This is a genomic window from Thiobacillus sp. SCN 63-57, from assembly GCF_001725555.1.
Lineage (GTDB): Bacteria > Pseudomonadota > Gammaproteobacteria > Burkholderiales > Thiobacillaceae > Thiobacillus.
Map to the genome: position 1 here is coordinate 113,044 of NZ_MEGP01000020.1, position 56,056 is coordinate 169,099.

57 protein-coding genes and 1 pseudogene (2 of these 58 running past the window's edge) are annotated in these 56,056 nt (G+C 61.8%); 29 read left to right on the top strand and 29 right to left on the bottom strand.

Annotation, left to right across the window (positions count from 1 at the left end; translation table 11 throughout):
* From ABT23_RS09185 to ABT23_RS09205, 5 genes are all read left to right on the top strand, one after another.
* Positions 1–27 carry the final stretch of a phage holin family protein gene (locus ABT23_RS09185; protein WP_018507252.1) on the top strand. The gene continues 321 nt to the left of window position 1, outside the view, so the window shows 27 of its 348 coding nt (coding positions 322–348); its start codon lies beyond the left edge, outside the window; it ends in the stop codon at positions 25–27.
* A 3-nt stretch (positions 28–30) separates the two neighbouring features.
* Entirely contained in the window at positions 31–861 is an 831-nt protein-coding gene (gene metF / locus ABT23_RS09190) for a methylenetetrahydrofolate reductase [NAD(P)H] (protein ID WP_296634000.1), read from the top strand.
* Between the two features lie 120 nt (positions 862–981).
* Positions 982–2,298: a hemolysin family protein gene (locus tag ABT23_RS09195; RefSeq protein ID WP_296634002.1), complete on the top strand. Its 1,317-nt coding sequence runs from the start codon at positions 982–984 to the stop codon at positions 2,296–2,298.
* A gap of 221 nt (positions 2,299–2,519) precedes the next feature.
* The gene (locus ABT23_RS09200) at positions 2,520–2,906 is read left to right on the top strand and encodes an AF1514 family protein (RefSeq protein ID WP_296634007.1); all 387 of its coding nucleotides are present in this window, start codon (positions 2,520–2,522) and stop codon (positions 2,904–2,906) included.
* 75 nt (positions 2,907–2,981) lie between these two features.
* Positions 2,982–3,134: a DUF3309 family protein gene (locus tag ABT23_RS09205; protein WP_363154642.1), complete on the top strand. Its 153-nt coding sequence runs from the start codon at positions 2,982–2,984 to the stop codon at positions 3,132–3,134.
* A gap of 67 nt (positions 3,135–3,201) precedes the next feature.
* Here ABT23_RS09205 and ABT23_RS09210 read toward each other — a convergent pair whose 3' ends face one another.
* From ABT23_RS09210 to ABT23_RS09230, 5 genes are all read right to left on the bottom strand, one after another.
* The gene (locus ABT23_RS09210) at positions 3,202–4,329 is read right to left on the bottom strand and encodes an alanine--glyoxylate aminotransferase family protein (RefSeq protein WP_296634012.1); all 1,128 of its coding nucleotides are present in this window, start codon (positions 4,327–4,329) and stop codon (positions 3,202–3,204) included.
* Between the two features lie 93 nt (positions 4,330–4,422).
* Entirely contained in the window at positions 4,423–4,788 is a 366-nt protein-coding gene (locus ABT23_RS09215) for a DUF805 domain-containing protein (protein ID WP_296634014.1), read from the bottom strand.
* A gap of 27 nt (positions 4,789–4,815) precedes the next feature.
* Entirely contained in the window at positions 4,816–5,574 is a 759-nt protein-coding gene (locus tag ABT23_RS09220) for an ATP-binding protein (RefSeq protein WP_296634017.1), read from the bottom strand.
* The gene (gene msbA, locus ABT23_RS09225; RefSeq protein ID WP_296634019.1) at positions 5,571–7,331 is read right to left on the bottom strand and encodes a lipid A export permease/ATP-binding protein MsbA; all 1,761 of its coding nucleotides are present in this window, start codon (positions 7,329–7,331) and stop codon (positions 5,571–5,573) included. Before msbA ends, ABT23_RS09220 begins: the two co-directional genes overlap by 4 nt.
* Positions 7,328–7,480, bottom strand: a complete 153-nt coding sequence (locus tag ABT23_RS09230; protein ID WP_296634022.1) for a hypothetical protein — start codon at positions 7,478–7,480, stop codon at positions 7,328–7,330. The genes msbA and ABT23_RS09230 overlap by 4 nt, the downstream gene beginning before the upstream one ends.
* Before the next feature lie 167 nt (positions 7,481–7,647).
* On the opposite strand from ABT23_RS09230, the gene ABT23_RS09235 reads away from it, so the two are divergent.
* Positions 7,648–8,958 (top strand): CorA family divalent cation transporter, encoded by a 1,311-nt coding sequence (locus ABT23_RS09235; RefSeq protein WP_296634025.1) that lies wholly within the window; start codon positions 7,648–7,650, stop codon positions 8,956–8,958.
* 243 nt (positions 8,959–9,201) lie between these two features.
* Here the strand turns inward: ABT23_RS09235 and ABT23_RS09240 are convergent, their stop codons facing one another.
* The 4 genes from ABT23_RS09240 to ABT23_RS09255 form a co-directional block, all read right to left on the bottom strand.
* Positions 9,202–9,666 (bottom strand): hypothetical protein, encoded by a 465-nt coding sequence (locus ABT23_RS09240; protein ID WP_296634027.1) that lies wholly within the window; start codon positions 9,664–9,666, stop codon positions 9,202–9,204.
* A gap of 253 nt (positions 9,667–9,919) precedes the next feature.
* On the bottom strand, positions 9,920–10,648 hold the full coding sequence (gene mtgA, locus ABT23_RS09245; RefSeq protein WP_296634210.1) for a monofunctional biosynthetic peptidoglycan transglycosylase: 729 nt from the start codon (positions 10,646–10,648) through the stop codon (positions 9,920–9,922).
* Positions 10,648–11,448, bottom strand: a complete 801-nt coding sequence (gene aroE, locus ABT23_RS09250) for a shikimate dehydrogenase (RefSeq protein WP_296634030.1) — start codon at positions 11,446–11,448, stop codon at positions 10,648–10,650. The genes mtgA and aroE overlap by 1 nt, the downstream gene beginning before the upstream one ends.
* A gap of 58 nt (positions 11,449–11,506) precedes the next feature.
* Positions 11,507–11,962 (bottom strand): rhodanese-like domain-containing protein, encoded by a 456-nt coding sequence (locus ABT23_RS09255; protein ID WP_296634033.1) that lies wholly within the window; start codon positions 11,960–11,962, stop codon positions 11,507–11,509.
* 286 nt (positions 11,963–12,248) lie between these two features.
* On the opposite strand from ABT23_RS09255, the gene glnA reads away from it, so the two are divergent.
* The 4 genes from glnA to ntrC all read left to right on the top strand — a co-directional run bounded on the left by glnA (position 12,249) and on the right by ntrC (position 16,929).
* Positions 12,249–13,658 carry a type I glutamate--ammonia ligase gene (gene glnA, locus ABT23_RS09260; protein ID WP_296634036.1) on the top strand — a complete coding sequence of 470 codons (1,410 nt, stop codon included), beginning with the start codon at positions 12,249–12,251 and terminating at the stop codon, positions 13,656–13,658.
* A 133-nt stretch (positions 13,659–13,791) separates the two neighbouring features.
* Entirely contained in the window at positions 13,792–14,262 is a 471-nt protein-coding gene (locus ABT23_RS09265; protein WP_296634039.1) for a DUF4124 domain-containing protein, read from the top strand.
* A 187-nt stretch (positions 14,263–14,449) separates the two neighbouring features.
* The gene (glnL, locus tag ABT23_RS09270; RefSeq protein WP_296634042.1) at positions 14,450–15,505 is read left to right on the top strand and encodes a nitrogen regulation protein NR(II); all 1,056 of its coding nucleotides are present in this window, start codon (positions 14,450–14,452) and stop codon (positions 15,503–15,505) included.
* Positions 15,506–15,510: 5 nt separating this feature from the next.
* Positions 15,511–16,929, top strand: coding sequence for a nitrogen regulation protein NR(I) (gene ntrC / locus ABT23_RS09275; protein WP_296634046.1), 1,419 nt, complete (start codon positions 15,511–15,513; stop codon positions 16,927–16,929).
* A 74-nt stretch (positions 16,930–17,003) separates the two neighbouring features.
* Here the strand turns inward: ntrC and grxD are convergent, their stop codons facing one another.
* The 14 genes from grxD to ABT23_RS09345 all read right to left on the bottom strand — a co-directional run bounded on the left by grxD (position 17,004) and on the right by ABT23_RS09345 (position 27,430).
* On the bottom strand, positions 17,004–17,324 hold the full coding sequence (gene grxD, locus ABT23_RS09280; RefSeq protein WP_296634055.1) for a Grx4 family monothiol glutaredoxin: 321 nt from the start codon (positions 17,322–17,324) through the stop codon (positions 17,004–17,006).
* 62 nt (positions 17,325–17,386) lie between these two features.
* The gene (locus ABT23_RS09285; protein ID WP_296634061.1) at positions 17,387–18,484 is read right to left on the bottom strand and encodes a nucleotidyltransferase family protein; all 1,098 of its coding nucleotides are present in this window, start codon (positions 18,482–18,484) and stop codon (positions 17,387–17,389) included.
* Positions 18,485–18,489: 5 nt separating this feature from the next.
* A complete protein-coding gene (locus ABT23_RS09290; RefSeq protein WP_296634066.1) occupies positions 18,490–19,410 on the bottom strand; it encodes an HprK-related kinase A in 921 nt (306 codons plus the stop codon).
* Complete coding sequence (locus ABT23_RS09295; protein ID WP_296634071.1) at positions 19,407–19,661, bottom strand: HPr-rel-A system PqqD family peptide chaperone; 255 nt, start codon at positions 19,659–19,661, stop codon at positions 19,407–19,409. Before ABT23_RS09295 ends, ABT23_RS09290 begins: the two co-directional genes overlap by 4 nt.
* A 39-nt stretch (positions 19,662–19,700) precedes the next feature.
* A complete protein-coding gene (locus ABT23_RS09300; RefSeq protein WP_296634079.1) occupies positions 19,701–20,366 on the bottom strand; it encodes a hypothetical protein in 666 nt (221 codons plus the stop codon).
* 143 nt (positions 20,367–20,509) lie between these two features.
* A complete protein-coding gene (prmC, locus tag ABT23_RS09305; RefSeq protein WP_296634083.1) occupies positions 20,510–21,373 on the bottom strand; it encodes a peptide chain release factor N(5)-glutamine methyltransferase in 864 nt (287 codons plus the stop codon).
* A gap of 3 nt (positions 21,374–21,376) precedes the next feature.
* Entirely contained in the window at positions 21,377–22,459 is a 1,083-nt protein-coding gene (gene prfA / locus ABT23_RS09310; RefSeq protein WP_296634087.1) for a peptide chain release factor 1, read from the bottom strand.
* Complete coding sequence (gene hemA / locus ABT23_RS09315; RefSeq protein WP_296634093.1) at positions 22,456–23,682, bottom strand: glutamyl-tRNA reductase; 1,227 nt, start codon at positions 23,680–23,682, stop codon at positions 22,456–22,458. The genes prfA and hemA overlap by 4 nt, the downstream gene beginning before the upstream one ends.
* A gap of 46 nt (positions 23,683–23,728) precedes the next feature.
* Positions 23,729–24,628 (bottom strand): TauD/TfdA family dioxygenase, encoded by a 900-nt coding sequence (locus tag ABT23_RS09320; protein ID WP_296634097.1) that lies wholly within the window; start codon positions 24,626–24,628, stop codon positions 23,729–23,731.
* A gap of 8 nt (positions 24,629–24,636) precedes the next feature.
* Positions 24,637–25,257, bottom strand: a complete 621-nt coding sequence (locus ABT23_RS09325; protein ID WP_296634102.1) for a hypothetical protein — start codon at positions 25,255–25,257, stop codon at positions 24,637–24,639.
* 2 nt (positions 25,258–25,259) lie between these two features.
* Positions 25,260–26,108 carry a sulfurtransferase gene (locus ABT23_RS09330; protein WP_296634105.1) on the bottom strand — a complete coding sequence of 283 codons (849 nt, stop codon included), beginning with the start codon at positions 26,106–26,108 and terminating at the stop codon, positions 25,260–25,262.
* A gap of 83 nt (positions 26,109–26,191) precedes the next feature.
* Positions 26,192–26,524 carry a TusE/DsrC/DsvC family sulfur relay protein gene (locus ABT23_RS09335; RefSeq protein WP_296634109.1) on the bottom strand — a complete coding sequence of 111 codons (333 nt, stop codon included), beginning with the start codon at positions 26,522–26,524 and terminating at the stop codon, positions 26,192–26,194.
* Positions 26,525–26,579: 55 nt separating this feature from the next.
* Complete coding sequence (cas6, locus tag ABT23_RS09340) at positions 26,580–27,239, bottom strand: type I-MYXAN CRISPR-associated protein Cas6/Cmx6 (RefSeq protein ID WP_296634111.1); 660 nt, start codon at positions 27,237–27,239, stop codon at positions 26,580–26,582.
* Entirely contained in the window at positions 27,236–27,430 is a 195-nt protein-coding gene (locus ABT23_RS09345) for a hypothetical protein (RefSeq protein ID WP_296634114.1), read from the bottom strand. The genes cas6 and ABT23_RS09345 overlap by 4 nt, the downstream gene beginning before the upstream one ends.
* Before the next feature lie 400 nt (positions 27,431–27,830).
* Here ABT23_RS09345 and dsrA point away from each other — a divergent pair, with 400 nt between their 5' ends.
* The 15 genes from dsrA to cysG all read left to right on the top strand — a co-directional run bounded on the left by dsrA (position 27,831) and on the right by cysG (position 42,059).
* Positions 27,831–29,132 carry a dissimilatory-type sulfite reductase subunit alpha gene (gene dsrA / locus ABT23_RS09350; protein ID WP_296634117.1) on the top strand — a complete coding sequence of 434 codons (1,302 nt, stop codon included), beginning with the start codon at positions 27,831–27,833 and terminating at the stop codon, positions 29,130–29,132.
* Between the two features lie 66 nt (positions 29,133–29,198).
* Positions 29,199–30,269 carry a dissimilatory-type sulfite reductase subunit beta gene (gene dsrB, locus ABT23_RS09355; RefSeq protein WP_296634120.1) on the top strand — a complete coding sequence of 357 codons (1,071 nt, stop codon included), beginning with the start codon at positions 29,199–29,201 and terminating at the stop codon, positions 30,267–30,269.
* A 90-nt stretch (positions 30,270–30,359) separates the two neighbouring features.
* The gene (gene tusD, locus ABT23_RS09360; protein WP_296634123.1) at positions 30,360–30,719 is read left to right on the top strand and encodes a sulfurtransferase complex subunit TusD; all 360 of its coding nucleotides are present in this window, start codon (positions 30,360–30,362) and stop codon (positions 30,717–30,719) included.
* 11 nt (positions 30,720–30,730) lie between these two features.
* The gene (gene tusC, locus ABT23_RS09365; RefSeq protein WP_296634125.1) at positions 30,731–31,126 is read left to right on the top strand and encodes a sulfurtransferase complex subunit TusC; all 396 of its coding nucleotides are present in this window, start codon (positions 30,731–30,733) and stop codon (positions 31,124–31,126) included.
* Positions 31,127–31,137: 11 nt separating this feature from the next.
* The gene (gene tusB, locus ABT23_RS09370) at positions 31,138–31,437 is read left to right on the top strand and encodes a sulfurtransferase complex subunit TusB (RefSeq protein ID WP_296634129.1); all 300 of its coding nucleotides are present in this window, start codon (positions 31,138–31,140) and stop codon (positions 31,435–31,437) included.
* A gap of 23 nt (positions 31,438–31,460) precedes the next feature.
* A complete protein-coding gene (locus tag ABT23_RS09375) occupies positions 31,461–31,796 on the top strand; it encodes a TusE/DsrC/DsvC family sulfur relay protein (protein ID WP_018507215.1) in 336 nt (111 codons plus the stop codon).
* A gap of 173 nt (positions 31,797–31,969) precedes the next feature.
* Positions 31,970–32,710 (top strand): respiratory nitrate reductase subunit gamma, encoded by a 741-nt coding sequence (locus ABT23_RS09380; protein ID WP_296634132.1) that lies wholly within the window; start codon positions 31,970–31,972, stop codon positions 32,708–32,710.
* A 50-nt stretch (positions 32,711–32,760) separates the two neighbouring features.
* Positions 32,761–34,284, top strand: coding sequence for a sulfate reduction electron transfer complex DsrMKJOP subunit DsrK (gene dsrK / locus ABT23_RS09385; protein WP_296634135.1), 1,524 nt, complete (start codon positions 32,761–32,763; stop codon positions 34,282–34,284).
* 64 nt (positions 34,285–34,348) lie between these two features.
* Positions 34,349–36,307, top strand: coding sequence for an NAD(P)-binding protein (locus ABT23_RS09390; protein ID WP_296634138.1), 1,959 nt, complete (start codon positions 34,349–34,351; stop codon positions 36,305–36,307).
* Positions 36,308–36,309: 2 nt separating this feature from the next.
* Positions 36,310–36,807, top strand: coding sequence for a hypothetical protein (locus ABT23_RS09395; RefSeq protein ID WP_296634140.1), 498 nt, complete (start codon positions 36,310–36,312; stop codon positions 36,805–36,807).
* Entirely contained in the window at positions 36,804–37,583 is a 780-nt protein-coding gene (gene dsrO / locus ABT23_RS09400; RefSeq protein WP_296634143.1) for a sulfate reduction electron transfer complex DsrMKJOP subunit DsrO, read from the top strand. Before ABT23_RS09395 ends, dsrO begins: the two co-directional genes overlap by 4 nt.
* 6 nt (positions 37,584–37,589) lie before the next feature.
* A complete protein-coding gene (gene nrfD / locus ABT23_RS09405; protein WP_296634145.1) occupies positions 37,590–38,792 on the top strand; it encodes an NrfD/PsrC family molybdoenzyme membrane anchor subunit in 1,203 nt (400 codons plus the stop codon).
* A 90-nt stretch (positions 38,793–38,882) separates the two neighbouring features.
* On the top strand, positions 38,883–40,253 hold the full coding sequence (locus tag ABT23_RS09410; protein WP_296634148.1) for a cobyrinate a,c-diamide synthase: 1,371 nt from the start codon (positions 38,883–38,885) through the stop codon (positions 40,251–40,253).
* A gap of 18 nt (positions 40,254–40,271) precedes the next feature.
* Entirely contained in the window at positions 40,272–40,616 is a 345-nt protein-coding gene (locus ABT23_RS09415) for an iron-sulfur cluster biosynthesis family protein (protein WP_296634150.1), read from the top strand.
* Between the two features lie 3 nt (positions 40,617–40,619).
* Positions 40,620–42,059, top strand: a complete 1,440-nt coding sequence (gene cysG, locus ABT23_RS09420) for a siroheme synthase CysG (RefSeq protein WP_296634153.1) — start codon at positions 40,620–40,622, stop codon at positions 42,057–42,059.
* A 74-nt stretch (positions 42,060–42,133) separates the two neighbouring features.
* Here cysG and ybaL read toward each other — a convergent pair.
* Positions 42,134–43,797 (bottom strand): annotated as a pseudogene (ybaL, locus tag ABT23_RS09425) (YbaL family putative K(+) efflux transporter).
* Between the two features lie 153 nt (positions 43,798–43,950).
* On the opposite strand from ybaL, the gene ABT23_RS09430 reads away from it, so the two are divergent.
* The 4 genes from ABT23_RS09430 to ABT23_RS09445 are packed head-to-tail and all read left to right on the top strand — an operon-like array spanning position 43,951 to position 50,401.
* Positions 43,951–45,849 carry a 2-oxoacid:acceptor oxidoreductase family protein gene (locus ABT23_RS09430; protein ID WP_296634156.1) on the top strand — a complete coding sequence of 633 codons (1,899 nt, stop codon included), beginning with the start codon at positions 43,951–43,953 and terminating at the stop codon, positions 45,847–45,849.
* A 7-nt stretch (positions 45,850–45,856) separates the two neighbouring features.
* Complete coding sequence (locus tag ABT23_RS09435) at positions 45,857–47,521, top strand: 4Fe-4S dicluster domain-containing protein (RefSeq protein ID WP_296634159.1); 1,665 nt, start codon at positions 45,857–45,859, stop codon at positions 47,519–47,521.
* A gap of 1 nt (position 47,522) precedes the next feature.
* Positions 47,523–48,536 (top strand): dihydroorotate dehydrogenase-like protein, encoded by a 1,014-nt coding sequence (locus ABT23_RS09440; protein WP_296634161.1) that lies wholly within the window; start codon positions 47,523–47,525, stop codon positions 48,534–48,536.
* Positions 48,537–48,577: 41 nt separating this feature from the next.
* Positions 48,578–50,401 carry a sodium:proton antiporter gene (locus ABT23_RS09445; RefSeq protein WP_296634164.1) on the top strand — a complete coding sequence of 608 codons (1,824 nt, stop codon included), beginning with the start codon at positions 48,578–48,580 and terminating at the stop codon, positions 50,399–50,401.
* 61 nt (positions 50,402–50,462) lie between these two features.
* Here ABT23_RS09445 and ABT23_RS09450 read toward each other — a convergent pair whose 3' ends face one another.
* The 5 genes from ABT23_RS09450 to ABT23_RS09470 all read right to left on the bottom strand — a co-directional run.
* Entirely contained in the window at positions 50,463–52,214 is a 1,752-nt protein-coding gene (locus tag ABT23_RS09450; RefSeq protein ID WP_296634167.1) for a GGDEF domain-containing protein, read from the bottom strand.
* Entirely contained in the window at positions 52,211–53,272 is a 1,062-nt protein-coding gene (locus tag ABT23_RS09455) for an extracellular solute-binding protein (RefSeq protein WP_296634170.1), read from the bottom strand. The genes ABT23_RS09450 and ABT23_RS09455 overlap by 4 nt, the downstream gene beginning before the upstream one ends.
* A gap of 104 nt (positions 53,273–53,376) precedes the next feature.
* Entirely contained in the window at positions 53,377–54,042 is a 666-nt protein-coding gene (locus ABT23_RS09460) for a response regulator (RefSeq protein ID WP_296634174.1), read from the bottom strand.
* Entirely contained in the window at positions 54,039–55,241 is a 1,203-nt protein-coding gene (locus tag ABT23_RS09465; protein ID WP_296634177.1) for a GAF domain-containing protein, read from the bottom strand. The genes ABT23_RS09460 and ABT23_RS09465 overlap by 4 nt, the downstream gene beginning before the upstream one ends.
* 109 nt (positions 55,242–55,350) lie before the next feature.
* A protein-coding gene (locus tag ABT23_RS09470; protein WP_296634181.1) for a PhzF family phenazine biosynthesis protein crosses the window boundary here: on the bottom strand, positions 55,351–56,056 show its 3' portion. The gene runs 179 nt beyond the window's last position; only the last 706 of its 885 coding nucleotides appear in the window; its start codon lies off the right edge, out of view — the gene reads right to left on this strand; the stop codon is at positions 55,351–55,353.

A 56,056-nucleotide genomic window follows, 5' to 3' on the forward strand; every position in this document is an offset into this window, starting at 1 on the left:
GCGCTCATTCCCCATTCCAGAGGTTGAAGCATGACCGAACGCACATTCAGCTTTGAATTTTTCCCGCCCAAGACAACGGAAGGGGCGGAGAAGCTGCGCGCCACACGCAAACAGCTCGCGCAGCTCAACCCCAAGTTTTTCTCGGTCACCTTCGGGGCCGGTGGCTCCACCCGCGACCGCACCCTGGAGACCGTGTGCGAGATCCAGGCCTCCGGCTCGGAAGCGGCGCCGCACCTGTCGTGCATCGGCTCGACCGAGGCCAGCATCCGCGACATCCTCAACGCATACAAGCGCCAGGGCATCCGCCATCTGGTCGCGTTGCGCGGTGACCTGCCTTCCGGCACCATGGATGCAGGCGAATTCAACTACGCCAACGAACTGGTGGCCTTCATCCGCAAGGAAACCGGCGACTGGTTCGAAATCGAAGTCGCCGCCTACCCCGAAGTCCACCCGCAGGCACGTTCTGCCACCGAAGATCTGGCCAACTTCAAGCGCAAGGTCGACGCGGGTGCCAATTCGGCGATCACGCAATATTTCTTCAATGCCGACGCCTACTTCAACTTCGTCGAAGACGCGCGCGCGCTGGGCGTCGCCATCCCCATCGTTCCCGGCATCATGCCGATCGGCAACTACGTACAACTGGCACGCTTCTCCGACGCCTGCGGTGCGGAGATCCCGCGCTGGTTGAGAAAGAAGCTCGAAACCTACGGCGACGATCTGGCGTCGATCCGTGCCTTTGGTTTGGATGTGGTGACTGACCTGTGCGACCGCCTGCTGGCCGGCGGCGCGCCGGGCCTGCATTTCTACACCATGAACCAGGCGGGACCGAGCACCACCATCTGGCAGCGACTGGGTTTGTGATTTCTCCGACCTGATGGGATTACGCAAGGCCCGCTGACAGCGGGCCTTGTCGTGTGTGCCGTGTCCCCTGTCCGAAGCGACGGGTAGAATCGTCCTCCTCCCCGTTCCCGCTTCCTGATCATGAATGCCCTGTGGATCCTGATCCTGCTCATCCTGCTTTCCGGCATGTTTTCGCTCGCGGAAATGGCGCTCGCCTCCGCCCGCCGCGGCCGGCTGACCCAGCTCGCCGAGGCCGGCGACATGGGGGCCGTCAAGGCGTTGGCCATCAAGGAGCATCCGAGCAGGCTCCTGGCCGCCAGCCAGACGGGGATCACCGCCGCCGCCCTGCTGATGGGGATCTATGGCGAGTCGGCCCTGTCCACGTCCATCGAGTCGGCCATCCGGGCCGCGATTCCCGGCTTGGCCGAATGGCGTGAGTCCATTGCCTTCGGCGCCACCATCGTGATCGTCACAGCGGTTTCCATCATCCTGGGCGAGATCGTGCCCAAGCGGATCGCACTTGCGCATCCGGAAAAGGTGGCGGCATTTTGCGCACCCTTCATGTCGCTGTTCATCCGCGTGTTGTCCCCGGCGATCCGTTTCCTGTCCTTCGCTGCGGACCGCGTGCTGGCCTTGCTGCCGATTCAGTCGGCACCCGCGGTCACCAGCATCGAGGACATCCTGGCGTTCGTGGACGAAGGGGAACGGACGGGCACCATCGCGCCGGAGGAGAGCGAGCTGTTCGGCAACGTGCTGCGCCTGGAGGATTGGCGCCTCGCCACCATCATGACGCCCGTTGCGGACGTGGCCTGGCTGGATCTGCTCTCACCCCGCGAGCACAACCTGCGCACCCTGAAAGAAGCGCCGCATTCCCGCCTGCCCATCTGCAAGGGCGACCTGCAGCAGGTGATCGGCATTGCCGAAAGCCACGACATTCTCAAGGCCGCCATGGAAGGCGACATCGACTTCGCCGAACTGCCGCTCGCGCCCCCTCTGTTCGTGCCGTCCAGTCTCACGCTCATCGACCTGCTGCGTACCTTCCGCCAGCAGCGCGCCAATTTCGCCCTGGTGGTGAGCGAATTCGGCCTCACCGAAGGCATCGTCACCCTGGACGATCTGATGTATTCGCTGGTGGGCGACATGATGCCCCTGGCTGATGACGCCGAAGACGCCCTGGCCGTGCGCCGGGCTGACGGATCCTGGCTGCTGGACGGTTTGCTGCCCATCGACGAGATGAAGGACCGGCTGGAAATTCGCCATGTGCCTCATGAATCGCTGGGCAACTATCACACGGTCGGTGGGTTCGTACTGGCTTCGCTGGGCCGCATTCCGCGCAAGGCGGAGCGCTTCACCTGGGCGGACTGGGAGTTCGAAGTGGTGGACGTCGACCGTAATCGGGTGGACCAGGTGTTGGCAACCCGGGTGGCGGTACTTGGCACGCCGCGTGAGGACATCTGAAAACCCGCTGTCTCATCTACCGCTTCAGCTAACCGCTCCGTAAGACACCTCGCCGACTGGGGGCCCCGTTTTCAGCGGATGCCTGCCAGTGCATAGGCAAAATCCTACCGACCCGCCGCAACCGACCGACCATAATCACAGTGACCTTGCTGGACCTTGGCAAGGCTTGGCCAAAGCCCGTCATGGGCGGGGCTAACTTCGAACGCACAAAGGAGATCGGTATGCAGAGAATCGCATTGGCGGACAACAAGGTGAATGATTTTGTGCAGGCGCGCCGCACGGCAGTTGGCAAAGCCGGGGAACTGCTTGCACGCCCCGTCATCGTTGCCTGGAAGGACGACAGGAGCGGCAAGTCGGCGCCCGAGATTCCAGGCGGAAAAACGGGACGCTGGCATGACTATGGCGAGAGCAACGATGGCGTGCTGGAGCTCGAGGTGGCGAATGACTACCACTTTATTTTTACCGAGGCGGAGGGATTCGACGAACCCGATATGAACCTGGCCACCCTCGACGATAACGGAACGCGGTTCATGTGCCTGAACAACGCATGCACCGAGGAAGACAAGGAGAAGCTGGGCTATTTCCCTGGTGGCGGTCTAGGCGGCTAGCCGTGGGCTAGCTCGACTCGGACATATCACACGCCCTTTATCTTCCACGTTCTTTATAAGGAGTACGTCATGAGCATTGGAACCATACTTTTGATCGTGCTGATCTTGATCCTGATCGGGGCGGTTCCCGTCTGGCCGCACAGCCGCGCGTGGGGCTATGGTCCCAGCGGAGGCATCGGCCTGCTGGTCGTCATCCTGATCGTACTGCTGGTAATGGGCTTGATATGACGGCGCGCCTTCTGGGCATCAGCCGACAGACTGATACCCAGAAGGCCTGAGCGGCACTATTGCAAGATCAAGCCGGGCGATCCGGCAAACACGCCTGTAGCGCTTTCAGGCAATAGTCGACGTTCTCCTGCTTGGCGGAGTAGCCCATCAGGCCGATGCGCCAGATCTTGCCGGCCATGTCGCCGAGGCCGGCGCCGATTTCGAGGTTGAACTCCGTGAGCAGGCGGGCGCGGATCGCGGCCTCATCGACGCCTTCCGGCACGTAGATCGAGTTGAGCTGCGGCAGGCGTGCGGACGGGTCCACCACGTACCTGAGGCCCATGCCTTCGAGCCCGGCCTTGAGTTTTTCATGCATGGCACGGTGGCGCGCCCAGGCGTTCTCCAGACCTTCTTCCTCCAGCATCACCAGCGCTTCGTGCAGGCCGTACATCGGGTTGATCGGCGCCGTGTGATGGTAGGTGCGCTTGCCGGCGGATTGCCAGTAGCCGAGCACGAGGTTGAGGTCGAGGAACCAGCTCTGCACGACGGTTGTGCGTGCCTTGATGCGAGCGATAGCGCGCTCGGAGAACGAAACGGGCGACAGGCCGGGCGTGCAGGACAGGCATTTCTGGCTGCCGGAATACACCGCATCGATGCCCCATTTGTCCATATACAGCGGCGTGCCGCCCAGGCTGGTGACGCAATCCATGATGGTGAGCGCGCCGAATTCCTGCGCGATCTTGCCGAGCGCCTCGGCGTCGCTTTGCGCGCCGGTCGAGGTTTCGGCATGCACGAAGGCGAGGATCTTCGCATCCGGATTCGCCCTGAAGGCTTCACGCACCTTGTTCGGGTCGACCGGCGCGCCCCAGGCGTCGTCGACGATCACCGGCACGCCGCCGGTGCGTTTGATGTTTTCCAGCATACGGCCGCCGAACACGCCGTTGCGGCAGACGATCACCTTGTCGCCTGGCTCCACCAGGTTGACGAAACACATTTCCATCCCCGCCGAGCCTGGCGCCGAGACCGGGAAGGTCAACGCGTTCTCGGTCTGGAACGCCATGCGCAGCATGGACTTGATCTGTTCCATCAGGTCGACGAACGCGGGGTCGAGGTGGCCGATGGTCGGACGTGCCATGGCATCGAGGATGCGCTGGGGCACGTCGGAGGGCCCCGGGCCCATGAGGATGCGCTTGGGTGGGATGAAGGAAGCGGTCATAACCTTGTTCTCTTTGTGGAAAATATCAATCAAAACAAAGGGTTGATTTTACGGAAAAACGGCTGGCCGTGAAAATATGTGAAGTCCGGCCAATCAGTTCGGTTGCCTGGGGTCGGGGCCATACTCGTTCGTGCCCGGCTGTCCGGCCAGAAGCATCAGTATCAGCACGATGATCGATCCGACGAAGGGGATGAGGCCGATCAGAAGCCACCAGCCGCTTCGGCCTGTGTCGTGCAGTCTGCGCACGCCGACGGCGATGCTCTGGATCAGGATGCCCAGCAGGAAAATTCCACCGAGAAGACCCAGTTCAGTTTTTTTCGAATAGGTGCCGATGAGGGAATCCAGCAGGCCGAGAAGAAAGGCGATCACAATGACGAACAGGAAAAAGAACCAGTATTCCTTGCGCCGGGCGCGGCCATTGAACGAAAAACTCTTGATGACTTTGATGAACCATTCCATTTTTATTCTCCCCTGGTTGAAAACTGATTATGGTTGAGGCGGTTCTCCCATCAACGGCCGCATCGCAGTGAGCAGGCTGTTGAAGATACGCGGATGATGTTTTTCCTGTTCGGCCAGCATCTGTTTCATCGCGTAGCGCTGCTGCGGCTTGGCGAAGCAGGCCGGGCAGTTCTCGAAGATCACCGGCAGGCCGGAATCGGCGGCGAAGGCGCGGGTCTGGCGTTCGCGCGCGTAGGCGAACGGCCGGATGATGCGCAGGTCGCCGGCGTCGTTGAGATAGTGCGGCGACATGGTCCTCAGCTTGCCGCCGAACAGCATCGACATCATCAGCGTCTCGGCGAGGTCGTCGAGATGTTGCGCCAGCGCGATGACGTTGCAGCCCTGTTCGCGCGCGACGCGGTAGAGAATGCCGCGCCGCATGCGCGAGCAGTAGGCGCAGTACGAGTCGCTGTCCTTGGTCAGCGTCTTCTGCGCCTCTTCCAGGATGGGCTGCGATTCGAGGAAGTAGGGCACGCCGAGTGCGGCCATGTAGGGCGTGAGCGGCGAGGGATCGAACTGGTCGGACTGCGGGTCGACCGTGCAGGCGAGCAGCTCGAATTTCACTGGCGCCTTCTGTTGCAGATGGTGCAGGGTATGCAGCAGCGACAGCGAATCCTTGCCACCCGACAGACCCAGCAGGATGCGGTCGCCTTCACGGATCATGCGGAAGTCGCCGATGGCGCGGCCGGCCGCGGTGAGCAGCGAGCGCGCGGGTTTCACCCAGCCGGTCGGCGTGTCCTGGCTCATGCGGAAAACTGCAGCGCGTGCAGCTGCGCGTAACGGCCCTGTCGGGCGATCAGGTCGGCATGGCTGCCGATTTCGACGATGCGACCGCCTTCCAGCACGACAATCCGGTCGGCGCGTTCGATGGTGGACAGGCGATGCGCGATGACCAGCGTGGTGCGGTTTTCCATCAGCGCTTCGAGCGCGGCCTGGACGTGGCGTTCGGATTCGTTGTCCAGCGCCGAGGTGGCCTCGTCGAGGATCAGCAGCGGTGCGTTCTTCAGGATGGCGCGTGCGATGGCGATGCGTTGGCGCTGGCCGCCGGACAGCCGCATGCCGTTCTCGCCGATCAGCGTGTCGAGGCCGTCGGGCATGGCCTGGATGAAGTCCCAGGCATGCGCGGCGACGCAGGCGGTGCGGATCTCGTCGGCCGTGGCGTCGCGTTTGTGGCCGTAGGCGATGTTGTGCGCCAGCGTGTCGTTGAACAGCACGACGTCCTGCGACACCAGGGCGATGTGGCTGCGCAGGTTCTGCAGGCGGATGTCGCGGACGTCGATGCCGTCGAGCTGGATCGAGCCGGCATCCGGGTCATAGAAGCGCGGCACCAGATTGGCCAGCGTGGTCTTGCCCGAGCCCGACGCGCCGACCAGCGCCACCGTCTCTCCAGGGGCGATGTCGAGCGAGATGCCGGCCAGCGCCGGTGTGGTCTTGCCGGGATAGGTCAGTGCCACGTCGCGCAGCGCCAGCCGGCCCTCGATGCGCTCGAGCGTACGCGTGCCGCTGTCGCGCTCGGCGTCCTCGTCGAGCATGGTGAAGATGGTCTCGGCCGCAGCCAGCCCGCGCTGCAGCTGGTCGTTGACCGAGGTGAGCCGCTTCAGTGGCGCGAACAGTAGCAGCATCGCCATGAAGAAGGCCACGAAGCCGCCTACCGTGGTGGCGTTGTCGCTCGCCTGGTCGGCGGCGATGTAGACGATGATGGCGAGCGCGATGGCGGCGATCAGCTGGATCACGGGTTCGTACACCGCGTTGGCGGCGACGCGCTTCATCTCGAACAGCCGCGCCAGATTGGCCGCCTCGCGGAAGCGCGTCTGCTCGTAGGCCTCGCCGCCATAGAGCTTGACCACGCGGTGTCCGCCCACCGCCTCGTCGACCACCTGGGTGAGGTCGCCGATGTTCTGCTGCGCCTTGCGCGACAGGCCGCGCAGTCGTTTGCTGGCGACGCGCACCACCCACAGCGTGAGCGGCACCAGCGCGAACACGATCAGCGTGAGCTGCCAGTTCAGCCACAGCAGGTAGCCGAGCAGCCCCAGCACCGTCACCGTGTCGCGCACCAGCGTGGTGAGCGAGCTGGTGGCCGACTGAGTGACCTGGGTAACGTTGAAGGCCAGATGCGCGATCAGCTGGCCGCTCGGGTTCTGGTCGAAGTAGCGCGTCGGCAGCGTCATCAGCTTGTCGAACATGGTGGCGCGCAGATCCATCACCAGGCGGCTGCCGACCCAGGCCATGCAATAGGTGCTGACGAAGCTGGTAACGCCGCGCACCAGGAACAGCGCCAGCAGCAGGATCGGAATCCAGCGGATGAAATCCTGGTCCTTGGCGACGAAGCCCTTGTCCAGCAGCGGCTTGAACAAGGCAGGCAGCACCGGCTCGGTGGCGGCGGTGAGGACCAGCGCGACGAGGGACAGCGCGAACATGCGCCAATACGGCTTGACATAGCCGAGCAGGCGGCCATAGAGCGCGCGACTCTTGTGCCCTTCAGGGGAGTCGGGAGCGGGCGTCATAGCAGCAACAGGGTGGCGAGCCCAAGCAAGATGACGAAGCCCAGGCTGTCCGGGATGACGGTGAGCCGTCCCGACGCGCCGATGGCCGGATCGTGCTTCACGCGTTCCTGAATCATATGCTGCGGCGGGTTTTCGGGGTTTTCGGTCATGGGCGGATAGTGAAAAGCCCCGCGATTGTAACGCGCCATGGTTCGCAGGCGTCGATTCTGCCGGGATGGGAGCCTCCGGTTCGGGTCCCCGGCGAGACGGCATTTTGTCGCCCATTCGCAGTCCGAAGCGGTGCCTTGAACGAGTCGTCGAGCGTAGAATACGCGCCATGTCGGAACCCATCGATCAGCGCCCGCGCGCGCAGAACCAGTTGGAGCAGCACCTCAGCGAGGTGCAGTTGCTGCTCGCGCGCCAGCGGCGCGTCGAAGCCCTGGTGCAGAAGCAGGACATGCCGCGCCACGAACTGGTCGAAGGCCTGGTGCACCGGCAGCATCTGGTCGAGCTGCACAACCTGCTGCGGCGCCTGTCGGCCGGCGAGATCGCGCGGGTCATCGAGGCCTTGTCGGAGGAAGATCGGCTCGCCGCCTGGCGGGAGGTCGAGGAAAACCGCTGCGAACTGGTCCTGGAAATCGTGTCGGACGACGTGCGTGCCGAACTACTGGGCGCGCGTCCCCACAGTAGCGCGCGCAACATGCTCTCGGCCTTCGAATTGAAGAACGGCCGGCTGAGCCAGGTGCGCATCGACAGCCGCGCCGACTTGGCCAACGTCAACCCGATGTGGGTCGACCTCGTCGCCCCCTCGGCTAGCGTGCGCGCCTGGGTGGGCGAGTTCTTCGAGCTTTACCTGCCCGACCCGGAAGAAGTCACCGACATCGAGGAAAGCGCGCGCTTCTATATCGACGACAACGATGCGGTGCACATGAGCTCGAACTTCCTGCTCGACAAGCAGGGCGATTCGCGCAACGTCCCGGTGGCCTTCATCCTCCACCGCAACATCCTGTTCTCGGTCCGCAACGAGGAGCTGCCGGTGTTCCGCCTGCAGCGCCTGCGCGCCCGCACCCAGCCCGGCTATGTCTCCGACGGCAAGGACGTCCTGCTCGACCTCTATGGCGCCGACGTCGAATACTCGGCCGACGCACTCGAAGACGTCTACGCCGAATTCGAGCGCGTCGGCCGCCAAGTGCTGTCGCCGCAGGTCAGCGACGACGAAGCCGCCGAGATCCTGTCCGAAATCGCCAAGGGCGAAGACCTCAACGGCCGCATCCGCCGCAACGTCCTCGACACCCGCCGCGCGCTCTCCTTCCTGATGCGCGGCCGCCTGCTGTCGTCCGACCAGCATGAGGATACCCGCCAGATCCTGCGCGACATCGAATCGCTCGACGGCCACACGTCCTTCCTCTTCAACAAGATCAACTTCCTGATGGACGCCACCGTCGGCTTCATCAACATCAACCAGAACAAGCGCGTGTCCATGTCCGAATTCTCGATGATGACAGCCGGCATCCCGTGGCCGATCTCCTACGGCGCATTCACGCTGGCGATGGGCGCGCTCGGTTTCGGCACCTATCACGCACTGCGCCATCTCGAACAGCGCAAGGCCCAGCAGACGCTTGTGGCGCGGCAGCGGAAGGAAGGCTGAGAGCGGAGCCTTTACGGATATTCGTTTCAATCAGAACGTCCGTTTTGAAAAAGTACTGGGTTCGGTAGACGGCTCAAATCGACCCTAAGCGGAAGTTAGTCCGTTATCTGATTACGACTTCTCTCGAGTCGTAAGCCGACGTTCAACGTAGAGGTGAGGGGCGGCCGGAGCGCGAAGCGCGGAGGGAACTAACCAGCGCAGCTGGTTGGCCGTCCCTCTCGACCGCCGGGTTGGGCAAGCGGCTCATTTACCTGCCCCTGCTTTGAAAATTCCCTGCTTGTCTAGGCGTTGGACCATAGAGGTGATTTTCTCAGCCGAGCACTCTTGCCACCCGATCTGTGGGCAAAAGGATTCTGCGCGTTTTAGATATTGTTGTGCCTCTTGAGTAGCGCCACGTTTTTGCGCCAGGGCAGCAAGCCGCGCGTATGAGAGCGCAGAGTCTGCGGCAAGTATTTTTTCAGTGAAAAGTTCATTAGGGCGAGCTTTTCTCTTCTCGATTAGGGCAAGGAAGGTATGAATTGCCTCTTCACGAGTGGCATCTGTACCCTCGGACAATTGGGTTTCCACATGCGCTGCATAGTACTCAAATTCGGCCATATCAAATGCCTCGGCGGTTGCTTTGTTGATTCCGGTGCCAAAGTAAAAGCCAGCGCCAAGACCAACTGCCATGACCAAAAGATAAGAGGCGATGCGTAGAAGGGTTTTCATGATGCCCAACAGTTAATATACGGACGCCAACGTCCGTATAACATTATTATTTAGGGCGCTCATCATGGCTCCTATCCTCCTGATTCTTAATCATTTTCGTTTTTCTCAGGTTGATCGTCTCTTTTTGAGGGGTAAGCAGACGGCAAAATGGACTAGGCAAATGTCAGTTTCTGGCCGAATAGAGACAATTGGTTTGTGTCTCCAGAAACAGAAAACGCTCAGATTCTTTCGAGCAATTTCGAATTAATTCGACTCAGCGCGGCACCTGCGCACTCCCCATATACCGACTGATGACCGCCACCCGTCGCTGATATGCACGCGAGCTGCGATGGTTCTCGTACCAGCGCGGGTTGGGCACCATGGCGGCCAGGCGGGCGGCCTGGTCGCGGCCGAGGTTGGCGGCGGAGATCTTGTAATAGCGGCGGGCGGCGGCGGAGATCTTGTAATAGCGGCGGGCGGCGGCTTCGGCGCCGTAGATGCCATTGCCCCATTCAATGACGTTGAGGTAGACCTCGAGGATGCGGCGCTTGCTCCAGGTGGCTTCGATCATGAGCGTGATCACGGCTTCCTGGCCCTTGCGGATGAAGCTGCGCTCGCCGGAGAGGAACAGGTTCTTGGCCAGTTGCTGGCTGATGGTGGAGCCGCCGGCGACGAGGCGGCCTTTCTTCAGGTTTTTCTCGACTGCTACTTGGATGCCCTCCACGTCGAAACCTTCGTGGGTGAGGAATTTGGCGTCCTCGGCGGCGACGATGGCACGCTTCAGGTGGATGGAGATGCGGTCGTAGGGCACCCACTTGTGGCGCAGTTCGGCATCGGGGTTCTTCTCCTGCTGGCGCGCCAGGCCCGCTTCCATGAAGGAGGTCATGCTTGGGTTGTGATCGATCCACCACAGCACATGGGCAAACAGCCACAGCTGATACAGCAGGATCAGCACGACCGCGGCGGCAAGGGCCTTGCCGATCCAGCCGAACAGTTTTTTCATCATGCTGTGCGCAGGGCCGCGATGACGGGGGCGGTGTCGGGGCGCACGCCGCGCCACAGATGGAACGCTTCGGCCGCCTGCTCCACCAGCATGCCGAGGCCATCGGCGGTGCGCGCGCCGTGCGTGCGGGCGAAGTCGAGGAAGGGCGTGTCGCGCCCGTACATCATGTCGTAGGCCATCGTGTCCGGGGTGAACACGCGCGGCGACAGCGGTGGCAGGTCGCCGGCGAGGCTGGCGGCGGTGGCGTTGATGACGAGGTCGAATGGCGTGTCGGCCGCGTCGAAGCCGCAGGCGCGGACGCCGCGGCCGAACAGCTCGGCGAGTTCCTCGGCGCGACTGACGGTGCGGTTGGCAATGACGAGCGCCGCGGGCTGCTGGTCGAGCAGCGGTTCGATCACGCCGCGCGCCGCGCCGCCGGCGCCAAGCAGCAGAACGCGTTTGCCGACGATCGTGCAGTGCAGGTTGCGCGTGAGATCGGCGACCAGCCCGGCGCCGTCGGTGTTGTCGCCAAGGATGCCGTCGGCATCGAAGTTCAGTGTGTTGACCGCGCCGGCGCGCTGCGCGCGCGGACTCAGACGGCTGGCAAGTCTGAAGGCTTCTTCCTTGAATGGCACAGTGACGTTGGCGCCGCGCCCGCCTGCCGCGATGAAGGCCGCGACGCTGTCCGCAAAGCCATCGAGCGGCGCGAGGATGGCTTCGTACGTCATGTCCTGGCCGGTCTGGCGGGCAAACGCGGTGTGGATCTGCGGGGATTTGGAGTGGGCAATCGGGTGCCCGAATACGGCGTAACGGTCGGTCATGGCGGCCGTATTTTATCCGCTCAACCGGCGGCCAGGCGTTTTTGTATGGACTGCCGTGTCAGCCTTGTGTCCAGGGCAGGATTCTGTGTTTCCAGCCGTTGAGTTCGTTGCGATGGCCGGTGGCCTTGTTGAGTTCGCCTTCGATGCCTTCCAGCACGTTGTAGCAACTGCCGCGTCCGGCGTCGGCGCAGGCTGCGGCGGCACGATGCGAACGTTCGCCGCTGCGGCAGATGAAGAACAGCAGGGATTCCGGATCGGTGGTCTGGGCCAGTTGAGTCAGAAAATGGGGATTGAAGACCCAGCCGGGCCAGGATTGCCATTCGACATGCAACGCCCCGGGAATGACGCCATTGAGTTCGAGTTCTGCATGGGAACGTACATCGATCAGGCGGGTTCCAGGGGCGATCTGCAGCAATTCGTACGCTTCGTGCGGCAATAGTGCGCCGGCAAATGGCCAGACATTCACCTGGCTACGATGATGGGCGGTGTCGAGCAATTCGGTGATGCGTCCCATGGCGGTGTCCTTTTATTTATTGTCGATTCAGTATATGAAACCCCCTGCCCGATGCAATTTGCACCATGTTGGTGCGCATATTTGCTTTTTCGCCTTATTTTGGTGCGACAGGGAAAATGATTGCGCACTATCCCCTGGCTTGAGCCTTATGGCACAATGGCTGGCGCTCGATTTTGGGTATGGCACGGTTGCTGCTAACACTTTGTTCTGTGTGACGTTTTGTGTGGCGGATTTGGGCTACATGCAACGTCGTAATTCAATTCATTTCAGTTTGAGGAGATTCAGCATGGCCGTGGCCAATGTGATCAAGATGATTAAGGACGGCGAAGTGAAATTCGTCGATCTGCGCTTTACGGATACACGCGGCAAGGAGCAGCACGTTTCGATTCCTGCCCGCATCGTGACTGAAGACTGGTTCGAAGACGGCCATCCGTTCGACGGTTCCTCGATCGCCGGCTGGAAAGGCATCCAGGCGTCCGACATGCTGTTGAAGGCCGATCCCGATTCGGCCTACATGGATCCCTTCTTCGACGAGCCCACGCTGATCCTGACCTGCGACGTGATCGAGCCGTCCGACGGCAAGGGCTACGAGCGCGACCCGCGTTCGGTGGCCAAGCGCGCCGAGGCCTACCTGAAGTCGACCGGCATCGCGGATACCGCGTACTTCGGCCCCGAGCCCGAGTTCTTCATTTTCGATTCCATCACCTGGCACGACAACATGTCGGGCTGCGGCGTGCAGATCAATTCCGAGGAAGCGTCCTGGTCGTCCGCCGAGAAATTCGAGAACGGCAACACCGGCCACCGTCCCGGCATCAAGGGCGGTTATTTCCCTGTTCCCCCGGTCGACAGCCTGCAGGACATCCGTGCCGCCATGGTGCTGGCGCTGGAAGAAGCCGGCATTCCGGTCGAAGTGTTCCACCACGAAGTGGCGACCGCCGGCCAGTGCGAAATCGGTACCGTATTCAGCACACTGACCAAGCGTGCCGACTGGACCCAGACCCTGAAGTACATCGTGCAGAACGTCGCCCACGCCTACGGCAAGACCGCGACCTTCATGCCCAAGCCCATCGTCGGTGACAACGGTTCCGGCATGCACGTGCACCAGTCGCTGTGGAAAGACGGCAAGAACCTGTTCGCGGGCAACGGCTACGCCGGCCTGTCCGAAATGTGCCTGTACTACATCGGCGGCATCATCAAGCACGCCAAGGCGCTGAACGCGATCACCAACCCGTCGACCAACTCGTACAAGCGCCTGGTGCCCGGCTTCGAGGCGCCCGTGATGCTGGCCTACTCGGCCCGCAACCGTTCGGCTTCGATCCGCATTCCGATCGCTGCCAGCGAGAAGGCCCGCCGCATCGAGACCCGCTTCCCGGACCCCACCGCCAATCCGTATCTGTGCTTCGCTGCGCTGATGATGGCCGGCCTCGACGGCATCCAGAACAAGATCCACCCCGGCGACCCGTCGGACAAGGATCTGTACGACCTGCCGCCGGAAGAGGATGCCAAGATTCCGAAGGTCTGCCACAGCCTGGAAATGGCGCTGGACGAACTCGACAAGGATCGCGAGTTCCTGACCCGCGGCGGTGTGTTCACCAATGACATGATCGACGCCTACATCACACTGAAGATGGAGGAAGTCACCAAGTTCCGCATGACGACCCACCCGGTTGAGTTCGCGATGTATTACTCGCTGTAAACACGGGACGTGTGCAAATAATAGGGCGGCTTCGGCCGCCCTTTTTTATGGCACGCCTTCAGGCTGAGCTATTCCGGGATCAAGATTGGCCGGCCGGTGTCCGTTAGCAAACGGGTACGCTACACTCAGCCCTATGTCCATCGCCCGTCTGCCCTTCCTTCTGTGCCTGATACTGGCTGCGCCTGCGCAGGCGGAAATCTACAAGTACGTCGATGAAAACGGCCAGGTGACATTTACCGACGTCTACAAGAAAGGCGCCAAGCGTGTCGACCTGCCCGGTGCGCCGACACAGCTGCCAGCCAGAAATAAAGCGCCGAGACGGGCCGCCTATACACCCAGCCCGGCGGATTTTCCGCGTATCGATCCGGGCACCCAGAAACGGCGCGACGATATCCGGCGCCAGGTGCTGCAGGATGAACTGTCGAGCGAACGCCGCAATGCCGATGAAGCGCGCCGTCAGCTGACGTTGGGCGAGCGCCTGCAGCCGGGCGAACGGGCAACCGACGCCACCTACCTCGATCGCGTAAGCAAGTTGCGGACAACGGTGCAGCAACACGATCAGAACGTCACTTCCATCCAGCGCGAGCTGGCCAATCTGAAGTAAGTCGCGCGTCCGGGCACTTGATGCGCCGAAGCGCCCACCAGGCTCCATGCCGCAAGGCGTAGGCCGCGGCTCCAAAGACGCGAGGCGCCAAGAACCACGCTCCACCCGCAAGGAGTAGGCCGTGGTTCTAAAGAAGCTGAAGCTTCAACAACCACGCTCTGGCACAATCAGTGCTTCTACTGAGTGCATGAGCATGCCGCCGTTTTCGCCCACCGATTATTCAGGACTGGATTATCTCTCCACCGGCACCATGATTCTGGATGCCGGGCACCGCATCCTGTATGTCAATCCTGCAGCCGAGACCTTGCTGGGCATATCCGGCGTCCTGTTGCTTGGGGATGACGCCATGTCGGTGTTCGAGCGCAGCCCCGAGTTGCTTGCTGCGGTCCAGACGGCATGTGCCCAGCAGGAAACCGTCATCGAATATGAACTCGACGTGGTGGTGAGCGGTCATCCGCCAATCCGGCTCAGCTGCAGCGTGTCGCCGCTGGACAAGCCTGAGGACGCCGTGCTGATCGAAATGCGCGCGGTCGATCCGCATCTTCGTATCGCCCGGCTGGAACAGGCGCGCCTGCAACAGGAAGCCAACCGCGAACTGCTGCGCAACCTCGCGCATGAAATCAAGAATCCGCTCGGCGGCATCCGCGGCGCGGCACAACTGCTGGAACACGAGTTGCCGCGCGAATCCCTGCGTGAATACACCCAGGTCATCATCAAGGAATCCGATCGCTTGCAGTCGCTGATGGAGCGGCTGCTTACTCCCCACCGCATGCCCCGTTTTGGTGCGGTGAATATTCACGAAGTCCTGGAGCGGGTCCGCAGCCTGATCCTGGCGGAAACCCCGAGCATGTCGCTCCGCCGCGACTACGATATCAGCCTGCCGGAAATCCGGGCCGATGCCGAACAGCTGATTCAAGCGACGCTCAATATCGCACGCAATGCCGTGCAAGCGATGCATGGCCAGGGTGAGATCATTTTCAGGACCCGCGTGGCGCGGCAGATCACGCTGGAAAGCCGGCGCTACCAGCTCGGCATGCGCGTCGAGATCATCGATAACGGCCCGGGCATACCCGAAGACATCCGCGAACAGATCTTCTTTCCGCTGGTGTCCGGACGCGAAGGCGGCAGCGGACTCGGGCTTGCCGTTGCACAGACGCTGGTCGCGCAAAACCACGGCACCATCGATTGCGAAAGCCGTCCCGGCTGTACCACCTTCTCCATTTTTCTTCCTTTGCCTGGCTGAACACTATGTCGAAATCAAGCTGCGTCTGGATCATTGACGACGACCGCTCCATCCGCTGGGTCCTTGAAAAAGCCCTGTTGCGCGAAGATATCGCGTGCATGACCTTCAGTTCGGGCAGCGATGCGTTGCGTGAACTGGAACGCAGCACGCCCGCCGCTGTGTTGTCCGACATCCGCATGCCGGGGGTGAGCGGCCTGGAATTGCTGCAGGCGCTGAAGGAGCGGCTGCCCAAGGTACCTGTCATCATCATGACGGCGTATTCCGATCTCGACAGCGCGGTGGCGGCTTTCCAGGGCGGCGCGTTCGAATACCTGCCCAAGCCTTTCGACGTCGACCAGGCGCTCGAACTGGTACGCCGCGCACTGGCGGAAAATGCCAGCCGTGACGTGCCTGCCAGCAGCGATGTCCCGATGCCGGAAATCCTCGGGCAGGCGCCTGCCATGCAGGAGGTGTTCCGTGCCATCGGACGACTGGCGCATTCGCATGCCACCGTGTTGATCACCGGCGAATCGGGCAGCGGCAAGGAGTTGGTGGCGCGTGCGCTGCATCGCCATAGCCCGCGTGCTGGCGCGCCGTTCATCGCGTTGAATACTGCGGCCATCCCGCGGGATTTGCTGGAGTCGGAACTCTTCGGTCACGAGCGCGGTGCCTTCACGGGCGCGGCCGCGCAGCGGCGCGGCCGCTTCGAGCAAGCTGACGGTGGCACGCTGTTTCTGGACGAGATCGGAGACATGCCGGCCGAATTGCAAACCCGTTTGCTGCGCGTGCTGGCCGACGGGCAGTTCTATCGTGTCGGCGGTCATACGCCGATCAAGGTCAATGTGCGGGTGATCGCCGCAACCCACCAGGATCTGGAAGTACGGGTGCGTGAAGGATTGTTTCGCGAAGATCTGTTCCACCGCCTCAACGTGATCCGCCTGCGCCTGCCGGCGCTGCGCGAGCGGCGTGAAGACATCCCGCTGCTGGTACGCCATTTCATGCAGAAAAGCGCGCGCGAACTGGGGATGGAAACCAAGGGCGTGTCGGACGCAGCTATGAAGACGCTGGTCAATCTGCCCTGGAGCGGCAACGTGCGCCAGCTCGAGAACGTCAGTCATTATCTGACCGTGATGGCGCCCGGCCAGGTGGTTGAGGTCGGGGATTTGCCGGCCGACCTGATGCAGGGGACGGTCGAGTCAAGCGGCGGCGACTGGCTGCAGGGGCTGGCCGCTGAAGCCGGCGCGCGGCTGGCACGCGGTGAGGCGGCGATTCTGGATGAGCTTACCCAGGCGTACGAGAAAACGCTGATCGAAGTGGCGCTGCGCCACACCGGCGGGCGTCGCATCGAAGCGGCGCACCTGCTTGGCTGGGGCCGCAACACGCTGACGCGGAAAATCCACGAACTGGGGATGGATGCGGAATCCGACGTCGACGAATCCAAGTAGTCGTCGCGTGCAAGGCCGCTTTCGCGCAACAAAAAAGCCGACCTCGGTCGGCTTTTTTGTTTGAGGGCTGTGCCTCAGGCGGCTTGCGCTTCTTCCAGAAGCTTCTGGATTTCACCCTTCTGGTACATCTCGATCATGATGTCGGAGCCACCGATCAACTCGCCCTTCACATACAGCTGAGGGAAGGTCGGCCAGTTGGCGTAGTACTTCAGGTTTTCGAAGATTTCCGGATCGGCCAGCACGTTCACCGCCAGAAAATCCTTCACGCCGCAGGCCTGCAGCACTTGCGCCGCGCGCGACGAGAAGCCGCACTGCGGAAACTGGGGCGTGCCTTTCATGTACAGCACGACGGTATTGTTGGTGACTTGGTCACGGATGCGGTCGAGAGGGGTCATGTGAGCTCCTGGGCAATACTTGACTGGAATAGTCGGGAATTATACGCCCGGAGAAACCGGCGTCAAGCCGGTTTCTCGTTTCGCTGATAGGGGCTGACGAAGGCTTTGTGAAGCAGATGCGGGATCAGCAGATGTACGGGCATGCGCAGCCAGTGGGCGCGCACGAAAGCGGCCAGCCGTGCGGCAGGGGTGAAGCGATCGGCACAACTCGCATGGTCGGGCGCGAGGACCCGTGTGAAGATGCGGTCCATCAGGGCGAGGGTGAGGCGATTCGGCTTGTCGCGCTTGAGGGCCGCCATTGCGCTGTCGGGAATCGGCGTATCGAGAAAATAGCGTAGATAACGCAGCGCATAGAACAGCGAACGACCTAGTTGCAGCTCGTTGGCGCGCGTCGTCAGTCGCAGCCAGAAATCGGGGTTGGCAGCGGCATCGCGCAGCAACAGGTCGAGATCGGTCAGATCGCGCAGGCCGTGCGGCAATTCGCCATCGTGAAATACGTGGGTGGCCGAATGCAGGATGCGATCTTCCGTCGCCAGCACCTGGACGCCCGGCATGTCCGCCACTGCGACGGCACGATGGCGCAGCGTGGCGGAATCCGGATGATAACGTGCCGTATCGGGAAGAATGGCGTGATGCACGTCGATCACCGTGGCGCGGACGGCATGTTGTAGCGGCGGGATTTCATGCATCCAACGGCGGTAGTAGCGCTGGTCATAGTCCGACAGCAGGGTCGGGTGCCAGCCTGCAAGCATGAGTGCGGCTTCGACCGCGCCAAGTTGTGCCCGCGGGACCAGGATATCGATGTCATTGAACAGACGTCCGCTTGCCGCGGGCAGATTGGCCATGACGTAGGCGCTGCCTTTCAGGAGAATGAAGGGGAAGGCCAGCCCTTTCAAGGCGGTACGGATCTTGTCCACTTCCCAGCGTACGGCCAGTTGCTGCTTCGCGGCCAGCGTGGCCGCCGCATCAAAATGCCAGCGTGCGACGGCCGGGATGGCTTCGATCAGCTGGTGTCGGGCCAGAACGTCCCGAACACGCGCCAGCAGGCCGGCACTCCGTGCCTGTCGCACCAGCAGGTCCCATTCGCCCATCGAAAAGCGCGTGACGGAATCGGGCGAACGCAAGGTGCAACTGAGCAAATCGCGGGACCGGGATTTCATGAATTTCACACAGCCCGGCGTTCGGCCAGACGATCGAAAGCGGTGACTGCCTCGCTCAATGCGCTGTAGCGGAAATCGTAACAGTGCGCATGGTCGATCAGCGTGGTGCCGACGCGAAAGCCGTCCGCGCCCAGATGGCTGTAGTTGAATGCATTCTGTGCCAGAAACATGAACGTCTCGGCCCGGGAGCGGGGGGTCAACCGTGTTTCGGCGCCAGCCTCCCATTTGGGAAAAATCACCCAGCCGGGTCGGGCCGGTTCATGCTGGCGCAGTACGCTGTCGCGGGGGGGGCGCATGTGCGCCACAGAGCCTTTGGACGTGTCGTGGGAGACGCGATTGATGAAGGCTTCAGGATTGAACTGGCGGATGACGTCGATCGACTGGTTTTTCAGGCTGACGGGGCGCGGCAACGCATGGAGCAGGCCTGTCCTGCGATCGATCAGGGTCAGCTCGTCGGAAAGCAGGCGCCAGCCCGACAACACCAGTCCTGCGGTCAGAGTGCTTTTTCCCGAGCCGGGTGGCGCCGGGAGAATGGCGGCCAGACCATTTTTCTCCACGACGGCGGCATGAATGATCAGGTAGTGGTGCGCGTGCATCGAGACGCACCAGTTCAGACCCCATTCCAGCATGGGGTAGGCCTGGTCCAACGGCAGCGGTTTGAACGGCTGAGCGCCATCAAAGGAAAAATTGACCTGCGGACGGAACCAGCACCGCAGGCGGGAAGGGGGGTTCAGCTCGACATGGAAATCTGCAAAGGCCTGGTGCGCGCTACGCACTTCAAATTGGCCGTAGAGCTCAGTCAGTCCCTCGGCGACGCGTGGCAGGCGCGAACGGATCCGGAGCGAGAAAGGACCGGTGCGCAACCATACGCCGTTACCGGCGAGCTGATGCCGCAAATCGGATGGAGAGAGTTGAAGCAGCTTCATGGCGTTTCGAGCAAGCCGATCCGGCGCAGGCTGGCGAGCGCTTGATCCGTTTGATGGGCGAGATCCGGGCCAAACTCAAGAGACAACTGGGAAGCCAGCGCGCCATGCAGCTCGTCCAAAGTCATGCCAGGATTGCTCTGGACCAGCTGGAACAGCGCTACGTTGAACGGCGCGAGATAGTGTGTGTCGCCGGATGCCGTATCGAATACAACAGCTTCCTGTTCAAAGGATTTGATCTGAAAACGTGCCAATCGTATTTGAATCGGGAAGCTATTGAAGGAAAACTCAGATCATACGGGCATGGTGGTCTTGAGGTAATCCACGATCTGCGCCGAATTCCACTGTACGTTGGCCGTGGGTTCGAAGTAGCCTTTGCTGACCCATTCGTTCCAGATGCCGATCACATCCGTTTCCGAGAGAACTGGGGTTAAACCAGCTTTGGCGTTCAACAGTGCGGCAACGATATGCGCACCCAAATTGTCAGGGTCGGTCAACCCCCAGGGGTTGGAACCATTGCTCAGCATCAGGACCTGCATGAGGGAAAGCGAGGTCTTGGGCGTGCCGGGATTGCCATCGAGATCCGCCATGAACTGGGTGCCGGAAAAAAGCGGATGGAACAAGGTGCCGCCTTTCCAGTTCTGGACCTTGTTACAGCTATTCCCGGCATTGCAGTTCCCGGGAAGATAAGGCGACGGCCAGGATCCCGAATGCGTTTTCCAGTAACCCGGCGTTCTGCCGCTACACAGCGTAGGCGTGCCATGCTGGCTCAGATTGCCCGAAACGGCACCCGAAGGCGACATGCACTGGTCGGTCGCCAATACAGGGCGGCTGGCCAGCGTGAAAATGGCAGAGACGCCTAGTGCGGCCCCCGCCAGTCTACGGCGCGAGGGATTGATCTCGCTGTGTGGCAATGCCTCGGGCGAGGTGTCTTGAGTTTCGGGTGTGTGGTCGGACATGTCAGGCCTCGATAATCATTCTGGATTTTGTCCCCAGAAAATACAGCAAGAATCGCACCAATGTACGTCATTCCTGCCTGAATTGCCCGTCTTATGCTGTCTGCCGGCTTGTCGAGCGTGCCCTGGGTCAGGGCGAGTGTAAATTATTCCGACAGATTGCCGCCACTGACACGGTAGATGCTAGACAGGTCCGGCCAGCTTTGCGGATGGGAGAATCCCGCGGCCTGAAGCAAGGCCCGGACGGCATTCGCCTGATCGTACCCATGTTCCACCAGTAGCGCGCCGCCGGGCTTGAGATGCCCGGGTGCTGCCGCGATCAGGCGGCGCAGGTCGTCCAGACCGTCCGGACCTGCTGCGAGTGCGGAAAGCGGCTCGAATCGCACATCCCCGCGCGCCAGATGGGGATCGGTGGCGGCGATATAGGGCGGGTTGCCGACTATGAGGTCGAAGCGGCGTCCGGCCAGTGCAGAAAACCAGTCGCTGGTCAGAAATTCGACAGGTGCGTTGAGGATGCTGCTGTTATTTTTCGCGGCGGCGAGCGCGGCATCGGAGCGGTCCACGGCGGTCACGCGTGCAAGCGGCCGCTCCAGCGCCAGGGTGATGGCGACGCAGCCACTGCCGGTACCGAGATCGAGGACCTCTACTGCCTGGTCGCCGGGCATGTGCGTCAGAGCCCGCTCCACCAGCAATTCGGTATCGGGTCGCGGAATCAGGACGTCGGGCGACACGCGAAAGCTGCGGCCGTAAAACTCGCGCATGCCGGTGAGATAGGCGATCGGTTCGCCTGCCAGCCTGCGCGCGAGTAGCGTGCGAAATTGCGTGATTTGCTCTTGGGCCGGCAGGTCGGTGTCGTGCGCGATCAGCCAGGCGGGCGCCACGTCCCAGGCAAACGCGGCGAGTATGCGCGCTTCCAGTCGCGCTTCGCGCGTTTCCAGTCCGAGCGTCGCGCCAATGCGTGTTGTGGCGTCGTCGAGCAGACGGGCGACGGTCGCAGCCTCGCGGGCCATGTTTCAGCCCTCGCCGGCAAGCGTCGCCAGCAATTCGGCCTGATGTTCGGCCGCGAGCGCATCGAGCAACTCGGTGAGGTCGCCGTCCATTATCGCGTCGATCTTGTATAGCGTGAGGTTGATGCGGTGATCGGTGATGCGGCCCTGAGGGAAGTTGTAGGTTCGGATGCGATCGGAGCGGTCGCCGCTGCCGATCAGGTTCTTGCGGGTGCTGGCTTCGGTGGCGTGCTGAGCCTGGATTTCGCGATCCTTCAGGCGCGCCGCCAGTACGCTCATCGCCTGGGCGCGGTTGCGGTGCTGGGAGCGGTCGTCCTGGCATTCGACCACGAGCCCGGTCGGCAGATGGGTAATGCGGACCGCGGAGTCGGTCTTGTTGATGTGCTGGCCACCGGCGCCCGACGCACGGAAGGTATCGATGCGCAGGTCGGCCGGGTTGATGTCGACATCGCCGACCTCGTCGGCTTCCGGCATCACGGCGACGGTGCAGGCCGAGGTGTGGATGCGGCCCTGCGACTCGGTTTCCGGCACGCGTTGCACGCGATGGCCGCCGGATTCGAACTTCAGTCGCGAGTAGGCGCTTTGCCCAACGATGCGGAGGATCACCTCCTTGTAGCCCCCGACTTCGCCGGGGTTTTCCGACACGATCTCAACCTTCCAGCCCTGGCGCTCGGCATAGCGCGTGTACATGCGCAACAGGTTGCCGGCGAACAGCGCCGACTCGTCGCCGCCGGTGCCGGCGCGGATTTCCAGGAAGATGTTGCGCTCGTCGTTGGGATCTTTCGGCAGTAGCGCAGTCTGCAGTTCGGTTTCCAGTTGCCCGATTTTCGTTGCGCAATCTGCGAGTTCCGCTTCGGCGAGTTCGCGCATGTCCGGGTCGGCAAGCATCTCGCTTGCGGTTGTCCGGTCGGCTTCGACCCGCTTGTACTGACGGTAAAGCGCCACTACCGGGCTGAGATCGGCATGCTCGCGGGTGAGCTTGCGATAGCTTTCCATGTCGCCGGCGATTTCCGGCTGCGACAGCAAGGCGTCGAGTTCCTCGAGCCGCTCGTCGGCGCGAGCGAGCTTGTCGGCCAGCGAGGCTTTCATTCGTGGTGCAGCCCGTAGAGTTGGCTGATGAGGCGGACCAACTGGTCGCGTTCGGCACTGTTGGCGTGATTGAGCGCGTGAGTGGGGGCGTGCAGCAGCTTGTTGGACAGTGCGTGGCTCATCGCCTCGAGCACGGCGCGCGGGTCGCCGCCGCGCGCCAGCGCCTTCTCGGCTTTCTCGATTTCGTGGCGGCGATGGCGCTCGGCATTGTCGCGCAGCGAACGGATCAGCGGCACCAGTTCGCGGCCCTCCATCCAGTGCACGAAGTTTTCCACGCTGGTTTCGATGATGGCCTCGGCCTGTGCGACCTGCGCCACGCGATTGTCCATGCCTTCGCGCACCACCTGGCCGAGGTCGTCAACGCTGTAGAGGAAGACGTCGTCCATGTCGGCGACCTCGGCTTCGACGTCGCGTGGCACTGCGAGGTCGACGATGAAGATCGGGCGATGGCGGCGCTGCTTGATTGCACGCTCCAGCATGCCCTTGCCGAGGATGGGCATGATGTCGTAGGCGGGCAATTCGTCGGGCAACGCGGTCAGCGGGATCACTTCGGCATTGAAGCGTTCGGCCAGCGGACGGGCACGTTCGGTCGTGCGGTTGGCGACGGTCATGCGGCGCGGGTGTTGCGCGGCAAAATGGGTGATGCACAGCTCGATCATCTCGCCAGCGCCGATGAACAGGCAGGCCTGGTCCCGGATGCTGGGGAAGATGCGTTCGGCAAGCCGCACGGCGGCGGCGGCCATCGACACCGAATTGGCGCCGATCTCGGTGCTGGTGCGCACTTCCTTGGCGACCGAGAAAGTGCGCTGGAACAGCTTGTGCAGCAGCAGACCGAGCGTGCCGGCCTCCTCTGCAGCCTGTACTGCCTGCTTCATCTGGCCGAGGATCTGGGTCTCGCCCAGCACCATCGAATCGAGTCCGGCGGCGACACGGAAGGCATGTTGTGCCGCCTGCTCGCGCGGCAGCGTATACAGGTAGGGCGCGAGTTCACGCCGCTCGATTTGGTGGAAGTCGGCCAGCCATTGGGCCACGGCCTCGGGGGAGGGCGTGTTGACATACAGCTCGGTGCGGTTGCAGGTCGACAGGATGGCGACCTCGGACGCGCGCTGGGTCTGCGTCAGCTCGTGCAGCGCCTGCACCAGCTTCTCAGGGCCGAACGCCACCTGCTCGCGGATCGCGAGTGGCGCAGTGTGATGGTTGACCCCGAGGGTGAGAAGCTGCATACGGCAGATGGCCGAAAAACGAAGACCGCTATTTTAACCGCTCCCGCTACTGCGGGCGCGCGGGAAAGTTCAGGCGGTCGTAATAGCGCCCGCGATAGAGCAGACGACGGTGGCCGGGTGAGTCGGAGAACGCGCTGCGGGTGTGCAGCACATTGTTGCAGATGAGGCCCATACCAGGACTCAGACGCGCCGTGAGGATGTATTCCGAACTGGCGAGAATATCGGCCAGGGTTTTGACGGCGGCCTGCGTGACCGCGTCGTTCTTCCACACGATCGAACGGGTACGTGCGGTGTAGCGCATATACAGAAAACCCGCGTCGGGATCGACCGCGAACACCGGGCCGCTCTGTTCCGGGCGGGCGACGTTGTCCTCGTCCATGCGAGCAGGAATGGTCATCGCATCGGGCTGCATCAGCGCGGCAACATAATCGGGGCTGGCATCGCGCAACTGGATATAGGCAATCTCGTGGTCGAGCAGGGCGTTCTCGCCGCCGGATTCGGCATCCTGCGCGCAATGCAGCGTCATGCCGAGAATGCGGTGATCGAGTGCGTTGTAGTAGCCGTCGGTATGCCAGTTGATCGGCTTGTGGGTATAGGGAATGAAATCGCCGCGTACGCTGCCGCCTTCGTCGCTGGCCGGGGTGATGCTGGAAAGCCCGTCTTCATCGGCCAGATAGTTGCCTTCGAGGCGGGAAAGGCCGAGTTGTTGTGCCAATCGATGCGGGATCGACTTGTCGGCGGCAGGCAGGTGCGATGCGCTGTAGATGGCCATGTTGGCGCGCGCGCAGCACGCCTCGAGCGTGTCGGCTTCGTCGGCAGTGAGATGGCGTGGATCGTCCAGCGACACAACCAGTTCGTCGATGCGGCGCGGATAGGCGGCAAGCCGGGCATTGCGCCAGGCGCGGTAGCCGCTCTCGTTGCCCAGATCGAAAGGCGAATTCGCCATGCCGCGCCTTATTCCGGAGGCAGCATGTCGGGCGAACCGAAGCCGCGCTTGACCGGCGCGTCGGACAAGAGGCCCTTGAAGCTCTTCCTCACCGTGCCCATCATCTCGGGCATCTCGATGTCCATGATCTGGTCCATGATCCAGGTCTTGTCGTTGTCGCCCATCTCGTCACGGATCTGCAAACCGAGGAAACGTAACGCCGGGAAGCTGGCCTTTTCTTCGTCAGGGAACTCGAATTCCGCATAGTCGGCGAAGCGGCGGTTGAGGAAATCGATGAATTCCTGTTTGTAGTTGCGCGGGTCGTTTTTGCCTACCACTTCGCGCACGTTCTGCTCCATCACTTCACCGAGCCGGTTGGCGACCGCCTGCAGTACAGCGATGCGGCGTTCGGGTGTCAGCGTTGCATAGGCCATGCGGTCGCAGTAATGCACCAGGAAGGCGAGGAATTCGGCGATCAGCTTGAAGCCGCGCGCCGGGGTGATGATGTCGTAGTTTTCGCGGCCGAGGTTGTCCACGGCCTTGTCGGCGACGCGCCAGGTGGTCGTGGCGACAGCGGTAGCGATTTCTTCGGCGCTGCGCTCGCCGTCTTTCTTGAACCAGACAGTTTTGACGCGGATAGGCATGGCCATGATTATTCTCCTGTGGCGACGGGGCGGGCGGGATCGGTGATCCACTCGCTCCACGAACCGGGGTAAAGCCGTGAACCGGGAAGACCGGCGACTTCCATCGCCAGAATGTTGTGGCAGGCGGTGACGCCGGAACCGCACATGTGGATCACCTGCCAGGCAGGCCTGCCCTTGAGCAGGGCCTGATAGTTTTCGCGCAGCGCTTCGGGCGGCAGGAAGGTCCCGTCCACGTCGAGGTTCTCGTCGAATTGCCAGTTGATCGCGCCAGGTACGTGCCCGGCCACCGGGTCGAGCGGTTCGAATTCGCCGGAGAAGCGGCGGTCCGGACGCGCATCGAGGATGAGTTGCTCGCCGGACTGTGACGCGCGCAAGACCTCGTCCGCCGCGACGATCTGGGTCGGTTCGGGCAGGCAGGCGCAGGCACCCCGGTGTGGTGCCGGGATGTCGGCATTGACCGGGCGCTTTTCACGCAGCCATTTCGGGTAGCCGCCGTCCAGCAGGGCCACACCGGGGTGCCCAAGCCAGCGCAGCATCCACCATAGCCGCCCTGCCATGGCGCCATAACTGTCGTCGTATACCACGACCTGTTTGTTGACGCCTACACCCCATGCACACAGCTTTTCGGTCAGCACGCGCGGATCGGGCAGCGGGTGGCGCCCGGTGGTTTCGCCGATGGGAGCAGAGAGATCCTCATCCAAATGCACATAGCGAGCGCCCGGGATATGTGCTTTCTCATACGCCTGACGACCTGCCTCAGTGTCGGTGAGGGTGAAGCGGCAGTCCAGGATGACCCAGTTGGGGTCGTCCAGGTGGGCAGCCAGATCTTCAGTGGTAACGAGGGTGTTGGAAAACATCGTTGGAGCCGTGATAGGTGAACTTCAGGTCGGAGCGGGCAGCGAGGAAACCGCTGCCCGCCCAACGGGGTCTCTGACTGCTATCAGTAGCCGCCTTTGCCGTAAGGCTTGGTCAGGCCGGCAACGCGGGCGGACTGACGTGCGGGCTGGTTGGGGAAGAGCTCATACAGCTTTTTCTTCCAGTCGGTACCGGGATGCAGGTCTTCCATCTCGGACAACATGTTGCGGAAGTTCGGGGTATGACCATCTTCCTTGTATTTGTCGCGCATATAGTTGATGACGGTCCAGTGATCGTCGGTCAGCGTGATTTTTTCAGCCGCGGCGATGACGGGGGGGACGTCGTCGCTGAAGTTGGCTTCCAGCAGGAAGTCTTCTTCACCGGTTTCGAGCTCTTCGCCATTTACAACATAAGACATGTTTTCTCCTTTCGGGTTGGTCACTAAAGAATCGCCGGAACAACCGGCAGCGGGTTCAATGGTTCGCCGGCATCACCGGCGCAATGGATTTGTGCGGGATGAAAATCCCGCATCCTAACAAACGGTTGCGTCCCATGCCTTCGTCCTGCAGTTGCAGGGATTTGTGTGGCGGCACGTCATGCAGCATCAGACTGTAGCCGTAGATTGGGCCGGATGCGGTTTGCAGGGTTTGCTGTTTGCCGCAGATGAATCCGCAGCGCAGCTGGAAATGGCCATCCAGTTCGCGCATCACGTCCTGCACGAATTGTTCTTCAGTCGCCCGGCCCGTGTCAACGAAGTGTGCGTAGATGTTGGCGAAGGCACTGAATTCACGGGTCTTGAAGCTGCCGATCTGCAGGCGGTGACCGGCCAGGTCCAGTGTCTGCCCGACCAGGCGCTGCATCTCGTCCACACGTGTCTTGGGCACGCGCACGAGCATCTTGGTACGCCGATTGATGTTGAGCGTGGCATCGCCACTGTTGGTTTCTGCACCTTTGAGATGCTGGATGCCAGTGCCACCATCCTCACCCAGCCAGGGGAGCAGGCGCAGCAGTGCCTCCGACATCAGTTGTGCATTGTCGGCCGGAATGGTGGTGCCGGCCAGATCGAATTGCAGGTCGATCATGTGCGGCGTGTACGCTTCGGGCTTGTTTTCAGGCCAACCTGCCCAGTTCACGGCGCGTCTCCCGCATGGTCCTTGGCCCAAGCCTGCATCAGGTCGGCCCATTTCTGCGCGCTGACCGGGTCGACGTCGAAAATAGTGAAGCGCTTGTTCTCGCGTATGCGGATGCGTAGAAACGGCACGCCTCCCGACTCGTGGGTCAGGTGCTGGAACTCGATCTCCTGGCCGCCGAAGGGGAGTCGCATCTTGTCTAATGGTGTGATCTCTGGCATGGAATCTCGATCCGAGTTGCTTCAATTCGATATGAATGCGTTGTACAGCAACACAAACAAACCTTGCTTTAATAAGGTTGTTGCGTACCATTTCAACCCTGCTTGTTACAGGGGCTTGCGTTTGCAACAATATTTTAATACTCTTATTGATTCCTGTGGCGGCCACGTAATGTCTCACCCTTTGCCTAGATGGGGCATTACCGCGTTGGGGAAATCGATCTACTCCTTTTGGGTAGGTTAAAACCTACCGCGATGGAGTAATCGTTTTACCCATGAGAATGATGGTGATGCGGCCATCAACTCAATACGATGATGGGATACCGTTGAGCTATCGGCTGAGCGGGCATTTCGAAATGTTCTAGGAGAGAAAACTATGGCAAAGAAGATGATTGATACGCCCAATCTGGACGAGCTCGAGAAAGGCCCGTGGCCGAGCTTCGTGACCGGTCTGAAGCGTCTGGCTAAGGACAACGACATGATGGTTGACCTGATGGGTCAGCTGGAGACGTCGTACAAGACCAAGTTCGGTTACTGGAAGGGCGGTACGGTTGGCGTGTTCGGCTATGGTGGTGGTGTGATCCCCCGCTTCACCGAGTTGAAAGACGAAAACCACCAGCCGCTGTTCCCTGAGGCGGCTGAATTCCATACTCTGCGCGTGCAGCCGCCCGCAGGCATGCACTACACTTCCGACCTGCTGCGCAAGATGTGTGACGTCTGGTCCGCGACCGGTGGCTCGGGCCTGATCGCCTTCCATGGCCAGTCCGGCGACATCATGTTCCAAGGCATCAAGACCGAAAACGTCCAGAAGGCCTTCGATGAATTCAATGAAATGGGCTTCGACCTTGGCGGCGCCGGTCCCGCGCTGCGCACCTCGATGTCCTGCGTCGGCGCCGCCCGCTGCGAAATGTCCTGCTACGACGAAGCCAAGGCGCTGCGCACCGTCATCAACAACAACCTGGACGACATGCACCGTCCGTCCTTGCCGTACAAGTTCAAGTTCAAGTTCTCCGGCTGCCCGAACGACTGCGTGAATGCCATCCAGCGTTCCGACATGGCGACCATCGGCACCTGGCGCGACAACATCCGCGTGAACGAAGCCCAGGTTCAGGACTACATGAAAGCCCACGGCATGAACGATCTCGTCAACGACGTGATCAGCAAGTGCCCGACCAAGGCCATCACCCTGGTTGAAACCGGCAAGTTCCAGGCCAGCGAGCATGTTTCCGCGGCCAACTTGGGCAACGGCCAGACCATGTGCATCGACAACAAGAACTGTGTGCGCTGTATGCACTGCCTGAACGTCATTCCCGGCGGTCTGCTGCCCGGTAGCGACAAGGGCGTGACCATCCTGGTGGGCGGCAAGGGCGTGCTGAAGATCGGCGCCACCATGGGTACCGTGGTGATTCCGTTCATGAAGCTCGAATCCGACGAGGACTTCGAGAAGCTGAACGAACTGGCTCGCAATATCCTCGACTTCTTTGCTGAGAACGCACTGGAGCACGAGCGTACCGGTGAAATGATCGAGCGTATCGGCCTGACCAACTTCCTCGAAGGCCTGGATATCCCGGTTGATCCCAACATGATCAGTGCACCGCGTTCCAACCCCTACTTCCGTTCCGACGACTGGGACGAGCAGGTGGAGAAGTGGAACGAGTACAAGCAGTCCGCCGCTTAAGTTTTCGCTTACCGCGGGCTCTGGTGAGAGCTGGGGCCCGTGCATTAAATCAGTTGGAGATAAAACATGGCAGAACTACGTCCGCCTATCGAATCCGGCGCCCCGGATCCGATGCCCTACATGCATCCCGTGATGGTCAAGAACTATGGCAAGTGGTCTTTCCACAGCCATCCGAAGCCGGGTGTCCTGTATCACCGCGCTGAGTCCGGCGACGAGATCTGGACCGTCAAGGCCGGTACCCAGCGCCAGATGGACCACTACACCATCCGTGAGCTGGCTGACATTGCTGACCAATATGGCGATGGTTTCGTGCGTTTCACCGCGCGTTCCAATATCGAATACATGGTGGCTGATGGTTCCAAGGTCGAGCCGCTGATCAAGGCGCTGAACGACAAGGGCTATCCCATCGGTGGTACCGCCAACTCCGTGTCCATGATCGCGCACACCCAGGGCTGGCTGCACTGCGACATCCCCGGCACCGACGCTTCCGGCGTGGTCAAGGCGCTGATGGACGAGTTGTATGACGACTTCGTCAAGTGCGAGATGCCCAACCGCGTCAAGATGTCGACCTCCTGCTGCGAGATCAACTGCGGCGGCCAGGCCGACATCGCCATCATCGTTCAGCACACCAAGCCGCCGAAGATCAACCACGATCTGGTTGCCAACGTGTGTGAGCGTCCGTCCGTTGTTGCCCGCTGCCCGGTGGCGGCGATCCGTCCCGCCCTGGTGAACGGCAAGCCCTCGCTGGAAGTCGACGAGAAGAAGTGCATCTGCTGCGGCGCCTGCTTCCCCCCGTGCCCGCCGATGCAGATCAACGACCCCGAGCACTCCAAGATCGCGATCTGGGTGGGCGGCAAGAACTCGAACGCCCGTTCCAAGCCGACCTTCCACAAGCTGGTCGCGTCCGGCCTGCCGAATAATGCGCCGCGTTGGCCGGAAGTGAGCGAGGTGGTCAAGAAGATCCTCGCCACCTACAAGGCTGACGGCAAGCCTTGGGAGCGCATGATTGACTGGATCGACCGCATCGGCTGGCCCGCATTTTTCGAGAAGACCGGTCTGCCCTTCACCAAGTATCACATTGATAACTGGCGTGGTGGTCGTGCCAACCTGAACGCTTCTGCGCACATCCGCTTCTAAGCTGTTTGGGGAGCTGTCAGCTCCGCCACCGCTCTGGCTGTGGCGGATGCTTGATAACAATGACTGGATTTTTCGGAGTTTGAGCTAGCCATGCAATTCGGCATTCTTGTAAACGAAGGGCCTTACAACCATGAGGCCAGTGACTCCGCTTATCTCTTCGCCCGTACGGCGATCGAGAAGGGGCACAAAGTTCCGCGTATTTTTTTCTACCATGATGGCGTGAACAACTCGACGCGCATGGCTGAGCCGCCGCAGGATGACCGCAACGTCACCATGCGCTGGTCCAAGCTGGCCGAAGAGCATGGCATCGACCTCGTTGTGTGCGTGGCCGCTGCGCTGCGTCGTGGCATCAAGGATGAGCTGCTGGCCCCGGGTTTCCGTATTTCCGGTCTGGGTCAGTTGGTGGAAATGGGTATTCAGTACGATCGTCTCGTGACGTTCGGTGATTAAGGGTTAACGAGATGAGCGATATGGACGATATGGATGACGGCTCGGGTGTCGTCAAGAAATTCATGTTCCTGAACCGCAAGGCGCCGCACGGTACTGTGTACGCGTTGGAAGGTCTGGAAGTGGTGCTGATTACCGCTGCCTTCGATCAGGATGTGAGCATGGTCTTCACCGACGACGGTGTCTACCAGTTGATGAAGGGCGTCGACACCAAGGGTATCGAGGTCAAGGATTTTTCCAAGACCTATCGTGCACTGGAAGGCTACGACATTGAGAAGCTCTATGTCGACCAGGTGTCGCTGGATGCGCGCGGTCTGACCGAAGACGACCTGATTGTGGATGTGACGGTGCTCTCCGTCGATGAGATGGCGAATCTCATGGCCGAGCAAGACGTCGTGATCAGCTTCTAAGGGGACCGGACATGCTGCATATTGTGAATAAATCGGCCACTGAGCGCAGTTCGCTGGAAAGCTGCCTGCGCATGGCCACCAAAGGTTCTGCTGTATTGCTGATCGAAGACGCGGTGTACGCGGCGACGAACGGTAACGCGGCAGCGGCGAAAATCCAGGCAGCAGCAGCTGACCTCAAGATTTACGCACTCGGTCCTGATCTGGCGGCGCGCGGCATGGCCGGGCGTGTGCTGGACGGAGTCAATGTCGTGGATTACGGCGGTTTTGTGGATCTGGTCGCAGAGCACAGCAACTGTCAGTCTTGGCTGTAACTTTTAATAGAAGGAGTATTGCTATGCCCATGGTGAATATCGCCGGTAAGGAAGTCGAAGTCGACGAGGAAGGCTATCTGGTCGACCTGTCGCAGTGGAACGAAGACATCGCCAAGTACATGGCCGTCGAAGAGAAGGTCGATCTGACCGACAGCCACTGGGAAGTCGTCAACTTCCTGCGTGAGTACTACGCCGAATACCAGATCGCTCCCGCTGTTCGCGTTCTGACCAAGGCCATTGGCAAGAAGCTCGGCCCGGAAAAAGGCAACAACAAGTACCTGTACGAGTTGTTCCCCTACGGCCCCGCCAAGCAGGCTTGTAAGATCGCGGGTCTGCCCAAGCCGACCGGCTGTATCTAAGTTGTAAGTCGTCGGGTCGCCTCGGATTTTCGGGGCGACTCCGATCGTTATGTTTCCCAATCAAATGGGGCGGGGTTGGCTCGCCTTGCGTTTGATTCGCAAACAAAACGTTGGTAAGGAATGCAATTCCGCCAGGCATTTCATCGCGTGGCGGGACGGGGTCCGATAGGAGAGTGAGTTTGTCTACTGTGACGATGATTTACGCCGGGATGTTCTACATCGCCACCTTCCTGCTGGTGGTGGGTCTGGTCTACAAGATTTTTGATTACAGCCGCACACCCGCACCGCTGGTCATCCCGACGACCCCTGCGCCGACTACGCGAACCGGCGTGGTGTACCGGATGGCGAAAGAGGTGGTGGTATTCGAGTCGCTGTTCAAATCGAACAAGTGGATCTGGGTCTTCGGCTGGCTGTTCCATTTCGGTCTGCTTCTGGTTCTGGCGCGCCACCTTCGCTATTTCACCCAGCCTGTCTGGTTCTGGGTCGACATCGTGCAGCCCTTCGGCAAATACGCCAGCATCATGATGGTCGCTGGCCTGGCGGGGCTGTTGGCGCGCCGCTTCGTTGTCGACCGGGTGCGCTACATCTCGACACCGTCCGATTATCTGATGCTGCTCCTGCTGATCGGGATCGGCGTGTCCGGCATGCTGATGACCTTCGTCGCCCATACCGACATCATTTCGCTGAAAGAGTTCTTCATGGGCTTGATGTATCTGGATATCCAGCCGCTTCCGCAGGACCCGATCCTGATGGTGCATCTGGCCCTGGTGGCTTCGCTGATGGTGATCTTCCCGGTCAGCAAACTGTTGCATGCGCCGGGCCTGTTCTTCAGCCCCACCCGCAACCAGGTCGACAACCCGCGTGAACATCGCCATGTAGCGGCATGGGCTGCACGCCTGGATCAGAACAACTGATTCGTCGACGACGATTGACGAACGCCTAAGTACGGACAGAGGACTCACACGTGGCTGCTGCTGAATTTGACATCCCAGAAATCAAGGACGACATCGAGGTTCCCAGGCTTCACGAAGGCGTCATGTCGCATGTCAAGTCCTTCCCTGCGCCCAAGTCGGTTCAGGACTTCATGGGATATCCGCATGAACTGGGCGAGGACTGGAAAGAGCGCGCAATCGACAAGATGGGCGACCTGCTCGGCAAGTATCGCTCGCTGAAGGTTTTCCTCGATGCGTGTGTGCACTGCGGTGCGTGCACCGACAAGTGCCACTATTACCTGGGCACCTCGGTTCCCAAGAACATGCCGGTGGCACGCCAGGATCTGATGCGTCAGGTCTACCGCCGTTACTTCACTACAGCGGGCAAGCTGTTTCCCAAGCTGGTGGGCGCCAAAGACCTCACCAAGGAAATCCTCGACGATTGGTACAGCTACTACCATCAGTGTTCGGAATGCCGCCGCTGCTCGGTGTACTGCCCCTACGGCATCGACACGGCCGAGATCACGATGGCCGGCCGCGAGATACTTAACCACGTTGGCATGGGTCAGAAGTATTCCAACGAGATTCTCGGCAAGGTGCAGAAGATCGGCAACAACCTGGGCCTGCCTGGTCCCGCGCTGATCGACACCCTGGAAGGACTGGAAGAGGACATCGAAGCCGACACCGGCGTGCCGGTCAAGATGCCGATCGACGTGAAAGGCGCTGAAGTGCTGCTGATCACGCCGTCTGCCGACTTCTTCTCCGAGCCGCATGTTGAATCGCTGATCGGCTATGCCAAGGTATTCCACGCGGCGGGCATCAACTGGACCCTGTCCACGCATGCGGCAGAAGCGGGTAACTTCGGCCTGTTCAACGGCAACTACGAAACGATGCGCAAGGTTGCCATGCGGATCAGGGATGCCGCGCTGGAGCTTGGCGTCAAGCGCATCGTCGTCGGCGAGTGTGGCCATGCCTGGCGCGTCGCCTACAGTTTCTGGAATACGCTGACCGGTATCGGCTATGGCGGCAACGATCCTTTCTCGATCGAACTGCAAAAGCAGCTCGATCCGACCTATCCGCAGCCGCAACATATTTGCGAACTGACCAACGATCTGATCAAGTCCGGCAAAATCAAGGTCGATCCGTCAATGAATGATGATCTGATCGTGACTTACCACGATTCGTGCAACGTGGCCCGTGCGTCGCGCATGGGTACTGAACCCGGCGGGCAGTTCACCATTCCGCGCGAACTGATCAAGTCGGTGGTGAACAACTTCCACAACATGGCGGACGACACCATCTATGAAGCCACGTTCTGCTGCGGCGGCGGCGGCGGCGTGCTGACGGACGACCTGATGGAAGTGCGCGTCAAGGGTGCGTTGCCGCGTGCTACTGCACTCAACAATGTGGTCAAGGAATACCAGGTCAACTTCATGGCCACCATCTGCGCCATCTGCAAGGCGCAGTTCACCAAGGTTTTGCCCAAATATGGCTTCGACATGAGCATGGTGGGCGGTGTGCATCAATTGGTTAGCAAGGCGATCAAGCTGGACTGAGTTGGGTCACAGAACTGATTGCGATTTATCTATCTTTAGTTACGTAGGCGTTAGGAGAACCAACATGGCTGTCACGACGAACAAAGCAAAAACCGAAGGCGTTACATGGCGTCGTTATAAGGATGGCGAGTCAGACGCTGACTTCCGTTCCGCACAGGACAGGATTTTCCAGTCGAGCTGGACGCACAAGTGCCCGGAATACATGCTCTCCACGCCGCCTTGCCAGGGTTCCTGCCCGGCCGGTGAAGACATTCGCGGCTACCTCAACATCGTGCGTGGCATCGAAAAACCGCCCGCAGGTGTGACCTGGCAGGAATATGCCTTCCGCCGCATCACCGAAGCCAACCCTTTCCCCGGCGTGATGGGCCGTGTCTGCCCCGCACCGTGCGAATCCGGCTGTAACCGCAATCAGGTCGAAGACCACGTCGGCATCAACTCGGTCGAGCACTTCGTCGGCGACTGGGGCATCGAAAACAACATGACCTACACGTCGACCGCTGCCGAAACCGGCAAGAAGGTTGCCGTGATCGGTGCGGGCCCAGCCGGCCTGGCCGCCGCCTACCAGCTGCGTCTGCGCGGCCATGGCGTGACCATTTTTGACGAGCACGAAGAGCTCGGCGGCATGATGCGTTACGGCATTCCCGGCTTCCGGACCCCGCGTGAAATGCTCGATGCGGAAATCAATCGCATCATCGCGCTGGGCGTAGAAACCCGCCTGAAAACCCGTATTGGTTCCGACGTCAGCTTCGAACAGCTGGAAAAGGATTACGACGCCATCTTCATGGCGATGGGCGCCCAGGCTGGCCGTCCGCTGCCGGTTCCCGGTGCTGAGGCTCCCAACTGCGTGACCGCTGTTGCTTTCCTGCGCGCCTTCAACGAAGGCCGTCTGCAGCACGTTGGCAACCGTGTGGTGGTCATCGGCGGCGGCGATACCTCGATCGACGTCGCCACCGTCGCCCGTCGTCTGGGCAATGTCACCAAGTCGGGTACGCACGACGAACGCCCGGAAGCCGTGATTGCCGGCCACATGGCATCTGATGTCGCCTCGATCTCCGCACGCGAAGGCGCCGAGGTGGTACTGGTGTCCCGCGCCACCATCGACAAGATGGCCGCCAACAAGCACGAAGTCGAGCATGCCCAACAGGAAGGCATCGAGATCATCGGCGGCGTGACCCCGGTTGCCGTGGTCGTCGACGCGAATGGTCGTGCCACCGCCCTGCGCGTGGCCGACTTCGTGATGGAAGGCAAGGAAACCAAGATCGTCGAAGGCACCGAGCGCGACCTGCCGGGTGACCTGATCGTTTCCGCGATCGGCCAGGGCGTCGATTTCACCGGCCTCGAGAAATTCAACAACAACAACGGCTTGATCAAGGCCGACAAGAACTATCGCTTCCCCGGCAGCGAGAAGATCTTCGTCGGTGGCGACGTGATCCGTCCGCACCTGCTGACCACCGCAATCGGCCATGCATCCATCGCCGTCGATGGCATCGATGCCTATCTGGCCGGCAAGGAACTCGACAAGCGTCCGAAGGTTGACGTCCACCACTTCGACGAAATCCGCAAGTGGCTCGAATCCGGCCACGAGTACAGCGAAGTCAAGGGCCAGATCTGGGGTACGTCGGAGCGCAAGGACATCCTGCACAACTTCGAAGACCGTTCGGCGCGCCACATCATTCCGCACAACGAACTGTTCCTTGGCCACTTCCCCAATGTTCCGCGCAACATCCGCGAGGTGACCGTGCTTGACAAGGAAGGCGCGCTGGGCAACTTCGAAGAGCGTCTGCATGCCCTGTCGGACAAGGCTGTCATCGACGAGGCCAAGCGCTGCATGTCCTGCGGCCAGTGCTTCGAATGCGACAACTGCGTCGTGTACTGCCCGCAGACCGCCGTGTTCAAGGTCAAGAAGAAGGACAACCCCACTGTCGGTCGTTACGTCGATACCGACTACGGTAAGTGCATCGGCTGCCATATCTGCGCCGACGTTTGCCCGACCGGCTACATCGTCATGGGTATGGGTGACTGAGCGTGGCAGGCAAGATCAAACGCCTCCTGGCTTTGGGGGCAGTCGTGTTGACGACTGCGGCCCTGGCCTGGGCCGGGTCGGATGACCAGCCCAAGGCCAGTGGCGCACCCAAGCCCGTGATTACGAAGGCTGTCAAGGGCGAGCAGTGCGTCGAACCCAATGACTTCATGCGGCGCAATCACATGAAAGTGTTGCTGCATCATCGCGATGAGACTGTGCTTGAAGGTATCCGTACCAAGAAATACAGTCTCAAGGAATGCATCAATTGCCATGCCAGTGAAAAAACTGGCAGCGTTGCTGCGTCCAAGGACGACTTTTGCGTGAGCTGCCACAGCTATGCGGCTGTGAAAATCGATTGTTTCGATTGCCACTCCACCAAGCCGCAGGGCTCGATGGCGATGCACCCGTTGAACGCTGAGACGGCGCATTACGCGCACAAGCTTGCGGCCCAGGCCAATAGCAAGATCAGCGCGGAAGAGATGGCTGGGATTGCCCAATGAACGATATGAAATCGATGTCCGACAATACGCCCAGTTCACCCGAGCGTCGTCGTTTTATCAGCGTCGCCACGATGACGGCGGCAGGCGTGACCCTGGCCCCTGGCGTGATGTTGATCGACGTGGCGCATGGTCGTCCTGAAGAGCAGGCTGCCAGCAGCGCGGTGCGTTGGGGCATGCTGGTCGACGCGACCAAATGCGCAAGCGGCTGCGACGAGTGTGTGTCCGCCTGCAGTACAGAAAACGGCTGGACCCCGGTGGCTGAAAGCAAGCATCCCAAGCAGGCGCCGCAATGGATCCGCAAGCTGGAATTGCAGGACCCGCTGACCCAGGCAGAAACCAATCTGCCCATGATGTGCCAGCATTGCGAAGAACCGCCATGCGTGGACGTGTGCCCGACCGGCGCCTCGTTCAAGCGTGCTGACGGCATCGTGCTGGTCAACCGCCATACCTGCATCGGCTGCCGCTACTGCATGATGGCGTGCCCTTACAAGGCGCGCTCGCTGGTGCACGAGCCGCTGAACGATACCCAGAAGCCGGATGTGCCGCGTGGTATCGGCTGCGTCGAAGCCTGTACGTTCTGTGTGCAGAAAGTCGATCGCGGCGACGGTACGACGGCATGTGTCGAAGCGTGTACGGCCTCGGGTCACAACGCCCTGGTGTTCGGCGACATGAACGACCCCGAAAGCGAGATCTCCAAGCGCCTGCGCGAACTGCCGACCAAGCAGGTGCGGGCCGATCTGAATCTCAATGTCGGCGTTCGCTATCACGGAATCTAAAACAACATGGCAAGCATCACTTTCCGCGAAGTAGAAGGCAGCAGCATGAAGTACTGGCTGCTGTTCGGAGGCATCGGCCTCTTCGTACTGTTCGGCTTTTTGTCCTATTTGTACATGCACCATCACGGCCACGTCGTGACCGGCATGGACAACCAGATCGTCTGGGGCCTGCCGCACGTATTTGCAGTGTTCCTGATCGTGGCCGCCTCGGGCGCACTGAACGTCGCGTCGATCGCGTCGGTGTTCAACAAGCCGATGTACAAGCCGTTGGCACCGCTGTCGGCCATCCTGGCGCTGGCACTGATGCTGGGCGGTCTGCTGGTGCTGGTGCTCGACCTCGGTCGCTCCGATCGTCTGATCGTGGCGATGACGCACTTCAACTTCAAGTCGATGTTCACCTGGAACGTGTTCCTTTACTCCGGCTTCTTCGCGCTGGTGGGCATCTACCTGTGGACCATGCTGGATCGTAACGTCAAGGCCTACTCCAAGGCGGCCGGCACGGCGGCATTCATCTGGCGGCTGACCCTGACCACCGGTACGGGTTCACTGTTCGGTTTCCTGGTTGCACGCGAGCTGTACGGGACCTCGATGCTGGCGCCGATGTTCATCATCATGTCGTTTGCCTACGGCCTGGCCATCTACCTGATGGTGCTGGTCGCGGCCTACGCCTGGACCGGACGGCCGCTTGGCGATGCCGTGATGATGCGATTGAAGAGCCTCCTCGCGGTATTCGTCGCAGCAGTGCTCTACTTCGTCGTGGTATATCACCTGACCAACCTGTACTTCGCCAAGCTGGGCAGTGTCGAAAGCTTCATCCTGCGCGACGGCGGCATCATCACCACCTTGTTCTGGGTGGGGCAGATCGTAATCGGCTGTGTCGTTCCGCTGGTCATTCTGCTGAGCGGTCTGGGCAGGCAGCGCAGCTGGATCATGATCGCCAGTGCGCTGGTCATCCTGGGCGGTATTGCGCAGATGTACGTCACCATCATCGGGGCCCAAGCCTATCCGCTGGACATGTTCCCGGGGATGACGATGAAGAGCAGCTTCTATGACGGGGTGATCCACGAGTATTCGCCGACCATGGCTGAACTCTTCCTGGGGCTGGGTGGCGTCGCCATCGCGCTGCTGGTCACCACCTTTGCCGTCAAGGTACTGCGTTTGCTGCCGGCCAATCTGGACGATGCCACGATTGCCAAACTGGAACATTGATGCATAACCTGCCGGGCGCCAGTCTGGCAGGGATCGTCCGGAATGAACCAGCAAGCCACATCAAACGATTCTGACAAGCGCGGGGCTCCAATGCCCCGCGTCTTCATTTCTGCCGCGCACAAATCGTCGGGCAAGACCACGCTGACGCTGGGCTTGTGCGCTGCCCTGCATGCGCGTGGCCATGAGGTTCAGCCGTTCAAGAAAGGCCCGGATTACATCGATCCCCTGTGGCTGGGTATGGCGGCACAGCGCCCCTGCTACAACCTCGATTTTCACATGATGCAGCGCAGCGAAATCGAGCGGCAGTTCGCCCGTGCCGCAGCTGGCGCCCACATCAGCCTGATCGAGGGAAACAAAGGGCTGTATGACGGCCTCGACCTCGACGGCAGCAACAGCAATGCCGCGCTCGCCAAATTGCTGGGTGCGCCGGTGGTGTTGGTGATCGACGCGCGCGGCATGACACGCGGGGTAGCGCCGTTGATCCTGGGGTATCAGGCGTTCGATCCGGACATCCGCATCGCCGGCGTCATCCTCAACAATCTCGGTGGCAGCCGGCATGAATCCAAGCTGCGCGCGGTGATCGAGCATTACACGGATGTCGAAGTGATCGGCGCCGTCCAGCACGACGCCAGCATGCAGATCGCCGAGCGTCATCTGGGTCTGGTGCCGGCCAACGAGCAGCAGGCTGCACGGGCGCGCATCCAGCACGTAGGCGAGCGGGTCGCCGCCCAGGTCGACCTCGATCGGCTGCGGGCCATCGCCGACAGCGCGCCCGCACGTGAGGCGCCGGACGAGCATCCAGCCCCGGCAGCGGGGGTGCAGGTGCGGGTGGCAATCGCCCACGACCCGGCCTTCGGTTTCTACTACAGTGAGGATCTCGACACTCTCCGTGCATCCAATGTCGAACTGATCGAACTGGATACGCTGCATGCGGACACGCTGCCTGATGTGGACGGACTCATCATCGGGGGCGGCTTCCCTGAAGTGTTCATGGCCGAACTGGAGGCCAATGTTTCCTTGCGCAGCCGCATTCGACGCGCCATCGAAGCCGGGCTGCCCACCTATGCTGAATGCGGGGGCCTGATGTATCTGTCGAGACGGCTCGACTGGCAGGGAAAGCGTTGCGAGATGGTGGGGGTGGTGCCAGGCGACACGGTGATGCATGATCGTCCCGTGGGGCGAGGCTACGCGCGGCTGCAGCCCACTGGCGACGATCGCTGGCAGGAAACCGCCCCGATCCCCGCACATGAATTTCACTATTCCAGCTTGGAAAATCTCCCGGCCGACTCCATCTATGCATATCAGGTCAAACGTGGCCATGGCATCGATGGCGTACATGACGGCTACCAGCAATACAATCTTCTCGCTGCTTACGTGCATCGCCGTGGCAGCGGGGAACGGGGCTGGATCGCGCCTTTTCTGAACCAGGTGCGTGCGCATAAGGCGCGCGCTGCCGCTTAATTACCGAGGGATGAACCCATGATCAAGATCACCGACGCTGCTGCCGCGCAGATTCGCGCCGCCAACAACAATCCGGATGTATTCGAGATGATCCTGCGGGTGGCTGCCTATCAGGAGGACGACGGCAGCGTGAACTACGGCATGGGCTTCGATACCGAACGCGAGGCCGACGAACATCTCGTCGTCAATGGAATCGAAATCCTGATTGCCGCGTCCAGCACGCCGTATCTGCAGGGCGTAACGCTCGATTTTGTCGAAATGAATCCAGGCGACATGCGCTTCATCTTTATCCCGCCCTATTCGGCAGAAGACGGACCCGAGTCCGATTCAGAGCCGGACGCTGACGCCACCTCCGCCGAGTAAGCCATGAATTACCTGCCGATTTTCCTTGACCTGCGCGATCGCCACTGCCTGGTGGTGGGCGGTTCCGAGACAGCCGCACGCAAGGCCGAACTGCTGCTGCGTGCCGGTGCGCGCGTCGATGTCGCTGCGCCCGCTTTGCACGAAGGCTTTGGGCGCCTGCCGCATGCCGATTGCCTGAACCGCGTGGCGGATGTCTTTACGCCCGACCTGCTCGATGGCAAGGATGCGGTGATTGTGGTCGAGGAGGATGCGGCCGCCGCCAAGCTTGTCGCGGACGCGGCGCGGGCACGGCATATTCCGGTGAACGTGGCCGACAAGCCGGCATTGTGCAGCTTCATCCTGCCGTCGATCATCGACCGTTCGCCGATCATGGTGGCGGTCTCGAGCGGCGGCGAATCGCCGGTGCTCGCGCGTATGCTGCGAGCGCGGCTGGAAACCCTGGTCCCGGCTGCGTATGGCCGCCTGAGCGCACTGGCTTCGCGCTACAAGGATCGTGTGCGTGCGGCGATCAAGCCGGAACAGCGACGCGCGTTCTGGGAGAAAGTGTTCCTCTCGCCGGTTGCCGAAATGGTGTTTTCCGGTCGTGATGTCGAGGCCGAGGCGCAGCTTCAGGCCATGATCCAGGACGGTGCCGAGCATACGATCAGCCGCGGTGAGGTCTATCTGGTTGGTGCCGGCCCGGGCAATCCCGACCTGCTCACCTTCCGCGCCCTGCGCCTGATGCAGCAAGCTGACGTGATCGTTTACGACCGCCTGGTCTCGCCGCCCATCCTCGACATGTGCCGGCGCGACGCCGAGCGCATCTACGTCGGCAAGGAGCGTGACGACCACGCAGTGCCGCAGGAAGAGATCAACCTGATGCTGGTGCGACTGGCCAAGGAAGGCAAGCGCACGCTGCGGCTGAAGGGTGGCGACCCCTTCATCTTCGGTCGTGGCGGCGAGGAGATCGAAACCCTGGTCGAGCACGGCGTGCCGTTCCAGGTAGTGCCCGGCATCACCGCCGCCGCCGGCGTGGCATCCTACGCAGGCATCCCGCTCACCCACCGCGACTACGCGCAGTCGGTCGCCTTCGTCACCGGTCATCTGAAGGAAAACACCTTCAACATGAACTGGGAAGGCATCGCGCGCACGGACCAGACCATCGTCATCTACATGGGGCTGAAGGGCCTGCCGATGTTGTGCGAGGCGCTGATCAAGCACGGCCTGACGGCTGCCACGCCGGCGGCCATCATCCAGCATGGCACGCTGCCGACGCAACGCGTCATCACCGGCGATCTCACCACGCTGCCCAAGCTGGCTGAGCAGGCCGGGCTCAAGGCGCCGACGCTCATCATCGTCGGTAATGTGGTCAAGCTGCGCGAAAAGCTCGGCTGGTATCAGCCCGAGCTGCACAGCGAGCAGGCCCATCTCACCCCGCTCGAGGCGGTGGACCACTTGCGCTGAATCGTTCGACCGGTACGCGATTTCAGGGCCGGGCGGCTGCAGCGCCCGGCGTGTCGTGCCGAAAGCCGGCGCACTTAGACGTGTGCCTCGGCCTGTTCCTTCACGCATTCGCTTACGCGGCGCACCATGCTGTTCGCCAGCTCACGTTCTCCCACCAGGACATCCACGCTTTGTTCGCGCCGTAGCAGCGCAGCCTCGTCTTCACAATGGCTACGCACCAGGATATGGATGCGAGGGTTGAGCGTCCGGGCGATCTCGATCATCTTGCGCGCCTGGAAGGCGTCGGGAATGGCGATGACCAGCATCAGTGCGCGTGCGATGTGTGCCTGGATCAGGACGGCCGGTTCGGAGGCATCCCCGACAACGGCGTGAATGCCGCGGGTCCGCAGTCTTTCCACTTCCTCGCGCTGCTGCTCGGCAACCACATAGGGCTGGCCCTGGGCATCAAGTGCTTCCGCGATATGACGGCCAACGCGGCCGTATCCCCCCAGTACGATGTGGCCGGTGAGCGTGTGCGGCGTGACGTCAGCGGGCAGTTCGGCCAGCGGGTCGTCGCGCTGTTCCAGTTTGCGTGCCAGTTTCGAACGTGCGCGGATCCACGTCTGTGCGGGTTCGATGACCGTGAACACCAGGGGATTGAGCGCAATCGAGATCAGCGCGCCGGCCAGAATGAGGCTTTGCCCCTCGGCAGGCAGCACACCGAGCATCACGCCCAGGCCGGCCAGGATGAAGGAGAATTCGCCGATCTGCGCGAGGCTCGCCGAGACGGTCAGCGCGGTATTGAGCGGATAGCGGAAGGCCAGCACCAGCAGGAACGCCGCCAACGACTTGCCGAACACGATGATGGCAACCACGGCGAGTACCTGCAGCGGCTGCGCCAACAACACGCTCGGATCGAACAACATGCCGACCGAGACGAAAAACAGCACGGCAAAGGCATCGCGCAGCGGCAGTGTCTCCTCGGCGGCACGGTAGCTCAACGCCGATTCGCGTAGCACCATGCCCGCGAAAAACGCACCCAGCGCAAAGGAGACGCCAAACAGCACGGACGAGCCGTAGGCGATGCCGAGCGCCGCGGCCACCACGCACAGCGTGAACAGTTCGCGCGAGCCGGTGCGGGCAACCTGCCACAGCAGCCAGGGAAAAAAGCGTCGTCCGCCTACCAGCATCAGCCCGATGAACAGCGCGACCTCCCCGAGCGTGATCGCCAACGTGGCCAGCAGCGAATGATCGCTTGCCGTCCCGGGAGTGTTGCCGAACACCTGGGCCAGCGGTGGCAGCAATACGAGCACCATCACCATCACCAGGTCTTCCACGATCAGCCAGCCCACTGCGATGCGGCCGTTCGGCGTGGCCAACGCTCCCAGGCTTTCCGGCCGAACACGATGCCGGCCATCAGGTTCCAGCCCCACCAGCTGGCCAACGCTACGCCCATCGCAGTCGCCACGGCAATCTGGACTACGGCGCCGGGCAGGGCGATCTTCTTCACCGACAGCAGGTCATCGAGCGAGAAATGCAGGCCCACGCCAAACATCAGCAGCATGACCCCGATTTCCGCGAGTTGGCCCGCAAGCGCGGTATCCGCCACGAAACCTGGAGTGAAGGGGCCGATCACGATGCCGGCCAGCAGATAGCCGACCAGTGCGGGCAGCCGCAAGCGAACGGCAATGAAACCGAATATCAGCGCCAGGCCGAGCGCGGCAGCAATGGTGGTGATGAGTTCGACGCTGTGTGGCATGGCAGGTGAGCAGATGAAGCTTTAGCGGACACGAGTGGTTTAGTGTACTGGATGCAAATTCATTTCCCGACGCGTTTATCGTCGTCGTGGTGGCTGGCCCATTCGCGAGTCGCGTCTAGAATAAAGGATGGAGTTATCCTGTAAGAGCCCCTTATGACCACGACGCTTACCATTGACGGCAACGAAGCCGTTGCCCGCATGGCCTACCTCGGCAACGAGGTGATCGCGATCTATCCCATCACACCGGCATCCAGCATGGGCGAATGGGCGGACGAATGGGCCTCGCAGGGCAGGCCCAACCTGTGGGGGGCGGTGCCGAAAATCATCGAGATGCAGTCGGAGGGGGGGGCTGCTGGCGCGTTGCATGGCGCGCTCACGTCCGGCGCGCTGGCGACCAGCTTCACGGCCAGCCAGGGCCTTCTACTGATGATTCCCAACCTCTACAAGATCGCTGGCGAACTGACGCCTTTCGTCCTGCACGTCGCGGCGCGCACGCTGGCGACGCATGCGTTGTCGATCTTCGGCGACCAGTCCGACGTCATGGCCTGCCGTGCCACCGGCTGCGCCATGCTTGCCGCCAATTCCCCGCAGGAGGCGCAGGATTTCGCGGTGATCGCGCAGGCGGCGACCTTGGCGGGACGCATTCCCGTCATCCATTTCTTCGACGGCTTCCGGACTTCGCACGAGGTGGCAAAGATCGCTGCGGTCGATGCGGAAACCGTGCGCGCGATGATCGATGACGATCTGGTGGCGGCGCATCGGGCACGCGCGCTGTCGCCGGAGCATCCGGTGCTGCGCGGCACCTCGCAGAATCCCGACGTGTTCTTCCAGTCGCGCGAACGTGCCAATCCCTACTACGATGCCTTCCCCGGCATCGTGCAGGACGCGATGGATCGTTTTGGCGAACTCTCCGGACGCCGGTACACGCTGTTCGACTATGTCGGAGCGACGGATGCCGAACGGGTGATCGTGCTGATGGGCTCCGGCGCCGAGACCGTACACGAGACAGTCGAGCATCTTGTCGCGCGTGGCGAAAAGGTGGGTGTGCTGAAGGTGCGACTGTACCGGCCGTTTTCACCGGCGGCGCTGCTCGAGGCATTGCCGCCAACCGTCACATCCATTGCCGTTCTCGATCGCTGCAAGGAACCCGGCGCCGATGGCGAACCGCTCTACAAGGATGTGCTCGGCGCGCTGGCGCAGGCCTCGGCAGATGGCCAGCGCAGCATGCCGCGCGTGATCGGTGGCCGCTATGGGCTTGCCAGCAAGGAATTCACGCCAGCCATGGTCAAGGCGGTGTTTGACGAACTGGCCGCCGCCACACCGAAACGCCAGTTCACCGTCGGCATCCACGACGATCTCACCCACCTGTCACTGCCATGGGACACCGCCTTCCGCACCGATGCGTCGCGGCAGTTGCAACACGCCGTGTTCTGGGGGCTCGGCGCCGACGGTACGGTGTCGGCCAACAAGAATTCGATCAAGATCCTCGGTGAGGCCACCGACCTGCAGGCCCAGGGCTATTTCGTCTACGATTCGAAAAAATCCGGTGCCGTCACGGTGTCGCACCTGCGTTTTGGTCCGGCACCCATCCGCTCCACCTATCTGGTCGAACCAGGCATGGCCGGATTCGTCGCCTGCCACCAGCCGATGTTCGTCGACCGCTATGAATTGCTCGAACACGCCGCGCCCGACGGGGTTTTCCTGCTCAACACGCCCGCGTCGCCGGACCAGGTATGGGATACGCTGCCGCAGACATTGCGCGCACAGATGCGGGAGAAACATCTGCAGTTGTGGACGATCGACGCCTACGCCGTCGCCGCGGAGGCCGGCATGGGACGGCGCATCAACACCATCATGCAGACCTGCCGGCATCCTGCCGAAGGACGAGGCGATCGCCGCGATCAAGCAGGCGGTCGACAAGACCTACGGCAAGAAGAGCCGCCGGCTGGTCGAGTTGAATTACCGTGCCATCGACATGACCTTGTCCAGACTGCACCAGGTTGCGATTCCCGCCCAGCGAGCCTCAAACGTGGCGCCCGGACCGCTTGCTGAAGCCGAGATGCCCGTTGCCTATCCGGATTTCGTGCGCGATTTGACGCTGCCGATCTACCACGGCCACGGCGATGCACTGCCGGTGTCCCGCCTGCCAGCAGATGGCAGCTACCCGCTCGGCACCGCGCAATACGAGAAGCGCAACATCGCGCTGGAGATCCCGGTGTGGGAGGCCGACCTCTGCACCCAGTGCGGCAAGTGCGTATTCGTCTGCCCGCATTCGGCAATCCGCGCGCGCGCGTTCGCGGCCGAGGCGGTCAAGGAGGCACCGCCGACCTTCAAGCACGTGCCGGCGAAGAGCAAGGAATTTCCTGCCGGGACCCACATCAGTTACCAGGTGGCAGCGGAAGACTGCACCGGTTGCGGCGATTGCGTCGAGGCCTGCCCGATCCACGACAAGTCCAATGTCTCCCGCCGGGCCGTGAACATGGCACCGGTTGGCCCGCTGCGCGAGCAGGAACGCGACAACTTCGCTTTCTTCCTGCGCTTGCCCGAGTTCGATCGCGCGGGGGTGAAGCACAACACCATCCCGGGCGCCATGCTGCTCGATCCGCTGTTCGAGTTTTCTGGCGCCTGCGCGGGCTGCGGCGAGACGCCCTACATCCGGCTCGCCACCCAGCTGTTCGGCGACCGCATGCTGGTCGCCAATGCCACCGGTTGCTCGTCGATATACGGCGGCAACCTGCCGAGCACGCCCTACACGGTGAACGGCGCTGGGCGCGGTCCGGCATGGAGCAATTCGCTGTTCGAGGACAATGCCGAATTCGGCCTCGGCATGCGGCTGGCGGCCGACCAGTTGATGGGCTACGCGCAGCAGCTGGTCAAGGAAATGGCCACGGAGATCGGCGGCGATCTTGCCGACGCACTCGTCACAGCCGACCAGCGCGAGGAGGCGGAGATCGTCGCGCAGCGCCAACGTGTGGCACGGCTGCTCGAAAAACTGGCGTCTTCGCGGCACCCGCGCGCCAGGAAACTTGCAAGCGTCGCCGAATGGCTGATCCGCCGCTCGGTGTGGATCATCGGCGGCGACGGCTGGGCCTACGACATCGGCTACGGCGGCCTCGACCATGTGCTGGCGCTGCCCTACGACGTCAACATCCTGGTGCTCGACACCGAGGTCTATTCCAACACCGGCGGCCAGACATCGAAGGCCACGCCGATCGGCGCGGTCGCCAAGTTCTCCGCTGGCGGCAAGGCCACCGCGAAGAAGGAGCTCGCCAAAATCGCCAGCGATTACGGTCACGTGTACGTGGCGACGGCAGCTTACGGCGCCAAGGACGTCCAGACCCTGCGCGTGTTCCACGAAGCCGAGTCGTATGCCGGCCCGTCGCTCATCGTCGCCTACAGCCCGTGCATCGCACACGGCTACGACATGCTGTATAACCAGCGCCAGCAGGAGCTCGCAGTGAAGAGCGGGCACTGGCCACTCGTCCGCTTCGACCCGCGGCTGGCGGAGGCCGGCGCCAATCCCTTCAAACTTGACTCCGCGGCACCCAGCCAGCCGGTCAAGGCCTTCATGGAATCGGAGACCCGCTTCGCCATGTTGCAGCGCAGCCATCCCGAAGCGGCGCAGCACTTCCTGGAGCAGGCTCAGCAGGAAGCCGACCGGCGCTACAAGGCCTATCAGGACATGGCACAGGGCCATGCCGACGAATCCAAATCCGGAGCCTGACATGATCGATCTCTCCACCGACTACCTCGGTCTCACGCTCAAGAATCCGCTGGTGCCCTCGGCCTCGCCGCTGTCGCGCGACCTCGACACCGCCTTGCGGCTGGAGGATGCCGGCGCGGCCGCGCTGGTGATGTATTCGTTGTTCGAGGAGGAACTCTGCGCCGAGGACGCGATGCTCGACCGCTTCCTGTTGCATGCCAGCCTCGGCCACGGTGAAGCGGAAAGCTTCCTCCCCGGCCATGGCGAGTTCCGCGGCGGCCTCGAGCGCTATCTGTCGCACCTGCACCAGCTCAAACGGCGCCTGGAGATTCCCGTGGTGGCGAGCCTCAACGGTGTATCGCCGTCGGGGTGGGTGGAACTCGGGCGGGCGCTGGAACAGGCCGGCGCCGATGCACTCGAACTCAACGTCTACCATGTCGCCGCCGATATGCACGCCGCCGGCGAAGCCGTCGAGGCGCGCTACGTCGACCTGTTGACCCGGCTGCGTCGCGTGGTGAGCCTGCCCATCGTCATGAAGCTGTCGCCTTTCTTTTCGTCGCTGCCGCATTTCGTGCGCCGACTCGAAGCAGCCGGCGCGAATGGCGTCGCCGTGTTCAATCGCTTCTACCAGCCGGACATCGATCTCGACGAGATGCGCATGACCGACCAGCTGCATCTCTCATCGGCCGAAGAGGCCCTATTGCGTATCCGCTGGATCGCCATCTTGTATGGCCGTACCCGCCTGACGCTCGCCGCTACCGGCGGCGTCCATAGCGAAAGCGAAGCGTTGAAACTTTTATTGGCCGGTGCCGACGTCGTGCACCTGGCTTCCTGCCTGCTGCAGCACGGTCCTGACAAACTGACCGGGATTCTCGCGGCGATGCAGAATTGGATGGAGGAAAAGGAATATGCCTCCATCGCCCAGCTGAAGGGCAGCATGAGCCAGAAGAATCTGCCCGATCCCTCGCTCGTCGCACGCGCGAGCTACCTGCGGGTGCTGGACAGCTTTACTCCGCGGCCGGGTGTCTGGTCCTGAACCGATGCCGAACGCCATGTCGAGAGAATGGGGTGTAATACATGGTTGAACACGCCCTGGTCAGCCTCAGTGCCGTCGTCATCCTGGGCATTGCCGCCCAGTGGCTGGGTTGGCGTGTGCGCATCCCCTCGATCCTGTTGCTGCTGGTATTCGGTATCATGGCCGGGCCGATATTGGGTTGGATCCATCCCGGCGAGCTGCTGGGATCGCTGCTGTATCCAGTGGTCTCGCTCGCAGTCGCGGTGATTCTGTTCGAAGGCGGCCTTAGTCTGTCGGTGAAGGAGTTTCGCGCCATCGGCGGTGTGGTGGCCTGGCTGGTCACGCTGGGAGCGGGTATCACCTGGGTCATCGGCACGCTGGCGGCGCACTGGGTACTCGGGCTCGACTGGCCGCTGGCGATCCTGTTGGGTGCGGTGCTGGTGGTCACCGGTCCCACGGTCATTGGGCCGATGCTGCGATTCATTCGGCCGACAGGCCAGAGCGGCGCCATCCTGAAATGGGAAGGGATCGTCATCGATCCGATCGGTGCCATGCTCGCAGTGCTGGTATTTCAGGTCACGGCCTACTCGGGGGCCGAACATGGAATGATCGTGGCAACCGGCGTACTGAAAACCATCGCCTTCGGGACCCTGGTCGGCCTGCTGGGGGCATTGACCCTGGGGCTGTGCCTGAAGCGCGACCTGATTCCCGATTCCCTGCAAAATCCGGTGGCCGTCATGTTCGTCGTCGCCGTCTTTACCGGCGCCAACCTGCTGCAGTCCGAGTCGGGTCTGCTGGCCGTGACGATCATGGGATTTGCCATGGCCAACCAGAAAGCCGTCCCAATTAATCACATCGTCGAATTCAAGGAGAACCTGCGGGTACTGCTGATTGCGGGCGTATTCATTCTGTTGGCCGCCCATCTCAAGCCGTCGGACCTCGACCAGATCGGGATCGCCAGTTTCATGTTCTTCCTGGTCCTGGTGTTCATTGCGCGCCCCGCAGCCGTCTTTGCCTCCACGCTGGGGAGCAAGCTCAGTTTTCGCGAGAAGCTGTTCATGTCGTGGATGGCGCCACGCGGCATCGTCGCCGCTGCCGTGGCGTCGGTGTTCGCACTGCGCATGGAAGAGGTGGGGCTGGCGAATGCGGATGTGCTGGTTCCGCAGACCTTCTTCGTCATCATCGGAACCGTAGCCCTGTATGGCCTGACTGCGCCACTGGTCGCGCGACGGCTCGGTCTGGCCAAGGCCGAGCCGCAAGGCGTCCTCTTTCTGGGAGGACGTTTCTGGGTTCGCGAGATGGCCAAGGTTCTCCTGGATGAAGGCTATCCGGTCATGCTGGTGGACAACAGCCAGCACAACGTGTCGGCGGCACGCATGGCCGGCATCCCGGCCTTTTATGCCAGCATCTTTTCCGACACCGTGCTGGACCGTGTCGAGATCAGCGGGATCGGGAAACTCATGGCCATGACCAGCAACGACGATGTCAATTCGCTGGCGGCGCTGCACTTCGCTCCCTTGTTCGGGCGTGCGCAGGCCTACCAGCTGATGCCCGAGGATGAAAAACAGCTTGCGGCCCACTCACGTCATCTCAGGGGCCGTTTCCTGTTTGGCAAGGACATGACGCACGCAGCCTTGACCCGATGGTTCACCGATGAGGCCGTGGTCAAGAAAACCCGGTTGAGCGAGGAATTCGGCTTCGAGGAATTGAAGGCCCAGTATGGCCAGGTGCAGCCGCTGTTCCTGATCACCGAAGAGGGTGCACTTCAGGTCTTCACGGTTGAAGGGACCATCAAGCCGCAGGCCGGGCAGACCTTGATCAGCCTGGTGCTGGCACAGCCGGAAGCGGAGAAACTTGCTGCAGCCACTGCGCAAGCGACACCGTAAGCCCCTGCCTATGTGGCGTGCGCTTCCGCAATATTTCCCGGACAGATGATCGATATCCGGGTCAGGAGGAAGCAGGCGGGATGGAATAGAAGCGATAGCCATTGCGCCCTGCCATCTTGGCGGCGTACATGGCTTCGTCGGCGCGCGCGACCAGGGTTTCCGCGTCGCTTCCGTCTTCCGGCAGGATGCTGATTCCGATGCTGAGGCCGAGCAGGACTTCGCGTGCGCCGGCAGTGATGGGCGTCTCGAATTGGGCGATCAGCTTGTGTGCGATCGCGGTCACCGGTTCCCGCGTGTCCAGCGATTCGATGAGGATGATGAATTCGTCGCCACCCAACCGGGCCAGCGTGTCCACCGCCCGCACGCAGTGCTGCAGCCGCGCGGCGACCACCTGCAACACGCGGTCGCCCGTGGCGTGGCCATGGCTGTCGTTGACGTCCTTGAAATTGTCGAGATCGACGAACATCACGGCGAGCTGCGTGTCGGCCTGCTCGGCCCGGGCAATGGCCTGCTGCAACACATCGAAGAACATCCGCCGGTTGGGCAGTCCAGTGAGCGTGTCATGTCGCGACAGATGGTCGAGCGTGCGCCGGTGTTCGTCGAGCACCACCATCTGGTCGCGGATCTGGGTGTGCATATGCGCCACCCCGCGCGCCAGATCGCCGAGCTCGTCCTTGCGATTGAGCGGCAATTCGCCCAGGTCGCGCCCGGTCGAGACGCGACCCACTGCTTGCAGGATCAACTGCAGTGGATAGGTCAGCGCGCGCGACATCCAGAGTGCCAGAACGAAGGCGATGGCGCTGAAGACGAATACGATGTTCAAAGTGGCCGTGGCCAGCGTGTGGGTGGGACGCGTGATTTCCCGCTGCGGCATCGACAGGCCGACGATCGCAAACGGGTCGTCCGACACATAGTCTCCCAGCGGCTGCCGCAGGAAGACCGCCGTCGTGGGTACGGTAGGATGGCCGCGCAGTGGCGGCGGATTGTTCAGCGTAATCACCCGGTAGTCAGCTTTGCCGTCGACGATGTCTTCCACAGGCGGAAACACGTCCTGCGCCAGGATACGGCGGCCGCGCTGGAAGCCGAAGGTCTGCTCGGGATCGGGGTGGATCAGGAAATCACCCTGAGCGTTGGTGAGGTAAAGCCCCAGCGTGGACGGCAGATCGGCCTTCAGCAGGTCGAAGAGGCCGTTGAGGTCGATATTGATGACGACCAGGCCATACAGGCGGCCATTCGAGGCAAATACCTGACGCGCGACCTGCAGCGTGGGTTGGCCGTGGCCGGTATGGGCTCCCTGTTCCTGGTTGACGAAGATCGGCGAAAGATAGGTTTCCCCGGGTTTGAGCTTCAAGGTTCGGAACACGTAGGGGAAATGGCCTTTTTCCTGCAATGCGGCGTCGTCGACCCGCGTCAGGTCCGAGCCGTCACGATCGATCCGCACGACCTCCAGCCCGTGGCGGTCCGCCCGGATCAACCGTATCTGGAAGTACTCGGGCTGGATGGCGAGCACCGATTCGAAGATCCTGGCCAGATTGTTGCGGGCGGCAATGGCGTGCGGGGACGTATCGGGCAAGTCGGCCACGGCCTGGGTGGCCGGCAGCTCGGCCAGCAAGGTGGCCTCCTTGGCTGCCTCGCGAATGTTCAGGATGAGGCGGCGTCCGAGCACGCGCGTCGAAGTCAGCATTTCGCGTTCCGCCGCTTCGGCCAGCAGACTTTGGCTCGACCGGTAGGCGTAATAGCCGGTCAGTCCTGAGGCGAGGATGCCCAGCGCCGCCATGAGCAAGGTGATGCGGGTACGGATGCCGAGCTTCATTGCAGCAGGCGGGATTCGCGCTCGCCAGACAGGATGCGCTGCCATAGCCGGTTGCGCCAGGCGTCGTCTTCCACGGGTTGAAGCCAGATCACGCGGCCACTGGCATTGGCATGTGCAGCGCCGGTAGCCTCAAGTGTGTTGGCCAGCCCTTGGCGTGCGCTCAAGGCGTGGCTGACGGCGGGTTCCAGGGTGTAGTCGATCCAGGCTTCCGCCAATGCCTTGTTGCGCGCGCCATGGCTGACTGCCCAGCAATCGAGCCAGGCCAGCACACCATTGCGCGGGACCACATAACCGATGTCGGCGCCGGCGTCGCGCAGTTGCTTGACTTGTTGGCTTCCATAGTTGGCAAACAGCAGGGCGGCGGATTGCTCGCGAAACAGCTGCGTCGCCTCCTCGGGCAGTTTGTAGAAGGCCAGTGCATTGCGGCGCAACGCCAGCAGTTTTTTCAGTACCTGCTGCCTGGCACCGGGCGGGATATGGAATGGGTCGAGTCCGAGTGCCAGTGCCGCCAACGAGAAATTATGCGTGCCGCCGTCGAACAGCAATACCTGGCCGGCATACCGGGGATTCCACAGGTCGGCATATCCACTCGGGGTGGTCTTGAAGCGCCGGCGATCGTAGATCAGGCCCATTTCGGAATAGGTGTAAGGAATGGCGTACACCCTGCCGGCGCGGGTGATGCCGGGAATGGCGCTCAAAGGCCTGAAGCGGGGCAGTTGCTTGCGGAGATTGGGAATGTTCTGGGTGTCGATTGGCTGGATGAGGCCGCTGTCGATGTAGTGCACCATCTCTGCCGTATTGGCGGCGATGACATCGAAGTGTGCACCCTGGTCTGCAGCCATCTTCTCGCGCAGGACGTCGTCGTTGTCGACCAGCGTGACGTCCACATGTACGCCATGACGCTGCTCGAATATCTTGACCAGGTCCGCGTCGGCGTAGCCTGGCCACGCCAGGACACGCAGCGTTTCCATTGCCAGGGCGGACGGCGGCATTCCCAGATACGCGGCCAATGCGATCCAGATAAACAGGACACGGCGGCTGATTCGCAAGCAAAGCATGATTGCTCAATTAGCGGATGCGCATTGACATTGTTTAGGGGGCAGAGGCCTCCAAAACGCAAGCCGACGTGCCCCGATTCCCGGGATGGCCGATTGCCGTGGAACTAGCGTCCGTCGTTTCTCCCGCCGGGGGCGACCCGGTGCTCGACGGCGAACACCGCCGCTTCCACCCGTGACGACAGGTTCAGCTTGGCGAGGATGTGGCGGACATGCAGCTTGACGGTGTCGTGGCTGATGTCGAGGGTGCGCGCGATGGCCTTGTTGCTTTCGCCGCGCGACAGGTGGGACAGGATTTCGCGTTCGCGCGGGGTCAGCGCGTCAAGTAGTGAACCGGCATCCTGGCCTTTCTGGTCGTACAGCTTGACCAGCTTGGCGGTCATGGCGGGCGCAACGACAGTCTCGCCGCGCTGGGCGCGCAGGATGGCGTCGACCACTTCGTCGGGTTCCATGCTTTTCAGCAGATAGCCGTTGGCGCCGGCACGGAGCGCCCGTGCGAGGTCATCCTCGGCTTCCGACAGGGTGAGGATGAGGATGGGCAGGTCGAAATCTTCAGCACGCAGTTGTTGCATCAGCGTGATGCCATCGGTGCCCGGCATGTTGAGGTCGAGAATGAGGACGTCAGGGCGATGCGCCCGCAGCAGCCGGGAGACATCGTCCGGATTGCCGGTGAAGGCCGTGACTTCGATACTGCCGCTCTGCTCGAGCAGTTCGGCCAGTCCCTTGCGGAACAGGGTATGGTCGTCGACGAGGATGATGCGGGTGAGGCTCATGCGACGTGCTCGCTGTGCTGATGGGATGCGGCGCGTTGGATGACAGTGCCGCCGGCCGGGCGGGACTCCACGCTGAGCTTGCCGTTCAGTTTGGCCGCGCGCTCGCGCATGATGGTCAGGCCGAAGCTCTTGCCCAGGGTGGACGATTCGTCGTTCTTCTTCTGCACGCCGACGCCGTCGTCGGCAACGTTGACGATGTACTGGCCGTTTTCCAGATCGAAGGTGATGACGACGTGGCGCGCGCGGGCGTGCTTGGCGATGTTGTAGAGCGATTCCTGGATGATGTGGAAGACCTGGATTTCCTCGTCGGGCGACAGCGAGACATCCTGCACCAGATTGAGGAAGTCGACGTCGGCGTTGGCTTTCTTGCGGAAGCTCTTGGCCATTTCCTGGATCGCCGGCACCAGGCCGCGCGGGTTGATGCGGTCGCGGTACTGCGTGATGAGGTCGCGCAGGTCGGCGTAGGCGAGGTCGACCGCTTCCTCGACGTCGCCGAGGTAACGATTGGCCTTGGGGTAATCCTCGTGGCGCATCGCGTCGCTCAATACGGTGAGGCGCATCTTGGCGTAGGCCAGCGTCTGCGCCAGCGAATCGTGGATCTGGTTGGCCAGCATCTGGCGTTCGTTCATCAGCGAGATGCGCATGTTTTCACGCGTCAGCCGTGCGTTTTCCAATGCGATGCCGAGGTGTTCGCTGATCGAGCGGAACAAGAGGCGCACATCCTCGGGGACGGTCTTGCCTTCTTCGAGGAACAGGTTGTAGACACCCATGACCTGGTTCTTGTGCATCAGCGGCACTGCAACCACGGTGTTGCAGCTGTCGCTGAAATAGGCGTCGTTGGCTTGACGCTTGCAGAAGGCGACGTTGTTCCAGCTGCTCACGGTCACCTCGCGCGCGGCCTTGCCGCATACGCCGCAATCGACGCTGACGATGTTTTCGTGCTCAACCAGTTCGGGCGGCAGCCCCACCGAGCCGATCAGCCGCAGGTGCGTGCGATCGTCGGTGATGACGCGCACCGCACCTGCCTGGGCACCCGCCAGCCGGATCATGGTCGACAGGAAGCGTCCCAGCAGCTGTTCGACGTTGGAATCCGTGGACAGGCTGGTGGTGATTTCCGACAGCACGCGCAGCGCCGGGATGCTGACGTTGCCCGAATCGGGCGGCGTGTGCTGGATCAGGGGATGGATGTTGTCTTTCATGGTGCGATCAGAAGACGTAGCTTTTCAGCATATCCGATTTATGCGCGATCCCAAGCCGCCGGGGCGAGTCGGTCGCGAAAAAACCGGCTGGTTCAAAGGGGTTTCCGCGTCAAAGCAGCTCCCCCTTGATGACGGGAATCACGCGTCCGCCCACACTTATTTCAGGAGCTCCATCGGACGTGCCGGCACGCAACTTCACCAGGGAAGGCCGGTTCATTTCGTATCCCTGTTCAATGCGCAGCGACAGGCTGGGTCCGGGGAGAATCGGATGTTCCAGGAGATAGGCGCCGAGGAAGGCGGCTCCGTTGCCCGTCGCCGGATCCTCGCGTACGCCGTGGGCCTCGAAAAAGAACCTGACGCACAGGTCGTTGCAGGCGTGATGCGTCTCGCGGCAGAACAGGTACACGAGAGAAGGGAAGCCTTGCCTGGCCAATGGCGTGAAGGCGTCGAGATCCAGTTTGCAGCGGCGTAGCGCATCGAGGCTGCGCAGGGGCACGATCATGGCTGAAATGCCGGCAGTCATCTGCTGGATAGGGGACGCCGTCTCGATATCGTCAGGCGAGATGCCCAGTGCCGCCGCAACGGGTTCGCGGTCGCATGTCGCTCCGGATGTCACCTGAGGTGCCTGAAACCATGCGGTCTCGGCTTCGTCGGCAGCAGCTTCGAACGTGACGGGGACCTGGCCGACCGCAAGATTCAGCCGTACCGGAGCCGAGGAGCCGGGCGCAATCTGTTCCCGGATGACCCAGGCCGTCCCGAGGATCGGGTGCCCGGCAAAGGCGATTTCCCGCGCAGGCGTGAAGATCCTGACCCGG

What these genes read in the sequence shown, in the direction of transcription:
- metF (WP_296634000.1), top strand. Translation starts at nt 31, where the DNA reads ATGACCGAACGCACATTCAGCTTTGAATTTTTCCCGCCCAAGACAACG.
- ABT23_RS09195 (WP_296634002.1), top strand. Translation starts at nt 982, where the DNA reads ATGAATGCCCTGTGGATCCTGATCCTGCTCATCCTGCTTTCCGGCATG.
- ABT23_RS09200 (WP_296634007.1), top strand. Translation starts at nt 2,520, where the DNA reads ATGCAGAGAATCGCATTGGCGGACAACAAGGTGAATGATTTTGTGCAG.
- ABT23_RS09210 (WP_296634012.1), bottom strand. Translation starts at nt 4,329, where the DNA reads ATGACCGCTTCCTTCATCCCACCCAAGCGCATCCTCATGGGCCCGGGG.
- ABT23_RS09215 (WP_296634014.1), bottom strand. Translation starts at nt 4,788, where the DNA reads ATGGAATGGTTCATCAAAGTCATCAAGAGTTTTTCGTTCAATGGCCGC.
- ABT23_RS09220 (WP_296634017.1), bottom strand. Translation starts at nt 5,574, where the DNA reads ATGAGCCAGGACACGCCGACCGGCTGGGTGAAACCCGCGCGCTCGCTG.
- msbA (WP_296634019.1), bottom strand. Translation starts at nt 7,331, where the DNA reads ATGACGCCCGCTCCCGACTCCCCTGAAGGGCACAAGAGTCGCGCGCTC.
- ABT23_RS09230 (WP_296634022.1), bottom strand. Translation starts at nt 7,480, where the DNA reads ATGACCGAAAACCCCGAAAACCCGCCGCAGCATATGATTCAGGAACGC.
- ABT23_RS09235 (WP_296634025.1), top strand. Translation starts at nt 7,648, where the DNA reads ATGTCGGAACCCATCGATCAGCGCCCGCGCGCGCAGAACCAGTTGGAG.
- ABT23_RS09240 (WP_296634027.1), bottom strand. Translation starts at nt 9,666, where the DNA reads ATGAAAACCCTTCTACGCATCGCCTCTTATCTTTTGGTCATGGCAGTT.
- mtgA (WP_296634210.1), bottom strand. Translation starts at nt 10,648, where the DNA reads ATGAAAAAACTGTTCGGCTGGATCGGCAAGGCCCTTGCCGCCGCGGTC.
- aroE (WP_296634030.1), bottom strand. Translation starts at nt 11,448, where the DNA reads ATGACCGACCGTTACGCCGTATTCGGGCACCCGATTGCCCACTCCAAA.
- ABT23_RS09255 (WP_296634033.1), bottom strand. Translation starts at nt 11,962, where the DNA reads ATGGGACGCATCACCGAATTGCTCGACACCGCCCATCATCGTAGCCAG.
- glnA (WP_296634036.1), top strand. Translation starts at nt 12,249, where the DNA reads ATGGCCGTGGCCAATGTGATCAAGATGATTAAGGACGGCGAAGTGAAA.
- ABT23_RS09265 (WP_296634039.1), top strand. Translation starts at nt 13,792, where the DNA reads ATGTCCATCGCCCGTCTGCCCTTCCTTCTGTGCCTGATACTGGCTGCG.
- glnL (WP_296634042.1), top strand. Translation starts at nt 14,450, where the DNA reads ATGAGCATGCCGCCGTTTTCGCCCACCGATTATTCAGGACTGGATTAT.
- ntrC (WP_296634046.1), top strand. Translation starts at nt 15,511, where the DNA reads ATGTCGAAATCAAGCTGCGTCTGGATCATTGACGACGACCGCTCCATC.
- grxD (WP_296634055.1), bottom strand. Translation starts at nt 17,324, where the DNA reads ATGACCCCTCTCGACCGCATCCGTGACCAAGTCACCAACAATACCGTC.
- ABT23_RS09285 (WP_296634061.1), bottom strand. Translation starts at nt 18,484, where the DNA reads ATGAAATCCCGGTCCCGCGATTTGCTCAGTTGCACCTTGCGTTCGCCC.
- ABT23_RS09290 (WP_296634066.1), bottom strand. Translation starts at nt 19,410, where the DNA reads ATGAAGCTGCTTCAACTCTCTCCATCCGATTTGCGGCATCAGCTCGCC.
- ABT23_RS09300 (WP_296634079.1), bottom strand. Translation starts at nt 20,366, where the DNA reads ATGTCCGACCACACACCCGAAACTCAAGACACCTCGCCCGAGGCATTG.
- prmC (WP_296634083.1), bottom strand. Translation starts at nt 21,373, where the DNA reads ATGGCCCGCGAGGCTGCGACCGTCGCCCGTCTGCTCGACGACGCCACA.
- prfA (WP_296634087.1), bottom strand. Translation starts at nt 22,459, where the DNA reads ATGAAAGCCTCGCTGGCCGACAAGCTCGCTCGCGCCGACGAGCGGCTC.
- hemA (WP_296634093.1), bottom strand. Translation starts at nt 23,682, where the DNA reads ATGCAGCTTCTCACCCTCGGGGTCAACCATCACACTGCGCCACTCGCG.
- ABT23_RS09320 (WP_296634097.1), bottom strand. Translation starts at nt 24,628, where the DNA reads ATGGCGAATTCGCCTTTCGATCTGGGCAACGAGAGCGGCTACCGCGCC.
- ABT23_RS09325 (WP_296634102.1), bottom strand. Translation starts at nt 25,257, where the DNA reads ATGGCCATGCCTATCCGCGTCAAAACTGTCTGGTTCAAGAAAGACGGC.
- ABT23_RS09330 (WP_296634105.1), bottom strand. Translation starts at nt 26,108, where the DNA reads ATGTTTTCCAACACCCTCGTTACCACTGAAGATCTGGCTGCCCACCTG.
- ABT23_RS09335 (WP_296634109.1), bottom strand. Translation starts at nt 26,524, where the DNA reads ATGTCTTATGTTGTAAATGGCGAAGAGCTCGAAACCGGTGAAGAAGAC.
- ABT23_RS09345 (WP_296634114.1), bottom strand. Translation starts at nt 27,430, where the DNA reads ATGCGACTCCCCTTCGGCGGCCAGGAGATCGAGTTCCAGCACCTGACC.
- dsrA (WP_296634117.1), top strand. Translation starts at nt 27,831, where the DNA reads ATGGCAAAGAAGATGATTGATACGCCCAATCTGGACGAGCTCGAGAAA.
- dsrB (WP_296634120.1), top strand. Translation starts at nt 29,199, where the DNA reads ATGGCAGAACTACGTCCGCCTATCGAATCCGGCGCCCCGGATCCGATG.
- tusD (WP_296634123.1), top strand. Translation starts at nt 30,360, where the DNA reads ATGCAATTCGGCATTCTTGTAAACGAAGGGCCTTACAACCATGAGGCC.
- tusC (WP_296634125.1), top strand. Translation starts at nt 30,731, where the DNA reads ATGAGCGATATGGACGATATGGATGACGGCTCGGGTGTCGTCAAGAAA.
- tusB (WP_296634129.1), top strand. Translation starts at nt 31,138, where the DNA reads ATGCTGCATATTGTGAATAAATCGGCCACTGAGCGCAGTTCGCTGGAA.
- ABT23_RS09375 (WP_018507215.1), top strand. Translation starts at nt 31,461, where the DNA reads ATGCCCATGGTGAATATCGCCGGTAAGGAAGTCGAAGTCGACGAGGAA.
- ABT23_RS09390 (WP_296634138.1), top strand. Translation starts at nt 34,349, where the DNA reads ATGGCTGTCACGACGAACAAAGCAAAAACCGAAGGCGTTACATGGCGT.
- dsrO (WP_296634143.1), top strand. Translation starts at nt 36,804, where the DNA reads ATGAACGATATGAAATCGATGTCCGACAATACGCCCAGTTCACCCGAG.
- nrfD (WP_296634145.1), top strand. Translation starts at nt 37,590, where the DNA reads ATGGCAAGCATCACTTTCCGCGAAGTAGAAGGCAGCAGCATGAAGTAC.
- ABT23_RS09410 (WP_296634148.1), top strand. Translation starts at nt 38,883, where the DNA reads ATGCCCCGCGTCTTCATTTCTGCCGCGCACAAATCGTCGGGCAAGACC.
- ABT23_RS09415 (WP_296634150.1), top strand. Translation starts at nt 40,272, where the DNA reads ATGATCAAGATCACCGACGCTGCTGCCGCGCAGATTCGCGCCGCCAAC.
- cysG (WP_296634153.1), top strand. Translation starts at nt 40,620, where the DNA reads ATGAATTACCTGCCGATTTTCCTTGACCTGCGCGATCGCCACTGCCTG.
- ABT23_RS09430 (WP_296634156.1), top strand. Translation starts at nt 43,951, where the DNA reads ATGACCACGACGCTTACCATTGACGGCAACGAAGCCGTTGCCCGCATG.
- ABT23_RS09435 (WP_296634159.1), top strand. Translation starts at nt 45,857, where the DNA reads ATGCCCGTTGCCTATCCGGATTTCGTGCGCGATTTGACGCTGCCGATC.
- ABT23_RS09440 (WP_296634161.1), top strand. Translation starts at nt 47,523, where the DNA reads ATGATCGATCTCTCCACCGACTACCTCGGTCTCACGCTCAAGAATCCG.
- ABT23_RS09445 (WP_296634164.1), top strand. Translation starts at nt 48,578, where the DNA reads ATGGTTGAACACGCCCTGGTCAGCCTCAGTGCCGTCGTCATCCTGGGC.
- ABT23_RS09450 (WP_296634167.1), bottom strand. Translation starts at nt 52,214, where the DNA reads ATGAAGCTCGGCATCCGTACCCGCATCACCTTGCTCATGGCGGCGCTG.
- ABT23_RS09455 (WP_296634170.1), bottom strand. Translation starts at nt 53,272, where the DNA reads ATGCTTTGCTTGCGAATCAGCCGCCGTGTCCTGTTTATCTGGATCGCA.
- ABT23_RS09460 (WP_296634174.1), bottom strand. Translation starts at nt 54,042, where the DNA reads ATGAGCCTCACCCGCATCATCCTCGTCGACGACCATACCCTGTTCCGC.
- ABT23_RS09465 (WP_296634177.1), bottom strand. Translation starts at nt 55,241, where the DNA reads ATGAAAGACAACATCCATCCCCTGATCCAGCACACGCCGCCCGATTCG.